This is a genomic window from Massilia terrae (assembly GCF_024753145.1).
Classification (GTDB): Bacteria; Pseudomonadota; Gammaproteobacteria; order Burkholderiales; family Burkholderiaceae_D; genus Telluria; species Telluria terrae.
Map to the genome: position 1 here is coordinate 1 of NZ_JANUGU010000014.1, position 47213 is coordinate 47213.

At 66.5% G+C, this 47213-nt stretch carries 39 protein-coding genes and 1 tRNA gene; 18 read left to right on the forward strand and 22 right to left on the reverse strand.

The window, feature by feature from the left end:
- Nucleotides 1-34 precede the first annotated feature (34 nt).
- The 3 genes from NX778_RS23915 to NX778_RS23925 all read right to left on the reverse strand — a co-directional run bounded on the left by NX778_RS23915 (nucleotide 35) and on the right by NX778_RS23925 (nucleotide 4932).
- Entirely contained in the window at nucleotides 35-475 is a 441-nt protein-coding gene (locus tag NX778_RS23915) for an FKBP-type peptidyl-prolyl cis-trans isomerase (RefSeq protein WP_258814322.1), read from the reverse strand.
- A 100-nt stretch (nucleotides 476-575) separates the two neighbouring features.
- Nucleotides 576-2450 carry a potassium transporter Kup gene (locus NX778_RS23920; protein WP_258814323.1) on the reverse strand — a complete coding sequence of 625 codons (1875 nt, stop codon included), beginning with the start codon at nucleotides 2448-2450 and terminating at the stop codon, nucleotides 576-578.
- Nucleotides 2451-2541: 91 nt separating this feature from the next.
- Nucleotides 2542-4932 (reverse strand): HzsA-related protein, encoded by a 2391-nt coding sequence (locus tag NX778_RS23925; RefSeq protein ID WP_258814324.1) that lies wholly within the window; start codon nucleotides 4930-4932, stop codon nucleotides 2542-2544.
- Nucleotides 4933-5014: 82 nt separating this feature from the next.
- Here NX778_RS23925 and NX778_RS23930 point away from each other — a divergent pair, with 82 nt between their 5' ends.
- From NX778_RS23930 to NX778_RS23945, 4 genes are all read left to right on the forward strand, one after another.
- Nucleotides 5015-6601 carry an SMP-30/gluconolactonase/LRE family protein gene (locus NX778_RS23930; protein WP_258814325.1) on the forward strand — a complete coding sequence of 529 codons (1587 nt, stop codon included), beginning with the start codon at nucleotides 5015-5017 and terminating at the stop codon, nucleotides 6599-6601.
- A gap of 77 nt (nucleotides 6602-6678) precedes the next feature.
- Nucleotides 6679-7563 (forward strand): EamA family transporter RarD, encoded by an 885-nt coding sequence (gene rarD / locus NX778_RS23935; protein WP_258814326.1) that lies wholly within the window; start codon nucleotides 6679-6681, stop codon nucleotides 7561-7563.
- A 48-nt stretch (nucleotides 7564-7611) separates the two neighbouring features.
- The gene (ettA, locus tag NX778_RS23940; RefSeq protein ID WP_258814327.1) at nucleotides 7612-9279 is read left to right on the forward strand and encodes an energy-dependent translational throttle protein EttA; all 1668 of its coding nucleotides are present in this window, start codon (nucleotides 7612-7614) and stop codon (nucleotides 9277-9279) included.
- Nucleotides 9280-9488: 209 nt separating this feature from the next.
- The gene (locus NX778_RS23945; RefSeq protein ID WP_258814328.1) at nucleotides 9489-10010 is read left to right on the forward strand and encodes an REP-associated tyrosine transposase; all 522 of its coding nucleotides are present in this window, start codon (nucleotides 9489-9491) and stop codon (nucleotides 10008-10010) included.
- A 73-nt stretch (nucleotides 10011-10083) separates the two neighbouring features.
- Here the strand turns inward: NX778_RS23945 and NX778_RS23950 are convergent, their stop codons facing one another.
- Nucleotides 10084-10662, reverse strand: coding sequence for an outer membrane beta-barrel protein (locus NX778_RS23950; protein WP_258814329.1), 579 nt, complete (start codon nucleotides 10660-10662; stop codon nucleotides 10084-10086).
- A 182-nt stretch (nucleotides 10663-10844) separates the two neighbouring features.
- Nucleotides 10845-11441 (reverse strand): alpha-ketoglutarate-dependent dioxygenase AlkB family protein, encoded by a 597-nt coding sequence (locus NX778_RS23955; protein ID WP_258814330.1) that lies wholly within the window; start codon nucleotides 11439-11441, stop codon nucleotides 10845-10847.
- Between the two features lie 52 nt (nucleotides 11442-11493).
- Between NX778_RS23955 and NX778_RS23960 the strand changes: the two genes are divergently transcribed.
- Entirely contained in the window at nucleotides 11494-12072 is a 579-nt protein-coding gene (locus NX778_RS23960; protein WP_258814331.1) for a putative pterin-binding protein, read from the forward strand.
- A 60-nt stretch (nucleotides 12073-12132) separates the two neighbouring features.
- On the opposite strand, the gene NX778_RS23965 is transcribed toward NX778_RS23960, so the two are convergent.
- From NX778_RS23965 to NX778_RS23995, 7 genes are all read right to left on the reverse strand, one after another.
- Nucleotides 12133-12495 carry a hypothetical protein gene (locus NX778_RS23965; RefSeq protein WP_258814332.1) on the reverse strand — a complete coding sequence of 121 codons (363 nt, stop codon included), beginning with the start codon at nucleotides 12493-12495 and terminating at the stop codon, nucleotides 12133-12135.
- 123 nt (nucleotides 12496-12618) lie between these two features.
- Nucleotides 12619-12996, reverse strand: coding sequence for an MAPEG family protein (locus NX778_RS23970; protein WP_258814333.1), 378 nt, complete (start codon nucleotides 12994-12996; stop codon nucleotides 12619-12621).
- Nucleotides 12997-13024: 28 nt separating this feature from the next.
- Nucleotides 13025-13858, reverse strand: coding sequence for a Rossmann-like and DUF2520 domain-containing protein (locus NX778_RS23975; protein ID WP_258814334.1), 834 nt, complete (start codon nucleotides 13856-13858; stop codon nucleotides 13025-13027).
- 1 nt (nucleotide 13859) lies between these two features.
- Entirely contained in the window at nucleotides 13860-14438 is a 579-nt protein-coding gene (locus NX778_RS23980; protein ID WP_258814335.1) for a DUF924 family protein, read from the reverse strand.
- Nucleotides 14439-14467: 29 nt separating this feature from the next.
- Nucleotides 14468-15229, reverse strand: a complete 762-nt coding sequence (locus NX778_RS23985; protein WP_258814336.1) for an MgtC/SapB family protein — start codon at nucleotides 15227-15229, stop codon at nucleotides 14468-14470.
- A gap of 15 nt (nucleotides 15230-15244) precedes the next feature.
- Nucleotides 15245-15508 (reverse strand): hypothetical protein, encoded by a 264-nt coding sequence (locus tag NX778_RS23990; RefSeq protein WP_258814337.1) that lies wholly within the window; start codon nucleotides 15506-15508, stop codon nucleotides 15245-15247.
- Entirely contained in the window at nucleotides 15508-17325 is a 1818-nt protein-coding gene (locus NX778_RS23995) for an aminopeptidase P family protein (protein WP_258814338.1), read from the reverse strand. Before NX778_RS23995 ends, NX778_RS23990 begins: the two co-directional genes overlap by 1 nt.
- Before the next feature lie 189 nt (nucleotides 17326-17514).
- On the opposite strand from NX778_RS23995, the gene NX778_RS24000 reads away from it, so the two are divergent.
- Both NX778_RS24000 and NX778_RS24005 read left to right on the forward strand, forming a co-directional pair.
- On the forward strand, nucleotides 17515-17868 hold the full coding sequence (locus tag NX778_RS24000; RefSeq protein ID WP_258814339.1) for an MmcQ/YjbR family DNA-binding protein: 354 nt from the start codon (nucleotides 17515-17517) through the stop codon (nucleotides 17866-17868).
- A gap of 80 nt (nucleotides 17869-17948) precedes the next feature.
- Complete coding sequence (locus NX778_RS24005) at nucleotides 17949-18539, forward strand: hypoxanthine-guanine phosphoribosyltransferase (protein WP_258814340.1); 591 nt, start codon at nucleotides 17949-17951, stop codon at nucleotides 18537-18539.
- A gap of 146 nt (nucleotides 18540-18685) precedes the next feature.
- On the opposite strand, the gene NX778_RS24010 is transcribed toward NX778_RS24005, so the two are convergent.
- The 4 genes from NX778_RS24010 to NX778_RS24025 form a co-directional block, all read right to left on the reverse strand.
- Nucleotides 18686-19648, reverse strand: a complete 963-nt coding sequence (locus tag NX778_RS24010; RefSeq protein WP_258814341.1) for an NAD(P)H-dependent flavin oxidoreductase — start codon at nucleotides 19646-19648, stop codon at nucleotides 18686-18688.
- A 71-nt stretch (nucleotides 19649-19719) separates the two neighbouring features.
- A complete protein-coding gene (locus tag NX778_RS24015) occupies nucleotides 19720-20604 on the reverse strand; it encodes an MBL fold metallo-hydrolase (protein WP_258814358.1) in 885 nt (294 codons plus the stop codon).
- Nucleotides 20605-20624: 20 nt separating this feature from the next.
- Complete coding sequence (locus NX778_RS24020) at nucleotides 20625-20819, reverse strand: DUF1289 domain-containing protein (RefSeq protein WP_258814342.1); 195 nt, start codon at nucleotides 20817-20819, stop codon at nucleotides 20625-20627.
- On the reverse strand, nucleotides 20816-21244 hold the full coding sequence (locus NX778_RS24025; RefSeq protein ID WP_258814343.1) for a thioesterase family protein: 429 nt from the start codon (nucleotides 21242-21244) through the stop codon (nucleotides 20816-20818). The genes NX778_RS24020 and NX778_RS24025 overlap by 4 nt, the downstream gene beginning before the upstream one ends.
- Before the next feature lie 106 nt (nucleotides 21245-21350).
- Between NX778_RS24025 and NX778_RS24030 the strand changes: the two genes are divergently transcribed.
- On the forward strand, nucleotides 21351-22436 hold the full coding sequence (locus NX778_RS24030) for an extracellular catalytic domain type 1 short-chain-length polyhydroxyalkanoate depolymerase (protein WP_258814344.1): 1086 nt from the start codon (nucleotides 21351-21353) through the stop codon (nucleotides 22434-22436).
- Between the two features lie 31 nt (nucleotides 22437-22467).
- Here NX778_RS24030 and NX778_RS24035 read toward each other — a convergent pair whose 3' ends face one another.
- From NX778_RS24035 to NX778_RS24045, 3 genes are read right to left on the reverse strand one after another with little or no spacing between them, the layout of a single operon-like run.
- Nucleotides 22468-22896: a DUF29 domain-containing protein gene (locus NX778_RS24035; RefSeq protein ID WP_258814345.1), complete on the reverse strand. Its 429-nt coding sequence runs from the start codon at nucleotides 22894-22896 to the stop codon at nucleotides 22468-22470.
- A 53-nt stretch (nucleotides 22897-22949) separates the two neighbouring features.
- Nucleotides 22950-23378, reverse strand: a complete 429-nt coding sequence (locus NX778_RS24040; protein WP_258814346.1) for a DUF29 domain-containing protein — start codon at nucleotides 23376-23378, stop codon at nucleotides 22950-22952.
- A gap of 53 nt (nucleotides 23379-23431) precedes the next feature.
- The gene (locus NX778_RS24045) at nucleotides 23432-23635 is read right to left on the reverse strand and encodes a cysteine-rich CWC family protein (RefSeq protein WP_258814359.1); all 204 of its coding nucleotides are present in this window, start codon (nucleotides 23633-23635) and stop codon (nucleotides 23432-23434) included.
- 145 nt (nucleotides 23636-23780) lie between these two features.
- Between NX778_RS24045 and argB the strand changes: the two genes are divergently transcribed.
- Together argB and NX778_RS24055 are read left to right on the forward strand one after the other, a co-directional pair.
- On the forward strand, nucleotides 23781-24710 hold the full coding sequence (gene argB / locus NX778_RS24050; RefSeq protein WP_258814347.1) for an acetylglutamate kinase: 930 nt from the start codon (nucleotides 23781-23783) through the stop codon (nucleotides 24708-24710).
- 35 nt (nucleotides 24711-24745) lie between these two features.
- Nucleotides 24746-24820: transfer RNA gene (locus NX778_RS24055), tRNA-Thr, on the forward strand.
- A gap of 189 nt (nucleotides 24821-25009) precedes the next feature.
- Here the strand turns inward: NX778_RS24055 and NX778_RS24060 are convergent.
- On the reverse strand, nucleotides 25010-38596 hold the full coding sequence (locus NX778_RS24060; protein WP_258814348.1) for an Ig-like domain-containing protein: 13587 nt from the start codon (nucleotides 38594-38596) through the stop codon (nucleotides 25010-25012).
- Between the two features lie 212 nt (nucleotides 38597-38808).
- Here NX778_RS24060 and NX778_RS24065 point away from each other — a divergent pair, with 212 nt between their 5' ends.
- Genes NX778_RS24065 through NX778_RS24080 form a run of 4 tightly spaced genes read left to right on the forward strand, consistent with a single transcriptional unit; the run spans nucleotide 38809 to nucleotide 40806 of the window.
- Entirely contained in the window at nucleotides 38809-39309 is a 501-nt protein-coding gene (locus NX778_RS24065; RefSeq protein WP_258814349.1) for a phage tail protein, read from the forward strand.
- Nucleotides 39310-39319: 10 nt separating this feature from the next.
- A complete protein-coding gene (locus NX778_RS24070) occupies nucleotides 39320-39811 on the forward strand; it encodes a phage tail protein (RefSeq protein WP_258814350.1) in 492 nt (163 codons plus the stop codon).
- A 12-nt stretch (nucleotides 39812-39823) separates the two neighbouring features.
- Nucleotides 39824-40357 (forward strand): phage tail protein, encoded by a 534-nt coding sequence (locus tag NX778_RS24075; RefSeq protein WP_258814351.1) that lies wholly within the window; start codon nucleotides 39824-39826, stop codon nucleotides 40355-40357.
- Complete coding sequence (locus NX778_RS24080) at nucleotides 40357-40806, forward strand: GNAT family N-acetyltransferase (protein WP_258814352.1); 450 nt, start codon at nucleotides 40357-40359, stop codon at nucleotides 40804-40806. Before NX778_RS24075 ends, NX778_RS24080 begins: the two co-directional genes overlap by 1 nt.
- Here NX778_RS24080 and NX778_RS24085 read toward each other — a convergent pair.
- On the reverse strand, nucleotides 40800-41582 hold the full coding sequence (locus tag NX778_RS24085) for a TraB/GumN family protein (protein ID WP_258814353.1): 783 nt from the start codon (nucleotides 41580-41582) through the stop codon (nucleotides 40800-40802). The two genes, NX778_RS24080 and NX778_RS24085, sit on opposite strands and share 7 nt — an antisense overlap.
- 136 nt (nucleotides 41583-41718) lie before the next feature.
- Here NX778_RS24085 and NX778_RS24090 point away from each other — a divergent pair, with 136 nt between their 5' ends.
- Genes NX778_RS24090 through NX778_RS24100 form a run of 3 tightly spaced genes read left to right on the forward strand, consistent with a single transcriptional unit; the run spans nucleotide 41719 to nucleotide 44892 of the window.
- Entirely contained in the window at nucleotides 41719-42447 is a 729-nt protein-coding gene (locus NX778_RS24090) for a pyrimidine 5'-nucleotidase (protein ID WP_258814360.1), read from the forward strand.
- A gap of 28 nt (nucleotides 42448-42475) precedes the next feature.
- Nucleotides 42476-43066, forward strand: a complete 591-nt coding sequence (gene slmA, locus NX778_RS24095; protein WP_258814354.1) for a nucleoid occlusion factor SlmA — start codon at nucleotides 42476-42478, stop codon at nucleotides 43064-43066.
- Nucleotides 43067-43068: 2 nt separating this feature from the next.
- Nucleotides 43069-44892: a chorismate-binding protein gene (locus tag NX778_RS24100; RefSeq protein ID WP_258814355.1), complete on the forward strand. Its 1824-nt coding sequence runs from the start codon at nucleotides 43069-43071 to the stop codon at nucleotides 44890-44892.
- 112 nt (nucleotides 44893-45004) lie between these two features.
- Here NX778_RS24100 and NX778_RS24105 read toward each other — a convergent pair whose 3' ends face one another.
- The gene (locus NX778_RS24105; RefSeq protein WP_258814356.1) at nucleotides 45005-46171 is read right to left on the reverse strand and encodes a mandelate racemase/muconate lactonizing enzyme family protein; all 1167 of its coding nucleotides are present in this window, start codon (nucleotides 46169-46171) and stop codon (nucleotides 45005-45007) included.
- 92 nt (nucleotides 46172-46263) lie between these two features.
- Here NX778_RS24105 and NX778_RS24110 point away from each other — a divergent pair, with 92 nt between their 5' ends.
- Complete coding sequence (locus tag NX778_RS24110; RefSeq protein WP_258814357.1) at nucleotides 46264-47166, forward strand: LysR family transcriptional regulator; 903 nt, start codon at nucleotides 46264-46266, stop codon at nucleotides 47164-47166.
- The last annotated feature ends 47 nt before the right edge of the window (nucleotides 47167-47213 follow it).

Consider the following 47213-nt stretch of genomic DNA (forward strand, 5'->3'; position numbering starts at 1 on the left):
GGGCCGCGGCCCGGTTTTTTCATGCGCTTCGTATTTACTGCACCGAGACCAGCTCGATGTCGAACACGAGGCCGGAGCCGCCCGGGATGCCGCTGGTGCCGGACGCGCCATAGCCCAGGCTGGACGGGATCAGCACGGTGCGCTTGCCGCCGACCTTCATGCCGGTCACGCCCTGGTCGAAGCCGGGGATCACCGAACCGCTGCCCAGCGTGAAGGTGAACTGGCCGCTGTCGAACTGGTTGCCCTTGTTGCCGGTCGCGGTGGTGCTGTACAGCCAGCCGGTGTACTTGACCGTCGCGCTCTTGCCGGCGATCGCGGTGGTGCCGGTGCCGACCACGGTGTCGGTGTAGGTCAGGGTAGCCGGGCTGGCGACCGAGCTCGAGCCGCTGTTGGACGAGGAGCTGCCGCCGCCGCCGCAGGCGGTCAGGCTCAGCATGGCGACGAAAGCGGCGATCAGGGGTAACTTCAGTTTCATGAAACGGTCCTTGCGGGTAAAGGTGGCGGAATCAGGTGGAAGTCACGCACCTTACCGTAAGGAAACCGCAGGAGGTGTAGGCACTTTGTAAGTATTTGTATCAAATCTCGACTTGCGTCCCGAGCTCGATAACGCGGTTCGGCGGGATCTGGTAGTAGTCGGCGGCCGCGCGCGCATTGCGCGACATCGCGATGTACAGGTGCTCGCGCCAGCGCGCCATGCCGCGTCCCGGGACCGAGATCACGGTCTGGCGCGCGATGAAGAAGGAGGTCTCCATCATGTTGAAATCGAGTCTGTGCACCTCGGCCAGGTCGAGGATGGCCGGGATGTTCGGCTCGTCCTTGAAGCCGTAGCAGACGTTCAGCTGGAAGCAGTTGTGGCCGAGCGCGATGACGGTGGCACGCTCCTCCTTGGGCACGTAGGGCTCTTCGCGGATGTGCACGGTCAGGAACACGACGCGCTCGTGCAGCACCTTGTTGTGCGAGAGGTTGTGCAGCAGCGCGTGCGGCACGCCGTCGCTCTCGCTGCGCAGGAACACGGCGGTGCCGGGCACCCGCACCGGCGGCGCCACGAACAGCGACTGCAGGAAGTCGTCCAGCGGGATCGCGTGGGTCTGGAGATTCTCGAACACCAGCTCGCGGCCACGCTTCCAGGTCAGCATCACGGTGAACATGACGCTGCCGAGGATGAGCGGGAACCAGCCGCCATGGAACAGCTTGAGCGTGCTGGCCGAGAACAGGGCCACGTCCATCAGGATGAAGAAGGTGGTCGAGCCGAGCGCCAGCAGCAGCGGCAGCTGCCAGCGGTAGTGCACCACGTAGAAGGTCAGGATGGTGGTGGCGAGCATGGTCGCGGTCACCGCGATGCCGTAGGCCCCGGCCAGCTTCTCGGACGAGCCGAAACCGACCACCGCCAGCAGCACCACCACCAGCTGCAGCCAGTTCACGGCCGGCATGTAGATCTGGCCGATCTCGCGTTCGGAGGTGTGCATGACGCGCATGCGCGGCAGCAGGCCGAGCGCGATCGCCTGCTTGGTCATCGAGTAGGTACCGGAGATGGTGGCCTGCGACGCGATCACGGACGCGATGGTCGCCAGCACCACCAGCGGCAGCACGCTCCAGGCGCCGAGCTGGCGGAAGAAGGGGTTCTCGATGGTCGACGGATCGGACATCAGCAGCGCGCCCTGGCCCATGTAGTTGATCGCCAGTGAAGGAAACACGATCAGGAACCAGGCCACGCGGATCGGCTTCTTGCCGAAGTGGCCCATGTCGGCGTACAGCGCTTCGGCGCCGGTCAGCGACAGCACCACCGCGCCCAGCGCCACGAAGGCGATGAAGCGGTTGCGCAGCATGAAGTCGAAGGCGTGCAGCGGATTGAGCGCGGACAGGATCACCGGCGCCTTGACGATGTTGATCAGGCCCATGATGGCGAGCGCAATGAACCACAGGACCATGATCGGGCCGAACCAGCGGCCGATGCCGGCCGTGCCGTGCCGCTGCACCGAATACAAGGAAACCAGCACCACGATCGTCAAGGGCACCACGTAGGGAGTCAGCGTAGGCGTGGCGACCTCCAGGCCTTCGACCGCGCCCAGCACGGAGATGGCCGGGGTGATCACGCTGTCGCCATAGAACATGGTCGCGCCCAGCACGCCAAGCACCATCAGCGGGAATTGCCAGCTGGTCTTGCGCACCGAGGACAGGGCCAGCGCCATCAGCGCCATGATGCCGCCCTCGCCGCGGTTGTCCGCGCGCAGGATCAGGGTCACGTATTTGAGCGAGACCACCAGGGTCAGGCCCCAGAAGATCAGGGAGATGATGCCAAGCAGGTTGGCCTCGTTGAGGACCAGGCCGTGGACCGGGTCGAAGATGGTTTTCAGCGTGTACAGCGGGCTGGTACCGATGTCACCATAAACGATGCCGATCGCCGCGAGTGTCAGGGCACTGATGCCGCTTTTGTTGTGTTCGGATGCCAAATTTTCACCACGTTTTTATTTTGGTGCGGTGCACAATATGCCTGTCTCGGGCGAAATGCAAGCGTTGTAGCAATCGTGCAACTGTACTCCTCTACGGCTGCGTTTTCCACCAAGCCAGGAGCGCGCGCAGGGCCTCGGGCTGGGTCACGGGAGGCAGCCGTTCGGCCTGGTCGCGCGTATTGACGCCATGGCAGGAGGCGCACACGCGCATCTCGCCGGCCTGGAAGGTGATCCAGTTACGCTCGCGCACCACCGCTTCGCCCGCGCGGTCGGTGGATTGCCAGCTCAGCGCGCGGCGGGCCGGGACGAAGGCGGCGGTCGAGCCGTCCGGCGCGATCCGCACGCTGCCGGCCGGGCCGCCTGGATTGTCAGGGTTGCGGCCATCGTGAAGCGGCTGGGCGATGACGCGGCGGCCTTCACGCCCAGGATAGGCGCGCAGCTGCTCGCCCTCGAACAGCTGGAAATGCGCGATCTCGTAGACCTTGGCGTCGGGCGCACGCTTCGAGCGCGTCTGGACGCCGTCCGGCACGCGCAGGTTGAACGGTTGCTGCAAGTCTGCCCGATCGCGGCTGGTCTGGTCGCGCGTTACGATCAGGGCGAGGTCATGGCGCACCAGCCAGGCGCGCAGCTCTTCTTCGTTTACCTGCTCTTGCGCCAGCACCGCGCGTTCCGGTGCTTCGAGGCCGGCCTGTGCGCGCTGCGGCCGCGCGCGCGGGCGCAGCTCGGCCGCCTCCAGCTCCCACAGCTCGCCGGACCAGCGCTGGCGGCCTGCGCCGGTCCACCACGACACCGTCTTGCGGATGCCGCCGGTGAGCGGCGCGCCGGCGCGCCACAGGCCGGTCCGGGCATCGCGTTCGAGCCGCACCAGACGCAGGCCGGACAGCGTGCCGCCCTCCAGCGGCGCGCGCGCTTCGCGGGTGAAGCTGGCGATGAGCGCGCCGTCGGCCAGCGCCAGCGGATTGCGGAAGCGCCCTCCCGGCAGCGCGTCGCCGGGGTCGCCGGGCGTGAGCGGATCGACCGTCATCTGTTCGCCGTTCAGGCCCGGCCCGCCGCGCAGCAGCACCAGCTGGCCGGTGCCGAAGCAGCCGCGGTCGCGCGCGGCCACGCCGACGTAGCTGCCGGGGCGGCGCGGGTCCTCGCGCAGCTGCAACAGGCCACCCTCGCGGCGGATGCTGGTGCGGTTGGCGTGCAGGGTGTCGACGGTCTGGCCGGACAGCGCGGGATCGTCGCGGAAGCTCGGCGTCATGTAGCCGAAGGCCAGTTCGTGCTGGCCGACGTGGTTGAGGGTCTCCTCGCCGCTGCCGTCCTGGTTCATCGTCCACGCGGTGAAGAAGTTGGTGGTAAAGCCGTTCACCCTGCCGTACTTGCCCTGGCCCGGTGCGCGCGGTTCCGGGAACACCTCGGTGCGCGCCGGCAGCGGCGCCGCGCCGAGGGCTTCGCCCGCGTAGTTGAAGGAGCCGAAGGGCAGCGCGACGCCGTTGGCGCGGGCGTCGCGGTCGCGCTGGGCCAGCTGATCCTGCTGCAGGTGGTCCCAGCGGATGAAGACCACGCGCCCGTAGCTGTCGATGAAGGGGCTGAAGGCGCCGCTGGGCGCGTGGTCGAGGATGCGCAGCGCATGGCTCTTGCGGTCCAGGCTCCAGATGCCGGTGGTGGTGGGCATGGCTTCGTATTCGTCCAGCTGCGGGTAGAGATGCGGCTGGCCGCCGCGCGGGCGGTCCGAGGTGAACAGGATGCGGCCGTCGCTGGCGTACAGCGGCGAGACGTTGTTGGCTTCCGCAGGCTGCCCCGGCACGCGCACGATGCGGGCGCGCTCGCTTTTGGACAGGCCGGTCACCTCGTACAGCTGCCAGAACACCCGCGGCTGCTGGCCCGGCCCGGCGGGCGCGCCGACCAGCATCGAGAAGATGGCGCGCCTGCCATCCCAGTCGCTGGCCGGTTCGCGCACCGCGATCGCACGAGCGCCCTGCAGGCCGTCGTAACCGAAGCCGGCTTCGCGCGTCAGGTTGCGCAGGCTGCCGTCCGGATAGCGCAGCATCAGGTCACCGCCACGCGGCACCTGGACGACGCCGGTCAGGTGATTGGCGAAGGCGGACAGTCGCGCGGCGCTGTCGGTCGCCAATGGCACCTGGGTCGCGAACAGGATAGGGAAGCTGGCCGGCGCCGGCGCCGCCGCGTTCACGTTGAGCGTCAGCGCGGCTTGGGCGGCGTGGCCGGCGGCGTCGCGCGCGGTGAGCGTGTAGGCGGTGGTGATGTCTGGAGCGACGGCGATGCTGCCGCTGGCCGCGACCGTGCCGACACCGGGCGTTATCGTCACCGTGCTGGCGCCGCGCACCTCCCAGCGCAGGCGCGCCGGCTGGCCGGCGTCGACCGCCGGCGCATCGGCCGAAAAGCCGGCGATGGCGGGCGCCGCGGGGTCGCGGGCGCGGTCGCTGCATGCGGCCAGCATGGCCAGCGCGGCAAGGCATGGAACGGCAGGCTTCATGGGCGCACGGTTGTACAAATTCTTGCAAGTTTAGCTCAGCAATGGTTCATACTTGCCAACAATAAGAACAGCGGGAGACGTCATGCATCTGGTCGCGAAACGAGGACAAGGCAAACTGGCGCTGCTGGCCGCCGTGGCGGCAGGCGCGGTGCTGGTGGCATGCGGTGGGGGCGGAGGCGGCGGCTCGGCCTCGGTGCAGCCACCGGCGCCGCCGCCGCCCGTCGCCGTGAACGGGCCAGCCTGGCTGGGCTTCGGCGGCAGCTCGCAGCACGCCGCGACCTCGCAGATCGCCACCCAGGACCTGATCCGCATCCGCTGGCGCACGCCGGTCGACCTGGCGCCGCAATACAGCCCGCAGGGCTACCTGCTGGTGCACTACGGCTCGCCGGCGATCACGTCGAAGAACACGGTGCTTGTGCCGGTCAAGCGCAACGCGACGGGCGGCTACACGATCGAAGCCCACGCCGGCGCCGACGGCAGCCTGCTGTGGTCGATGGCGAGCGACTGGATCATGCCGCCGCACCGCTGGTCGCCCAGCTTCAATGTGACGCTGACCGCAACAAACCGTGTGTATGCGGCCGGCAGCGGCGGCCGCGTGCTATACCGCGACGACGCCGATTCGGCCAGCTCCACCAACAAAAGCATCGCGTTCTACGGCGACACCTCGTACAGCGCCAACAAGGCCACCTACGACGCGACGGTGTTCGTCAATACGCCGATCACCGCGGACAGCGCCGGCAATATCTACTTCGGCTTCACCGCGCTGGCCGGCGCGCCCGGCGGCCTGAAAGGCGGGATCGCGCGCATTTCGGCCGACGGCACCGCCAGTTTTGCCGCCGCCACCACGCTGACCCAGGACAGCAACATCAACAAGGCCGCGATGAACAGCGCGCCGGCCCTGTCCACCGACGAGAAGACGGTGTACGTCGCGGTCAACGGCGACAACGGCACCAAGGGCTACCTGCTGGCGCTGGACGCGGCGACCCTGGTGCTCAAGGCCAAGGTGCTGCTGCTCGATCCGCAGACCCAGGTGCCGGCTTCCGTCTCGGACGACGGCACCGCCTCGCCCACCATCGGGACGGATGGCGACGTGTTCTTCGGCGTGCTGGAATCGACCTACGCCCAGCACAATGCGCGCGGCTGGTTGCTGCACTTCGACGCCACGCTGGCGCAATCGAAGACGCCGGGTTCGTTCGGCTGGGACGACACGGCCTCGATCGTGCCGGCGTCGATGGTGCCGGGGTATGCGGGTTCGTCGAAGTACCTGATCATGACCAAGTACAACAACTACGGCCGCGCCGGCAGCGGCGATTCGCGTAACAAGGTAGCGGTGCTGGATCCGAACGGAACGCAGGCCGATACCATCACGCCTGCCGTGACGGTGATGAAGGAAGTGCAGACGGTGCTGGGCCTGACGCCGGATCCGAGTTTCCCGGGCGGCGTGGTCGAGTGGTGCATCAACACGGCGGCGGTCGATCCGTTCACCAAGTCGATCCTGGTGAACAGCGAGGACGGCTTCCTGTATCGGTGGGATATGGCGACGAACAAGCTGACCCAGAGCGTACAGCTGACCAGCGGGCTGGGGGAGTCGTACACGCCGACCGCGGTGGGGGCGGATGGGACGGTGTATGCGATCAATAATGCGGTGCTGTTCGCGGTGGGTAAATAGCAGGTACCGTCGCCCCCGGGCAGCGCGGTCCGATTTCAGGGATAATGTTGGGCTAGCAACCCCACACCTCCGTCCCCATGCATACCGGTATCCTCTCCGCGGCCCTGGCATTCCTGTGCTGGGGCCTGTTCCCCCTGTATTTCCACGCGATCGCCGACGTGCCGCCGATGCAGATCCTGGCGCACCGCATGGTGTGGTCGATGCTGTTCCTGGCGATCGTGCTGACCGTGCGCCGCCAGTGGGGATGGCTGAGCCTGGCGCGCAAGCCAAAGATCCTGCTGAGCTTCATCGCCTCCGCCTTCTTCCTGAGCGCCAACTGGGGCCTGTACATCTGGGCCGTGACCACTGGCCATGTGATCGAGTCCTCGCTCGGCTACTTCATCAACCCGCTGGTCAACATCATGTTCGGCTACCTGCTGCTGAAGGAACGCCTGCGTCCCGGACAGTGGGGCGCGATCGCGCTGGCGGCGGCCGGCGTGGCCTGGCTGACCTGGCAGTCCGGCAACCTGCCGTGGATCGCCCTGCTGCTGGCTACCACCTTCGGCATCTACGGCCTGCTGCGCAAGACCGCGGCGCTGGGCGCGCTGGAAGGGCTGTCCTTCGAAACCATGGTGCTGTTCCCGCTCGCGCTGGTCTACGTGGCATGGTTGACGGTGCACGGCCAGAACGCCTTCCTCAACACGCCCTCGGACACCACCCGCCTGCTGCTGGTCGCGGCCGGGCCGATCACGGCGATCCCGCTGCTGCTGTTCGCGTCCGGCGCGCGCCAGATACCGCTGTCGGTGCTGGGCCTGTTGCAATACCTGTCGCCGACGCTGCAGTTCCTGCTCGGCGTGTGGCTGTTCCACGAGCACTTTGACAGCGGCAAGCTGATCGGCTTCGTGCTGATCTGGACCGCGCTCGCGCTGTTCGCCGGCGAGGGCTTGCTGCGCCAAAGAATGATCAGAAAAACCGCTGGGTAAGCGCTTTCTGTCGTATCCTGTCGTCCTTATTTCTTACTGTGACAAAGCATGGCTAACTACGTCTACACCATGAACCGCGTGGGCAAGATCGTCCCACCGAAGCGCCAGATTCTCAAAGACATTTCGCTGTCCTTCTTCCCGGGCGCGAAGATCGGCGTGCTGGGCCTGAACGGCTCGGGCAAGTCGACGCTGCTGAAAATCATGGCCGGCATCGACACCGACATCCAGGGCGAAGCGCGCCCGATGCCGGGCCTGTCGATCGGCTACCTGCCGCAAGAGCCGCAGCTCGATCCGGAAAAAACCGTCCGCCAGGAAGTCGAATCCGGCCTGGGCGAAGCCTTCGAAGCGCAAGCCAAGCTGGAAGCCGTGTACGCCGCCTATGCCGAAGACGGCGCCGACTTCGACGCGCTCGCCAAAGAGCAGGAGCGCCTGGAAGCGATCATCGCCGCGGCTGACGGCGGCAACCTGAACCTGCAGCTGGAAATGGCCGCCGACGCGCTGCGCCTACCGCCGTGGGACGCCAGGATCGGCGTGCTGTCGGGCGGCGAGAAGCGCCGCGTGGCGCTGTGCAAGCTGCTGCTGTCCAAGCCGGACATGCTGCTGCTGGACGAGCCGACCAACCACCTGGACGCCGAATCGGTCGAGTGGCTGGAGCAATTCCTGCTGCGCTTTCCGGGCACCGTGGTCGGCATCACCCACGACCGCTACTTCCTCGACAACGCCGCCGAATGGATCCTGGAACTGGACCGCGGCCATGGCATCCCTTGGAAGGGCAATTACTCGTCGTGGCTGGAGCAGAAGGAAGACCGCCTGAAGCAGGAAGAAGCGCACGAGTCGGCACGCCAGAAGGCGCTGGCCAAAGAACTCGAGTGGGCGCGCCAAAATCCGAAGGCACGCCAGGCCAAGTCGAAGGCGCGCCTGGCCCGCTTCAACGAGCTGTCGGAATACGAATACCAGAAGCGTAACGAAACGCAGGAAATCTTCATTCCTGTGGCGGAGCGCCTCGGCAATGACGTCATCGAATTCAAGAACGTGTCGAAGGCTTTCGGCGACCGCCTGCTGATCGACAACCTGTCGTTCACCATTCCGGCGGGCGCGATCGTCGGCATCATCGGCCCCAACGGCGCCGGCAAGTCCACCCTGTTCAAGATGATCGCGGGGCTGGAACAGCCGGACAGCGGCGAAGTGCATGTCGGCCAGACCGCCAGAATCTCGCTGGTCGACCAGTCGCGCGATGCGCTGGCGGACAACAAGACCGTGTTCGAGGACGTGACCGGCGGCGCCGACGTGCTGCAGGTCGGCCGTTTCGAGATGCCGTCGCGCGCCTACCTGGGCCGCTTCAACTTCAAGGGCGCGGACCAGCAGAAGCAGGTCGGCAACCTGTCCGGCGGTGAACGCGGCCGCCTGCACCTGGCCAAGACCCTGCTCAAGGGCGGCAACGTGCTGCTGCTGGACGAACCGTCGAACGACCTGGACGTGGAGACCCTGCGCGCGCTGGAAGATGCGCTGCTCGAATTCGCCGGCAGCGTGATGGTGATCTCGCACGACCGCTGGTTCCTCGACCGCATCGCGACCCACATCCTCGCGTTCGAAGGCAACTCGCAGGTCACCTTCTTCAACGGTAACTACCAGGAATACGAAGCCGACAAGAAGGCCCGCCTGGGCGAGGAAGGCGCGAAGCCGAAGCGGATCCGCTACAAACCGCTGCACGGCTAAATCGCCACCACCGTCGTCCCGGCGCAGGCCGGGACGACGGTGGATACTGAAGAGTTTCAAAGACAGCCCGTAAACACGGGCTTTTTTGTGCGCGGAAATGGATCGGGCCCACGCACCGACCCTGTGTAAAATCAGTTCCGACGAGGCCGTTAAGGCCTCGCTTTCGCGCCAGCCATTACACCCCCGTGGTGGCGGTGCGACACGAGCCGATGACAGATTACCGCGACAACCGCGTCCCGGGCGGGACGTACTTCTTCACGGTACGGCTGCTGGACCGCAACAGCACTTTGCTGACCGATCAGATCGCCGCGTTTAGCGAAGCGATCCGACAAGCGCGTATCCGCAAGCCGTTTCATGCCGACGCCTGGGTGGTATTGCCGGATCACGCACACACGATCTGGACCCTGCCGCCCGGCGACCACGACTGCGCGGCGCGCTGGCGTGCCGTCAAGATCGCCTTCTCCAAATCGCTGCGCAAGGCGATGGTGACGGACGCGCCCGACGGTGCGGTCTGGGAACCGCACTACCTCGAGCACCGCATCGGCGACGATGCCGAATACACCGCGCTGGCCGACTACGTGCATGCGAACCCGGTGCGCCACGGACTGTGCGCCAACGCGGCCGACTGGCCGTGGTCCTCGCTGCATCGCTTCATCTCGGCCGGCTGGGGCGAAGCGGATCCGTCGCCGGTGCGGCCGCCGCTACCGCTGCTGCTGGAAAACGCACGCTAAAGAAAAAGGGCCCGCAGGCCCTTTTCCGTTTTTACCCAGGATGGCCGCGTGTCGCCACGCGGCTTGCTACGAGTTAGAAGTTGTAGCGCACGCCGGCGGTCCAGACGTCCGGCTTGGCGCCGAAGTCTTTCTTGTTGCCGTAGCGCTCGTACTCGGCGTTCAGCGAAACCTGCTTGCTCAGGTTGTACTGCACGCCCACGCCGCCGTACACGCCGGTGTCGCTCTTGCTGCCCGACAGGCCCGGGGTGCTGGTGCTGAGGTTGCTGTGCATGTTTTCCACGCCCAGCTTGCCGTAGAACGAGAATTGCTCGTTGATCGGGATATTGCCCTTGGCGGCCAGGTAGGTGGCATGGCCGTCCGAATGGCCGCTGCCGGTTGCGCCGGCCGCGGTGGTGTAGTTGAAGTTGGACTTGCGGAAGTCCGTGTAGCCCGCTTCCAGGCCCCAGGTGTTGTTGAATTCATAGCCGCCGTAGACCTTGGCCGAGGCTTTGTAGCCATCGTTGCCGGTCGTGTTGACGCCGTTGATCGAGTACTGGTGATCGGCGGTTGCGGCGCCGACACCGATGTAGCCACGCGGCGCGTTGCTGTCTTGGGCTTGGGCGGCGGTGGCGACTGCGGCGCCAGCGATGAGTGCGAATACGATTTTCTTCATCTTTCAGTTCCTTTACTCAACTAGTGCTATTTCGCAATTCAAAGGGAATCGCGACGAGGCCAAGATAGCACTGACAAATCTTCAACACCGTGCGGATTTGGTAAGAACTGTAATCAAATGTAAGATAACTGACTTATTGTTCAGTAGTAGATGAGAGAAAATGACTGTTGGATCGCAGCGAATTAAAAGATATACCGAAAAGTTAGATTGACGCGTGGACCAGTTGGGCGGCTGAGCTTGTTGATGCCGTGTAGCCACTCTTGCTGGAACTGTCCGGCCATCAGCAGCAGGCTGCCGTCGGCCAGGTCGAGCTTGATTGTCCGTTTGCTGGCCTTGTGCCGCAGGATGAAAGTGCGGGTGGCGCCGAAACTCACCGATGCGATTGCCGGCTCCGGACCGAGCTCCGGCTCGTCGTCGGCATGCATGCCCATGCTGTCACGCTCGTTGCGGTAATAGTTGAGGAGCACGCTGTTGAAGCGGCGCCCGGTGGCTTGCTCGACGGCAGCGCGGATCGTTTGCAGGAGCGGGCTGAACGGCAGCGGCTCCAGCCGCAGCCCGGAATAGGTATAGCCGGCATCGCCATGCCATGCCGTCAGGCGCGGCTGCAAGTGGCGCTTGCCGTAGACGACGACGGTCTCCGCGCGCCAGGCGGTCTCGTCGATCAGGCGGCGCAGGATCTCCTCGTTCGGCCAGGGCAAGGCGAGCTGGGGGAGGAAGGCCAGCTCGCCATCCTCGACCGGGATCGGCGTGAGAGTGGCGGAGGAAGCAAACAGGTCCACGGCTGAGTTTTGCGGCTATGATGGCGGGATTGCAAGAACAGGACATTTTCGCATGAACAAACGCCAATTCCTGGGAAGCGCCGCGCTGGCGGCAGTGGCCGCGCCCGCTTCGACCCTTGCCGCGCCGGCCGCGCGCGGCCCTGCCCTGCTGACCGTGAGCGGCGCCATCGAACGCGGCAACCGCGGCCCGTTCAATCCGGCGCTGGACCAGATGATGCACAAGCAGCAAGTGAGCTTCGAGCGCGCCTGGGCCTTCGACTTCGCGGAACTGGCGGCGCTGCCGGCGCGCACGATCCGGCCGACGCTGGAATATGACGGCAAGGCGCACGAGTTGCGCGGGCCGCTGCTGCTGGACGTGCTGGCCCGCGCTGGTGCGCGGGTGGGCGATGCTGGGAAATTCCTGCTGCGCGCGGTGGATGGCTACGCGGTGGAGCTGAGCGGCAAGCAGGCGCGCAGCCTTGGTTTCATTGTGGCGACGCATCTGGACGGGCAGCCGATGCCGCTGGGCGGGCTGGGACCGTTGTGGGCCGTCTACGATGCGGACCGGGTGCCGGAGATGGCGGCGAAGCCGCTGAACGCGCGCTTTGGCAATTGCCCGTGGGCGCTGTACCACGTGGCGGTGCAGGCCTGAACGGAACGCGTCTTTAAGAGATGCCGTCATTCCCGCGGACGCGGGAACGACGTTCTTGGCTTAACGGTAGGCCTCAGCCAAACTCATCACCCGCGGCGCCACCTTGATGCCGTGGCTGTTGAACAAAGCATCGATCGCCGCCAGGTTATCGGTGCACTCCTCGGTCTTCCAGCCATTGAACAGGTCGGTGCCGTTCTTGTGGTAATGGACGTCGAGCACCTTGCCCTTGTCCTTGTGGGTGTAGCCCTGCTGATAGCTCTTGTGGAAGCCCAGTTTCTCCAGCTCGCTGAAGATGGCGCTCGGCGGATTGTCCGGGTCGGTGGCAAGGAAAATGCCGAAAGTCTTGCCCGGCGGCTTCGCGGCGACGTCCACCTCGTACACGCCGGGAGCTTTGGTCACGCTGGTGCTCTTCAAAAACAACATGCTGGTCTTCCTCCGTCCTGGCGTCGGTAGCGGCCGTCAGCCTCGCCCGAGCTTGTCTGATATGGCTGACAAGCTTATTGCGATTCGGAGACTTTGTCGATGCTTGGAGGCATCTTTTTTGTTTCAGTGCGATACCAATCCGGCCACCGTGCCGACGATCAGGAAGCCGCTGGCGATCATGCCGGTGACGAAGCCGGCTTCGCGCCGGCGCGGCTCCTTGTAGTAGCCGAGCGCGTACAGGATACGGCCCACGCACCACAGCAGGCCGCCGGCCGCGGCCCAGCGATCGCCCAAGAAAAACGCGCACAGCCACATCGGCACCAGCACGAGCGGCAACTGCTCCAGCGTATTCATCTGCACCCGGTGCGCGCTCAGGAAGGCATCCGGGCCGTCCATCGAGGGCGCCGGCACCTTGTATTTGACGCGCGCAAGGCCCGCGTTGCCGCAAGTCCAGAAGTAGACCGCGAGCGCGGCCAGGGTGATCCAGGCTGTCAGGACCATTCAATGCTCTCCCATGAGTTAGAAAAACTTATGCATGGCCGGCGCGCTTGCGGCGAGCGAGCTCGACCGTGGCCTCGGCCAGCGCCGCGTACAGCTCGCCGGTCGGCGCATCCCAGCCGCTGACGGCGGCTTGCTGGCGCGCGACGGTGGCCATGTCGCCGCGCGCGACCGGGCCGCTCAGCGCAGCCTCCGGACCGAGGCGCAGCACGTTGGACAGGGTTTCGGTGGCCAGCGGCGCGGCCAGCCGGCGCGCCACCTCGGGCGCGATGCCGGCGGCCTGGTAGGCGCGCAGCGCGGCATCGAGCACGGTCACAAGATAGTTGGAGGCGAACACCGACGCCGCGTGGTAGACCGTCTTGGCGGCGGCATCGATCGGGACCAGGCGCGCGCCGATGGCTTCGAAGGCCGGGCCGAGCAGCGCCAGTGCCGCCGGCGCGCCCTCGATGCCGCAAAAGGTGCCGTCGAAGGCCGCGGCGACCGCCTGCGGATCGGCGAAGCTGCGGATCGGGTGCACGCTGGCGGTGGCGGCGCCTGCCTGCGCTGCCGCATCGAGTTCGGCCGACGATTTGGCGCCGCTGCAGTGGAACACCACCGCATTCGCCAGCAGCCCGGCCTGTGCCAGCGCCACGCACACCGGCGCGATCTGGTCGTCGCCCACGGCGAGCATCCATACCGGCGCGGGGCGCATGGCGCCGATGCCGTCCACCGCGTGGCCGGCGCCGATGAAACCGGCCGCCTGCTGCGCGCTGTCCCGCGAGCGGGTCAGCACATCCTGCACCTCGAACACGCCGCGCTGCGCGAACAGGCGGCCGAGCACACGCCCGACGTGGCCGGCGCCGACGATGTTCAGCGCGGGCGCCACGTCAGAATCCGCTGCCGGGCTGGCGCAGGTACTCGGCTTCTTCCGGCGTCGAGGCGCGGCCGAGGATGGGGTTCCGGTGCGGGAAGCGGCCGAAGCGCGCGATCACGCCGCGATGGCGGTGGGCGTAATCGAGCATGTCGGCGAAGCCCTCATGCTGCTGTGCGAGCTCGGTGAACAGCTCGACCGCCTGCTCCTGCGCGCGCGGTTCCTCGGCGTGCTCGAACGGCATGAACACGAACGCGCGCTGGAAGGGCGGCAGTTCGCGGTACGCGCCCGAGTCCACCAGCGTGCGCGCGGCAACCAGCGCCAGCGTATCGCCCTCGAACGCGCCCGGTGCGCCGCGGCGCGCATTGCGGGTGAACTGGTCCAGCACGAGGATCCGCGCCAGCATGCCCTGCGGGCCCTCCTCGTCCCATTCGCGCAGGCCGCCGGCCACGGCATGGGCGATCAGGTCGCCGAAGCGCGCGCGGATATCGTTGTCGAATGCCTCGTCCTTGCGGAACCATTGGGCGCGCGCCTTGCCGTATTCCGCGCTGCCGGGCGGGCCGAACCAGAAATCGAGTACGTCCTGAGCCTTCATCAGTTTTTCCCTGTCTTTTTATTGTTGTGTCAGTTGCGGGCGTGCGACAGCTGGAAGCCGTCGATGCCTTCGAACGCGTTCAGTTCATTGGCCAGGTCCGACACCGACACGCCGCTCTGGCGTGTCAATGCGAGCGCCACGAAGCGCCACTCCTGGCCGCTGGTGTCGCCGCCGATGGTGAGGGAGCCGCCGGCGATCTCGTAGCCGCGCTCGAACGCGATCCGGCGCAGCACGTCCTCGCGCGGAACGTAGCCGGCCTTGAAGCGCATGCGCACCGCGATCGCATGGCGGTGCGGCAGATAGGCTTCGAGGCGGTTCAGGCCAGCCATGATGGTCGCCGCGAAGAACGCCATCCCGATCGCCGACAGGTAGAAGCCGACGCCGATCAGGATGCCGATCACCGACGAGGCCCAGATCGAGGCGGCAGTGGTCAGGCCGCTGATGTTGAAGCCTTCGCGCATGATGACGCCGGCGCCGAGGAAACCGATGCCGGTGACCACGCCCTGGATGATGCGGGTCGGGTCGACCGAGGTGGCGACCGACAGCAGGGCGCCGTGCGACCCGTGGCCGCCGAACCAGAAGCCGGGATAGCCGGCAACGACGGTCAGCGCGGCCGAGGCCATGCAAACCAGGCCGTAGGTGCGCATGCCGGCCGCGCGCCCGTGGTAGAAACGCTCGAAGCCGACCAGGAGGCCGAGCAGCAGGGCGCCGCCAATGGTCAACAGGATTACACCGTTGGTGGCCAGTTCCGTAGCCGACCAATAGCCGCTCAATACCTCATGCGTTGGCATACGCTTTCTCTCTTCTTATGGATTGTTCTTTTTGACGAGCTGCTTTTCGAAAGCCAGGTCGTGCTTGCTCACGCGCTTCTGCTCCTGCGGCCCCAGGCCGTTGACGAAGGCGACGAAGTCGTCCAGCTCGAGCGGGGCGCACAGCGGCGGCGCGCCCGGGCTCTCGGACAGGAAGAACAGGCCGTCGCCCGTGATCGCCATCGAATAGCCCGGGTGCCCGGTGCGTTTCTTGAGCCGGTCGACGGCCGCGCTGGCGCGGGTGGAACGCGCGCCAGCCATCAGATGGCCCTCGTGCGTTCTTCCAGCCAGGCCCGGGCCGCGCCATCGACGTGCGGCGACAGGCGCGCACGCACGGTGGCGTGGTAGTCGTTGAGCCAGGCGATTTCGTCGGCGCGCAGCAGCGACAGGTCGAGGCAGCGCGTATCGAGCGGGCACAGGGTGAGTGTCTCGAAGCCGAGGTGCTCGCCGAACTCGGTGGTCTGCTCGACGCGGTTGAGCACCAGGTTCTCGAGCCGGATGCCCCAGTGGCCGGGGCGGTAGATGCCCGGCTCGATCGAGGTGATCATGCCCGGCTCCATCGCGGTGTGCGGATCGGGCGGCGTGGACGGCGAGATCGACTGCGGCCCTTCGTGCACATTGAGGAAGTAGCCGACGCCGTGGCCGGTGCCATGGCCGTAGTCGATGCCGGCTTTCCAGATCGGGGCGCGCGCGATCGCGTCCAGCATCGGCGAGCGGGTCCCGCGCGGGAAGCTGGTGGCGGACAACGCGATCAGGCCCTTGAGCACCAGGGTGAAGTCGCGCTTCTGCGACGCCGACGGCGTGCCGACCGGGACCACGCGGGTGATGTCGGTAGTGCCACCCAGGTACTGGCCGCCGGAGTCGATCAGCAGCAGGCCGTCGCCTTCGATGACGGCGCAGGAATGCGGCTGCGCGCGGTAGTGCATGATGGCGCCGTTCGAGTTGAAGCCGGCGATGGTGGCGAAGCTCGGGCTGACGAAGCCCGGCCGGCGCGCACGCGCGGCGGTGATATGCTCGTCGATCGCGACTTCGGTGAGCGGCGCGCGGTTCGGGTCGCGCAGCACCGGCTCCAGCCAGGCGTAGAACTCGCACAGCGCGGCGCCGTCCTGCTCCATGGTCGCGCGCACGTGGGCCGCTTCGGCTTCCAGCTTGCGCGACTTGGCGAAGGTGGTCGGGTTGATGGCCTCGATCACGCGCACGCCTTTTGGCACCTCGGCGCGCATGCCGGCGGTGATGCGGCGCGGGTCGACCAGCAGCGTGCTGCCGGTTTCCAGCGCGGACAGCTTGGTGGCCGCCTCTTGGTACGGCGCCACCTGCACGCTGTCGGCCAGCAGGCGGTCGCGCACCTGGGCCGGGACCTTGCCTTCGCCGATGAACAGGGTCGCGGTGTCGGCTTCGACCAGCGCATGCGAGACGAATACCGGGTTGAAGTTGACGTCGGCGCCGCGCAGGTTGAACAGGTAGGCGATATCGTCCAGCGTCGAGATGAAGTGGCGGTCGGCGCCCAGCTGGCGCATGGCCTCGCGGGTGGCGGCCAGCTTGTCGGCGCGCGCCATCACGGCGTAGGGCGGGAGGTGCTCGAACACTTCATTCGGCGGCAGCGCGGGGCGGTCGGCCCAGACGTCGTCCAGCAGGTCGAGATCGGTGCGCAGGCGGATGCCGCGCGCGGCCAGCGCATCGCGCAGCAGGCGTTCCACGGCCAGCCCGAGCACGCAGGCGTCCACCGCCACGGTCTGCCCCGGCTGCAGGTTGGCGGCCAGCCAGTCGATGTGCTGCAGGCTGGCGCCGGACGGGATCTTCATCAGCTTGATGTCGGTGCCGGCCAGTTCCTGCTCGGCCTGGGTCCAGTAGCGGCCATCGGTCCACACCCCGGCAAAGTCGGCGGTGGCGATGAAGGTGCCAACCGAGCCGGTGAAGCCCGACAGCCATTCGCGGCCCTTCCAGCGGCCCGGCAGGTATTCGGACAGGTGCGGGTCGCTGGACGGAACGACGAAGGCGTCGACCTGGTTGCGCGCCATCGCGGCGCGCAGGGCGGCCAGGCGCTCGGCGCGCAGCTGCTGGAAATCGGTATCGGACATGGACAACTTGTTATCTCTGTAATTCGAGCCGTCTATGATACGCCGCAATTGTGAGCCCCGGTGCAAATGCTCGGGCAGCAAGGCGGCAGATCGGCGCGCCGATCGCGGTAATATTGAAGCTGAACAAAAAGAAGGAGGCGCAGATGATGCGGCAACACCACAGGCAGTTCGGGTCCGCGCGAGGACGGCATGGATCTTGAGATCGCAAAGTCATTATGCAGGACATTTCCCGGCTGCACTGAGGACATGAAATGGGGCGCCGACCTCGTGTTTTCCGTCGGCGACAAGATGTTTGCGGTGACCCGCACCGGGCAGGAGGACGGGGGCATCAGCTTCAAGGTCGATGACGAGCGCTTCCTCGAGCTGACCGACAGGCCGGGTCTGGTGCCCGCTCCCTACCTCGCCCGCGCCAAGTGGGTCTATGTCGAGGATACCGACGCGCTGGGGGACGAAGAGGCGGCCGAACTGTTGCGCCGGTCTTACGAGCTCGTGTTCGCCAAGCTGACCAGGAAACTGCAGCGCGAAATTCTCGCGCACGATTGATCGGGAACGAATTCAATCACGCTGCACACTGCCCCTGGTATGCCGCATAATCTGGCCGTGTTCTTTTTTACAGAATTCCCATGCAAGACTTCCACCACAACCGGGCCCATGCCCTGCTTGAACATGCCGAGCCTGTCGCTACCGCCGAAGAGGTGCAGGCCGCGGTCGGCCGCGTCGCCGACCAGTTGAACCTGCGCTTTCGCGATACGGAGGAAGCCTCCTTCCCGCTGGTGCTGGGGGTGATGGGCGGCGCCGTGGTCTTCACCGGCCATGTGCTGCCGCTGCTGGATTTTCCGCTCGAATTCGACTACATCCACGTCACGCGCTATGGCGACGAGGACAAGGGTGGGCAGGTGGTGTGGAAGGTGATTCCGCGCCAGAGCGTGGAAGGCAAGACCATCATCGTGCTCGACGATATCCTCGATGAAGGCGAGACGCTGGCGCAGGTGAAGGAGCGGCTGCTGGGGATGGGCGCGAAAGAGGTGATCATCGCGGTGTTCGCGGACAAGGACCTGGGACGCAAGAAGCCGGTGCAGGCGGATATTGTCGGGCTGACGATTCCGAACCGCTTCGTGGTCGGGTTCGGGATGGACGTGTACGGGTACTGGCGCAACCTGCCGGCGCTGTGGGCGATCAGTCCGGAGGATCTGAAGGCGGCGACGCTGGAGTAAGCCGGGCCGAAGGCGTTCCAAAAATAGTTACCGTCGTTCCCGGCACTGCCGGAAACGACTTCCCGCGGAGGCGGGAACCCCATTTCTCGTGCGGACCACCAGCACACGCTGTATCGGTATGCGAGCAAAATGGGGGTCCCGCTTGATCACATAGTGCCTGCACAGAGACGTCTGCGCGCCGCGTCGTACTCCGCCTTCAACCGCTGCACCATCTCCGCCACCGTCGGCACATCGTCCATCAGCCCCACGCCCTGCCCCGCGCCCCAGATGTCGCGCCAGGCCTTGGCGCTGCCGGAGCCGAAGCTCATCTTGCTCTTGTCCGATTGCGGCAGGTCGTCCGGATCCAGACCGGCGGCCTCGATCGACTTGCGCAGGTAGTTGCCGTGCACCCCGGTGAACAGATTGGTATAAACGATATCCGACGCCGCCGATCCGACGATCGCATCGCGGTAGGCGTCGCTGACATTCGATTCGCGCGTGGCCAGCCAGCGCGAGCCGATGTAGGCGAAATCGGCCCCCATCGCTTGCGCGGCAAGGATCGCGTCACCGGTCGCGATCGCGCCCGACAGCGCGACCGGCCCCTTGAAGAAGCGCCGCACCTCGCCCACCAGCGCGAACGGCGACAGCGCGCCCGCGTGCCCGCCCGCGCCGGCGGCGACCAGGATCAGCCCATCGACACCCGCCTCCAGCGCCTTCTGCGCATGGCGGATCGAGATCACGTCGTGCAGCACGATGCCGCCGTAGGCATGCACAGCATCGAGCATCTCGCGCGGCGGCGCGCGCAGCGACGAGATGATGATCGGGACCTGGTGCTTCACGCAGACCTCGACGTCGTGCTCCAGCCGGTCGTTCGACTGGTGCACGATCTGGTTGACCGCGATCGGCCCGACCCGCGCGCCCGGATTGGCCGCGCCGAAGGCCGCCAGCTCTTGCTGCAGCTCGGTGAGCCAGCTGTCGAGCAGCTCGGCCGGGCGCGCGTTCAGCGCCGGGAACGAGCCGACGATGCCGGCCTTGCACTGCGCGGCGACCAGCGCGGGTCCGCTGGCGATGAACATCGGCGAGGCGATCACCGGGAGGGTCAGGTCCTGCAGCACGGCGGGTAGCGTCATGGTCGGTCTCGGGGTTATTGGTTCCTCCGATTATAGAATCGAAAAAGCACGACCGTGCTAGGTTCGTTCCTCTAATCGTTGCGCAGCATGCCGCCATCGACGTGCGCAGCGCCGGCCCGGACCAGCGCCTTGGCCGCCCAATCGGCGAGCGCCGAGGGCTCCATTGCCAGCTGCGCCAGGCGCACATGCTCAACCAGCGGGATGGACGCCAGCAGCGCGGGCAGCGTGTCCAGCGCGAGCGACTGCCGCTCCAGCAGCAGGAACTTGAGCATGACCTTGACCGCGTTTTCGGCATTACGGCGCGGGCTGGCCGCCAGGTAGTCGAGGCGCTCCCGCGCGCGGTCCAGCGCAGCCGCGGTATCGGTGAACACTGGTCCGTGGCCGGGAATGACGACGCGCGCGTCCAGCGTGGCGATCAGGTCAAGCGTGGCGCGCTGCTCGTCGAAGCCCGGCTCGCCCGCCAGCTCGGGGAAGATCACGCCGAAGCCGTTTTCCCACAGGGCGTCGCCGGAGACCAGGATGCCATGTTCGGCGCAATGGAAGAGCAGCGCGTGCGGATCGTGGCCGGGCGCGGCCAGCGCCTGCCAGCGCATGCCGCCCAGCGTGAGGGTGTCGCCGGCGGACAGCGTCGCATCGAAGCCGAAGCGGGCGCACTGCTGGCCTGTGGCCTTGTAGCTGAGCGCATCCTCATCCCAATGCGCGACCTTGGCGGCTTCCGCGGCTGGGATGACGGTGCGGCAGCGGTAGGCCGCCTGCAAGGCAGCATTGCCGCCGCAGTGGTCCGAATGCAGGTGCGTGTTGACCAGCAGGTCGAGCGCGCGGCCGTCCAGTGCCTGGCGCACCAGCGCCAGCGTCTGCGGCGCATGCGTGAAGTAGCCGCTGTCCACCAGCGCGGCCTGCTCGCCGGTGAACAGCACATTGTTGGACGACAGCCAGCCACGCTCGAACACGCGCATCGACGCCGGCAGCGCGGCGTTCACTTGAATTCGATGCGCTCTTCGCGCCGTCGGATCTCGGCCCACACGGCGCGCTTGTAGTCATCGCTGGCGCTGCTCCAGGCGATGATCTCGTCGATAGTGCGCATGCAGCCGATGCACAAGCCAGTGTCGGGCGCCATCTGGCACACGTTGATGCAGGGGGACGGCACCGGCGTCTGGTCTTCGGGCTTCATTCGGCCACCTTCGCGGTTTTGCGCGCCAGCTTGTCCGCGAAGCGCAGCGGATCGATGATGAAGCGTTCGTGCTCGCCTTCGCAGATGCGCTCGACCTCATCCCAGGCCTCGACGCGGAAGCGCACGCGGCGTCCCTCCACTTCGGTCACCTCGCCCTTGATCGTGAGCGTCATGCCAGGCGGCGTGGGCGCGACGTGCGCGAAGTTGACCATGGTGCCCAGGCTTTGCTCGCGCGGCCAGTCGACGTAGGGCATGATACCGTTCACGCAAGCCAGCTCCATCATGCCGACCATATAGCCGGTTGCGAGCACATCCGGCATGTCGAGGCAAAAAGCAGTATCGTGGTAGAGATTGGGGACGGTAGCGCGCGCGGGGACGGTGTAGCGCCATTCGAAGCGGATGCCGGGTTTCAGCTCGGGACTCATGGATAAGCAGAATTCAAGGGTTCAGGCAGGCCGCTTGACCCGCGACCTCAAGAGCGTAGACTACCACCGCTTTGGCGGCCCAGCTCAACGGCGAGACGATCAGCCTATGAAATTGAACCACAAATTGTTTGCCCCGATGCGCGCCGCCGCGCGCGCCCTGATGCGCAGGACGCCGGCGACCACCGCCGAAGCCTTCCAGCAGGCGCTGGACAACGCGACGGCGCTGCAGCGCGCGGCGCGGCGCATGGTGGACCAGGCCAGCACGCCGCCGCGCGCGCCAGCGCAGCCGGCCGCGGACCTGCTGGGCGCGATCGACCTGCCGCACGAGGTGCCCCGGCCCGAAGCGCGCACCGGCCTGCCCGGCCAGTTCAGCGACGGCGCCTTCACCAACGAGGCCGGCACGCGCGGTTACAAGCTCTATGTGCCGAGCACCTACCACGGCCAGCCGGTGCCCTTGCTCGTCATGTTGCACGGCTGCACGCAAGATCCGGATGACTTCGCCAAAGGCACGCAGATGAACGTGCTGGCCGAAGAGCTCCCCTGCATCGTCGTGTATCCGGCGCAGTCGCAGCAGGCCAACCCCTCGCGCTGCTGGAACTGGTTCAACGAAATCGACCAGCAGCGCGACCATGGCGAACCGTCCATCATCGCGGGCATCACACGCCACATCATCGCCACCCACGCGGTCGATGCCGGCCAGGTCTACGTGGCGGGCCTGTCCGCCGGCGGCGCGATGGCGACCATCATGGGTACGCTGTATCCGGACCTGTACGCGGCGGTTGGCGTGCACTCCGGCCTGCCCTTCGCGGCCGCCGACGACTTGCCATCCGCGCTGGCGGCGATGAAGGGCGATTTCAAGCGCCGCCATGTGCCCGGACGTGCCCTTCCCCTCATCGTGTTCCACGGCGACCAGGACAAGGTAGTCCACCCGGCAGCGTCGGACGAGCTGATCGCCCAAGGCACGATGCCACTATCAAAATCCTCCGTCGCCGAGCCTGGGCAAGTACCCGACGGCCACGCCTACACCCGCACCCTGCACCACCGCGACGACGGCAATGTGCATGCTGAACACTGGCTCGTCCACGGCGGCGGCCATGCGTGGTTCGGCGGCAGCGCGGACGGCAGCTACACCGATGCGCGCGGGCCCGACGCCAGCCGCGAAATGCTGCGTTTTTTCAGGACGCAGCGCTGACCATCAGAGCCATCTTCCGGCGGTAATTCGGCTAATCGGGCAGGAATCCATCATCAAGCACTTGGCTGAGGGACCATAGCCACTGCTCCGGAATATCCAACCCCGATTCGCGCACGATCGCAAGGGCACCACGCATCCACAGTAATTCCATCCATTCTTCGTCATCAAAGTAGCGCTTGAGGCTCGGCGTCGTGTCCAGCAAATAGCGAATTGCGCGGCGTTGCACGTCGATCCCTAATTCCCAGCTTCCGCATTGCCCTCCAGGCAGGTATTTCCATTGCAGAAGTTGTGCGATGAGCGCAATCAGCTCGCTACCCAATTCGCACTTTGCACTCCTCGCAACATCTTTGATCTCATCAGCGATGTGGAGTGCGTCGATTGCGTCAAATTGACCAGCGCGCAGCAGCGCTGCTTGCTCGCTAGCCCAAGCTGCCACATCGGCATCGTAAGAAGTGCGCATAACCCCTCCGTCAAACAAAAATCGACTCCAGCAGTACTGCTACCTTTGCTTCACTAATCGGGAAAAAAGCCTGTGTCCATAACCTGACTGAAACTCCAAATCCAGGCGTCGGGAAAGATCAGACTCGTCTGCTGCTCGGCCTGTTGCGTTGCCTCGCTCCACACGCCATCCAGCCAGGCTCGATTCGATAAGGTGTGCTTCAGGCTAGGCGAGCTCCGCAAGCAGCGGACAATACCGCGCCGCTGCTCCCTGATCGTCCGCTTCCAACTATTACCGCGTAATCGCTGTTGAAACTTCCATTTCAACAGATGTGCCAGCAATACTGCGAGCCGACTGGCTAACTCGTGCTGCACGCTCTTGCCCACGTCCTCGATCTCCTCGGCGATGTTGAGTACATCGATCTCCTTGAGATTGCCAGCACGTAGCAACGCGGCCTGCTCCTTCGCCCAGGCGACGACATCGTTATCGTAGGGAGTCTTCATCGGCAGCCTCCAGTCAGTAAAGCTTAGACCAGGCCGCAGAGCGGGATATCCGTTCAGTTCAACGGCTCAGGCGGAACTTCTGCCTGCTGCGCCTGTCGCGCGGCGATGTGCTGCTCGAGGCAAGCGGGACACCAGCAGCCGGCCGCGCCGTCCGGCACGGGCACCGCGGGCGGCAGGCGCGTGCACCAGCACGGCTCGGGTGAACCGTCGGCCATCGCGCACCCAAAAGGTGCACCGCAGCGTGTACAAATCGTCATGAAAGGCGGTCGAAAGGAAGATGAGGATGCTTGCCAGGCAACGGTAACGGATCGAAACAGAAAATTCAACCGGACAGTCCTATAATGGCGCACAGGTTCCGCCCGGTTACCTGTAAAATCTCGCAAAATTCATCTCGGACCCTCCATGAACGCTCATTTGACGAATCCGCCAAACGAAGACCAGAACTTCGACCTGACCAAGGTTTCACCGCAGATCAAGGCGCAGATCCTGGCGGAGGCGCTGCCGTACATTCGCAATTTCCACGGCAAGACCATCGTCATCAAATACGGCGGCAATGCCATGACGGACGAGCGCCTCAAGCACGGCTTCGCGCGCGACGTCATCCTGCTCAAGCTGGTCGGCATGAATCCGGTGGTGGTGCACGGCGGCGGCCCGCAGATCGACAATGCGCTCAAGAAGATCGGCAAGCAAGGCACGTTCGTGCAGGGCATGCGCATCACCGACGAGGAGACCATGGAAGTGGTCGAGTGGGTGCTGGGCGGCGAGGTGCAGCAGGACATCGTCATGCTGATCAACCACTACGGCGGCCAGGCCGTGGGCCTGACCGGCAAGGACGGCGGCCTGATCCGCGCGAAAAAGATGGCGATGCCGGACAAGGAAAAGCCGGGCGAGTTCCTCGACATCGGTTTCGTCGGCGAGATCGAGGCGATCAACCCGGCCGTGGTCAAGGCGCTGCAGGATGACGCTTTCATCCCGATCATTTCGCCGATCGGTTTCGGCCAGGATGGCCAGGCTTACAACATCAACGCGGACGTCGTCGCCGGCAAGATCGCCGAGATCCTGAAAGCCGAAAAGCTGATCATGATGACCAATATCGCCGGCGTGCAAGACAAGAACGGCACCCTGGTCACCGACCTGTCGGCGCGCGAGATCGACGAGATGTTTGCAGACGGTACGATTTCCGGCGGGATGTTGCCGAAAATTTCATCCGCGCTCGACGCGGCCAAGTCTGGCGTGAACACGGTGCACATCATCGACGGGCGGATTGAACACTCTTTGTTGCTGGAAGTCTTGACCGAACAGGCTTTTGGCACTATGATCCGGTCTCACTAAAAATTCAGGGCAGCGCCTGCTGTCGCGAATTGCCTGCCCTTGTAGCTCAGTGGTAGAGCACTCCCTTGGTAAGGGAGAGGCCACGTGTTCAATCCACGTCAAGGGCACCACGAATACATGAGAACGTCGTTGCTGCGAAAGCGGTAACGACGTTTTTTATTTTGCGCCATGCGCGCCATAAGTCGCTTCCGCGAAGACGGGAACCCCCTCGCTTGCGTTGCCACACGAGCGCGCTGTAGTGGTGTGCGCAGGAATGGGATTCCCGCGTTCGCGGGAATGACGTTCGTATTTTCACTCCATCACGCCAGCCACAAGCCGTTCGCGCCGAACTGCGCCTGCACCACCGCATCCTGGCCAATCCACGTTGCGATCAGCTCCGCGCGCGAGTGGTGGCCCAGGTAGTCCTGCCACGACTGCATGCCGCCCGCCGCGCTCGCGGCCAGGCCGGAGTTGGCATACAGCGCCTGCACGAACGCGGCATCGCTCATCCCCGCAAACTTCGACTGGTAATCCGCCGACGCAGTGAAAGCCTGCGCCAACTGGGTCGCGCTCATGTTCTGCGCGGTCCACGAGGCCAGGCTCGCCAGGTCGGCCGGACGGTGCAGCACCGCCTCGTACATCAGGCCGACGCGGGCCAGCTGCGCGGGGTCGCGCTCGAGGACAGTGATGTCGATCGTGCCGTCCTTGAAGCGCGCGGACTCGATGCCAAGCAGCGTGTCGAGATCGCCGTTGGCGGTGTCGAGCACATGGATCTGGTTGTCCGCGCCGATCGTGAAGTGGTACTGCGCGCGGTTGCCGCTGTAGACCACGGTATCGAAGCCGTCGCCGCCGACCAGCCAGTCGCTGCCCGCGCCGCCGTCGAGGATGTCGTCGCCGCTGCCGGCGAACCAGCCTGCCTCGTGCCGCACGCTGCCCTGGCCGATGGTGATGCCGTCGACCTTCGTCGCGCCGGCCTTGTGCTCGTCGGAGAGCGCCACCGCGGTCAGCACGTCGGCGCGGCTGGCGCCGGCCGTGAGGCGTCCGTTCCAGTAATCGAGTGCCGCCTGTTCCGGCGCGCGCCCCAGCACGTGCTGGTACATGCCAGTGATGAAGGCCACGTTGCCGGCCTGGCCCAGCGGGGTGGCGCCGAATTCGGCCGAGGCCAGCACGCCCTTGGCCACATCCTGCAAGCTGGCGCCGCTGGTGGCCCAGAACGACAGGCCGGCCAAGTCGGGCACCCGGTCCAGCGCCGCGTACAGCAGGGCGATGCCTGCCACCTTCTGCTGGTCCGCCTTCAGGAAGCGCAGCTCGGGCACGGTGGCATCGAGCTCGGAACTCTGCACCGTCTCGCTGCCGTTCAGCGTGAACACCGCGCCGCTGTGGACCGCGCTGATGGCGCCGCTGGCGGAGATGTGGAAACTCCAGTTCCCCGTCGTGCTGCGGCCGCCGTTGACCGTGTCGTTGCCGGCGTCGCCGAACAGCGTGTCGTTGCCGATGCCGCCCGCGACCAGGTCGTTGCCGTCGCCGCCGTGCAGGATGTCGTTGCCGCCGGCGCTGCCGATGAAGTCATCGCCGCCACCGCCGAACAGCACGTCGTCGTCCGGGCCGAGGTAAATCGTCTGCGAACCCGCGTCGCCGACCACGTAGTTCTGGCCAAGGCCACCGAAAAGGCGCACGTCGCCGGTCACCGCAGCAAAGTTCACGTTATCGAGCTGCAGCGTGGTCCCGGCAGGCAGGCCGGTTCCGTCGATCACCAGGCCGACGACCGGCGCATTGGTCGCGCCCTGGGGCGGAGTCGCGCCCGAAATCACGATCGGCTGGTCGAGCGTGGCGCCCCGCGCCACCGTCGGCACGATGGTGCTGGTCTGGACAACCGTACCTGCGGCAAGGCTGGCGAGGAAGTCCTGGGCATGTGCCGCCATATCGGCCTGGGTGCTGGAGCCGCTCGCGGTGTTGTCGGTGATGCGCCTGACCAGGTCAGTCGCGGCGTCGTTCGCCGACAGCGGCGCGGCCGACCCTAGCTCCAGCATACCGGCGCCGGTCGGCAGGCTGGCCGTCAGCGTCGGCGTGGAACTGCCCGGTGCGGACGCGAGCGGGATGTCAGCCAGGCCGGGGTGGCTGGTGGAGCTGTCGTCGACCCGGCCCGGCTGCACATCGGGGATCGCGACCACTTGCTGCGGCAGGCCGGTGTGCGGGTCCTTGAAGGTATCGGTCAGGATCGTCACGCCATCCACGCTGCTGCTCTTCGCATTGGCCGAGGCCAGCACGAACGCGGCCGAGGTCAGGCCCAGGCCCGTGTTACCGGCGGCGTCGTGCACGCCGCGCAGGTCGATCTCGATCGATCCCGGCTGCGCCGCCGCGGCGGCTGCGGCCGCGGTCAGGGTCCCGGTCCAGGTCACGCCACCGTCCGCCGACCGCAGGCTGGACAAGGTCGCGTGCGTCACCGAAATATCGGCGCCGTCGAAGTCGCTGACCGCGGTGGAGAACTTGATCGTGACCGCAGTGCTGCCGCCCGGAGCCAGCACGTGATCGGCCAGCGACACGGTGGCGCTCGGACGCACCGTGAACACGCCGTAGTTGGCCGAGGTCGACGTACCCTGGCCGTGCTGGCCGCTGATCCCGGTCAGGCTGGCGTTGTCCAGCGTGATGACGTTGGTGGCATCGCGGGTGTTCGCGGCCGGGGTCAGCGTCGCGGTCCAGGTCAGGCCGCCGTCGGCGCTCGACAGGCCGGACAAGACACCGTTCGCTACGCCAAGGTTGGACAGGCGCAGGCCCGGCACCGCCTCGGTGAAGCTGATCGTCACCACCGCCGTTTCACCGGCAGCCAGGCTGCTGTCGGACAGCACGATGCTGGCGCCGATCGCGCTGGTCTGGACGCTGTAGTTCGGCGAACTGTTGGTGCCCACGCCCGCGTTGCCCGCGCCATCGGTCACGCCCGCGTTGTTCACGGTGACCACATTGGTGCTGGCGACGGTACCGCCAGCGGGAGTCAGGGTCGCGGTCCAGGTCAGGCCGCCGTCGCGCGAGACCAGATTCGACAGCGTGCCGCTGGAGGCGGAGACGTCGTCCAGCCCGAATCCCGCCACCGGCTCGCTGAACCTGATGGTGACGGTGGCGGTTTCACCGCTGACCAGTGCGTTGTCGCTGATGGTCACGGTGGAGGTCGGGCCCGTGGTATCCAGGTTGAACTTCAGCTGGGCGCTGGAGGTCGAGATGTTACCGGCGATGTCCAGCTGGCGCACGATCGCCGTGTAGCTGTTGTCGGCGGTGAGCTTGAAGTTGTCACCCGTCCCGGCGCTCCAGTGGGCGCCGGCGTCCAGGCTGTATTGCCAGCTGGCGCCAGGGGCCAGGTTCAGCACCTTGACGGTGCCGTCGTTGACGGTGCTGCCGCTGGCGGCGCCGCTGGCCAGCGCCAGCGAAGGTGCGCCCGGAGCGGTGCGGTCGATGGTGACGGCCAGCGCGGCCGAGGTGGCGCCGGTATTGCCCGCCGCGTCAGTCGCGAACGCCGCCACGCTGGTCACGCCTTCAGGCAGGCCATTTACGTCGATGGACCATGCGCCGCCAGTTGCGGTACCGGTCGCCAGCACGGCCTTGCTGGTATTGTCGATCAGCGTCACCGTGGCGCCATCCTCGGCGGTACCGGTGAACTTCAGGGTCTGCGCGTTCGTGATGTTATCGGAACTGGACGCGCCGTTGTCGCTCGCGGCCGCCAGCACCGGTGCGGAAGGCGCGGCCGGGGCCAGGGTATCGAAGACCACGACAGGCGTGGCGCCGGCCTGCCCCGGGTTGCCGGCGGCGTCCGTGTACTTGCCGGCGTCGATCGTGATGCTGGCCGTACCGCCATTGGTGCCGGCCGTCGGCGTGAAGACCGCCGTGCGTGTGGCGCCGGTGCCGGAGATGGCGCCCAGCGTGCCGCCGCTGATGGCGAGATCGCCGCTGGTAAAGCTGGCGCCAGGATCTTCGCTGAAGGTGAAGGTGATGGTCGCCGCTTCCCCGATCTTCAATGCCGACTTGTCACTCGTGATGGCGACGGTCGGGACCAGGGTATCGAACTGGATGGCCGGGGTCGTGCCTGCGCCGCCGGCGTTTCCAGCCGCGTCGGAGTACACACCGCTCGCGACCGTGATGCTGGCCGTGCCGGCATTCGTATCCGCCGTCGGGGTGAACACCGCCGTGCGCACGGTGCCTGTGCCGGAGAGCGCCGACAAGGTACCGCCGCTGACCACAATATCGTCGCTGGTGAAGCTGCTGCCCGGATCTTCGCTGAAGGTGAAGCTCACGGTCGCGGTCTGGCCGGCGATGAGCGCGGCCTTGTCGCTGGTGATCGCGAGTGTCGGCGCCTTGGTGTCGAATACCAGGGCCGGGGTCGCGCCCGCATGGCCCGCATTGCCGGCCGCGTCGAGGTAGCTGCCTTCGCCGATGGTGATGCTCGCGGTACCGCCGTTGGTGTTGGCGTCCGGCGTGAAGACCGCCGTGCGCGTGGCGCCCGTGCCGGTAATCGCACCAAGCGCGCCGCCGCTGACGGTAAGATCGCCGCTGGTGAAGCTTGCGCCCGGATCTTCGCTGAAGCTGAAGGTGATCGTCGCCGTTTCGCCGATCTTCAGCGCGGCCTTGTCGCTGCTGATGGAAACGGTCGGGACCAGGGTGTCGAAGTGGATGCTCGGCGTCGTGCCCGCGCCGCCGGCGTTGCCCGCCGCGTCGGTGTAGACACTGGAGGCGACGGTAATGCTGGCGGTGCCCGCGTTCATATCCGCTGTCGGCGTGAACACCGCCGTGCGCACCGCGCCAGTGCCGGAGAGCGCCGACAGCGTGCCGCCGCTGACCACGATATCGCCGCTGGTGAAAGTGCTGCCCGGGTCCTCGCTGAAGGTGAAGGTCACGGTCGCGGTCTGGCCGGCGATGAGCGCGGCCTTGTCGCTGCTGATGACGAGCGTCGGCGCGGTCTGGTCGATGCTGATCGCGAGGGCCGCCGATGCCGCGCCCGTGTTACCTGCCGCATCGGTGGCCGTGGCCGCGATCGCGTGGCTGCCTTGTGCCAGCGTGTTGGTGACGATCGACCAGTTGCCCGCGCCATCGGCCGTGCCGGTACCGACCAGGGCCGCGCCGTCGTACAGCTTGATGGTGGCGCCCGCCTCGGCGCTGCCGGTCAGCGTCGGCGTGGCGATGTTGGTCAGCTGGTCGCTGGACGAGGTGCCGCTGTCGCTGGCGGTGGCCAGGCTCGGTGCCGAAGGCGCATTCGGCGCCAGCGTGTCGAACACCACGCTTGGCGCGCTGCCGGCATGCCCAGCATTGCCGGCAGCATCGAGGTAGCTGCCTTCACCGATGGTGATGCCGGCCGTACCGCCATTGGTATTGGCAGTCGGCGTGAACACCGCCGTGCGCACGGTTCCCGTACCGGAAATCGGGCCAAGGGTGCCGCCGCTGATGGCGAGATCCGCGCTGGTGAAGCTTGCGCCCGGATCTTCGCTGAAAGTGAAGGTGATGGCTGCCGTCTCGCCGATTTTCAGCGCCGCCTTGTCGCTGCTGATCGCAACGGTCGGGACCAGCGTATCGAAATGGACGCTGGGCGTGGCGCCCGCGCCGCCTGCATTGCCTGCCGCGTCAGTGTAGGCGCCGCCCGCGACCGTGATGCTGGCCGTGCCGGTGTTCGTGTTCGCCGTCGGTGTGAATACCGCCGTGCGCACGTTACCGCTGCCGGACAGCGCAGACAAAGTACCTCCACTGACCACGATATCGCCACTGGTGAAGGTGCTGCCCGGGTCCTCGCTGAAGGTGAAGGTGATGGCCGCGGTCTGGCCGGCGATCAGCGCCGCCTTGTCGCTGGTGATCGCCAGCGCCGGTCCGGTCGTGTCGACCAAGACGCCGAGTGCTGCCGATCCAGCCCCGGTATTGCCCGCCGCATCCGTGGCCTTCGCCACGATCGAATGGCTGCCTTCTGCCAGCGTGCTGGTGACGATCGACCAGTTGCCCGAGCCATCGGCGGTACCGGTGCCAACCACGGTCGCGCCATCGTAGAGCTTCACGGTGGCGCCGGCTTCGGCGCTGCCGGTCAGCGTCGGCGTGGTGACCTTGGTGAGATTATCGCTGGTCGAGGTACCGCTGTCGCTGGCAGTGGCCAGGACCGGCGCCGACGGCGCGTTCGGCGCCAGCGTGTCGAACACCACGCTGGGCGTGCTGCCTGCATGGCCCGCGTTGCCGGCTGCGTCGAGGTAGCTGCCTTCGCCGATGGTGATGCTGGCCGTGCCGCCATTCGTATTGGCGGTCGGCGTGAACACCGCCGTGCGCGTGGTGCCCGTGCCGGAGATCGCGCCGAGCGTGCCGCCGCTGATGGTCAGGTCGGCGCTGGTAAAGCTTGCGCCCGGATCTTCGCTGAAGGTGAATGTGATCGTCGCCGTCTCGCCGATCTTCAACGCCGACTTGTCGCTGGTGATGGCGACCGTCGGCACCAGCGTGTCAAACTGGATGCTCGGCGTCGTGCCCGCGCCGCCGGCATTGCCCGCCGCGTCGGTGTACAAACCGCCGGCAACCGTGATGCTGGCAGTGCCCGCGTTCGTATCCGCCGTCGGGGTGAACATCGCAGTGCGCACGGCGCCGCTGCCGGATAGCGCCGACAACGTGCCTCCGCTGACCACGATGTCGCCGCTGGTGAAGCTGCTGCCCGGATCCTCGCTGAAGGTGAAGGTCACGGTCGCGGCCTGGCCTGCGATGAGCGCGGCCTTGTCGCTGCTGATGGCCAGCGTCGGCGCCTTGGTATCGAACACCAGGCTCGGCGCGCTGCCGGCATGGCCCGCGTTGCCCGCAGCGTCGCCATATGCGCCGTCGGCGATGGAGATGCTGGCGCTGCCGCCGTTGGTATTGGCGGTCGGCGTGAACACCGCCGTGCGCGTCGTTCCGGTGCCGGCGATGGCGCCCAGCGTGCCGCCGCTGACGGCGACGCTGCCGCTGGTGAAGCTGCTGCCGGGGTCTTCGCTGAAGGTGAAGGTAATCGTTGCCGTCTCGCCGCCCTTGAGTGCGGCCTTGTCGCTGCTGATGGCGACCGTCGGCGCCAGCGTGTCGAAGTGAAGGCTTGGCGTGGCGCCTGCGCCGCCGGCATTCCCTGCCGCGTCGGTGTAGCTTGCGCCTGCGACTGTGATGCTGGCCGCGCCGGCGTTCGTATCCGCGGTCGGCGTGAAAACCGCCGTGCGCACGTTACCGCTACCGGAAAGCGCCGACAGCGTACCGCCCGCGACGACGATATCGCCGCTAGTGAAGGTGCTGCCCGGGTCCTCGCTGAAGGTGAAGGTAATGGCTGCGGTCTGGCCGGCGATCAGCGCCGCCTTGTCGCTGGTGATCGCGAGCGCCGGTCCGGTCGTGTCGACCACGATGGCGAGTGCTGCCGATCCGGCCCCGGTATTGCCCGCCGCATCCGTGGCCTTCGCCACGATCGAATGGCTGCCTTCCGCCAGCGTGCTGGTGACGATCGACCAGTTGCCGGCACCGTCCGCCGTCCCCGTGCCAACCATGGTCGCGCCATCGTACAGCTTCACCGTGGCGCCGGCTTCGGCGCTGCCGGTCAGCGTCGGCGTGGTGACCTTGGTGAGATTGTCGTTGGACGAGGTGCCGCTGTCGCTGGCAGTGGCCAGGACCGGCGCCGACGGCGCATTCGGCGCCAGCGTGTCGAACACCAGGCTCGGCGTGCTGCCGGCATGACCGGCGTTGCCAGCCGCGTCGAGGTAGTTGCCTTCGCCGATGGTGATGCTGGCCGTGCCGCCATTCGTATTGGCGGTCGGCGTGAACACCGCCGTGCGCACGGCGCCCGTGCCGGAAATCGCGCCGAGCGTGCCGCCGCTGACGGTGAGATCGGCGCCGGTGAAGCTGACGCCCGGATCTTCGCTGAAGGTGAAGGTGATGGTCGCGGTCTCGCCGATCTTCAGCGCCGCCTTGTCGCTGGTGATGGCAACCGTCGGCACCAGCGTATCGAACTGGATGCTCGGCGTCGTGCCCGCGCCGCCTGCGTTGCCGGCTGCGTCGGTGTACAGCCCGCCAGCGACCGTGATGCTGGCCGTGCCGGAATTCGTATTCGTCGTCGGGGTGAATACCGCCGTGCGCACGGCGCCGCTGCCGGAGAGCGCCGACAGCGTGCCGCCGCTGACCACGATGTCGCCGCTGGTGAAGGTGGTGCCCGGGTCCTCGCTGAAGGTGAAGGTGATGGTCGCGGTTTCACCGGCGATGAGCGCGGCCTTGGCGCTGGTGATCGCCAGCGTCGGCGCCGTCGTGTCGACCACGACAGCGAGTGCCGCCGATCCGGTCCCGGTATTGCCCGCCGCGTCCGTGGCCGTGGCGATGATCGAATGGCTTCCTTCCGCCAGCGTGTTGGCGACGATCGACCAGTTGCCCGAACCATCGGCAGTACCGGTTCCAACCACGGTCGCGCCATCGTAGAGCTTCACAGTGGCGCCGGCCTCCGCGGTGCCGGTCAGCGTCGGGCTGGCGATCTTGGTGAGCTTGTCGCTGGACGAGAACCCGCTGTCGCTGGCCGGGTCCAGGATTGGCGTCGACGGCCCGTTCGGCGCCAGCGTGTCGAACACGATGCCCGGCGTGGTCCCGGCATGGCCCGGATTGCCGGCCGCGTCGAGGTAGACGCCCTCGCCGACCGTTATGCTCGCGGTGCCGCCGTTCGTCCCGGCGGTCGGCGTGAACACCGCAGTGCGCGTTGTGCCCGAACCCGAGGTGGCGCTGAGCGTGCCGCCGCTGACGCTCACGGTGCCGATAGTCCCGTCCCAGCCGAAGCTCGTTCCCGGATCCTCGCTGAACGTGAAGGTGATGGTCGCAGTCTCGCCGATTTTCAGCAGCGGCTTGTCGCTGGTGATGGTGACGGTCGGCGCCAGGGTATCGTAGTGAATGGTCGGCAGCGTCGCCGAACCGCCATCATTGCCGGCGGCGTCCGTGTACGCGGCGTGCGCGACCGAGATGCTGGCTGCGCCGGCATTGGTGTCCGCCGTCGGCGTGAAGACCGCGGTGCGGGTGTTGCCGCTGCCGGAGATCGCCCCCAGCGTGCCGCCGCTGACGCCGACGCTGGCGCTGCTGAAGGTGCTGCCCGGGTCTTCGCTGAAACTGAAGGTGATGGTCGCGGTCTGCCCAGCCCTGAGCGTGGCCGTGTCGCTTGTGATGACCAGCGCCGGCGCGATCGTGTCGACCGTGACATCGGCGGTGGCCGATGCCACGCCCGTGTTGCCGGCGGCGTCGGTCGCGACTGCCGCGATCGAATGGGTCCCGTCTGCGAGATAACTGGTGGTGATCGACCAGTTGCCTGCGCCATCCGCGGTACCAGTGCCGATCATGGTCGCGCCATCGTACAGCTTGACGGTGGCGCCGGCTTCGGCGGCGCCGCTCAGCGTCGGCGTGCCGATGTAGGTCAGCTTGTCGGTGTGCGAAGTGCCGGTGTCGCTGCCCGTGTCCAGCACCGGCGCCGACGGGGCGGCCGGCGGCAGCGTGTCGAACGACAGGCTCGGTGTCGTGCCGGCGCCGCCATCGTTGCCGGCGGCGTCGGTGTAGGCGCCGTGCGCCACCGTGATGCTCCCCGTGCCGCCATTGGTGTTCGCGGCCGGCGTGAAGACTGCGGTACGGACTGTGCCCGTTCCCGTGATGGCGCCCAGCGTACCGCCCGTGACCGCGATGGCGCCGCTGGTGAAGCTCGATCCCGGGTCTTCGCTGAATGTGAAGGTGATGGTGGCGGACTCGCCGAATTTCAGCGCCGCCTTGTCGCTGGTGATCGCCAGCGTCGGCGCCAGCGTGTCGTAGCTGATGCTCGGCGTGGCACCGGCGAGGCCATCGTTGCGGGCCGCGTCGGTGTATGCGCCGGCCGCGATGGTGATGCTGGCCGTGCCGAGATTCGTGCCGGCGGTTGGCGTGAACACGGCGGTACGGCTGGTCCCGGTGCCGGAGATCGCGCCCAGCGTGCCGCCGCTGACCGCGACGCTGCCGCTGGTGAAACTGCTGCCCGGGTCTTCGCTGAACGTGAAGGTGATGGTCGCGGTTTCCCCCGCCTTGAGCGCGGCCTTGTCGCTGGTGATGGAGACCGTTGGCGCCAGCGTATCGAAGACCATACCCGGCGACGCTGCTCCCGAGCCGGTATTGCCGGCCGCATCGCTGTAGCTGTGAGCGGTCACGGAAATGCTGGCGACGCCGTTATTGGTGTTGGCGTCCGGGAAGAAGGTGGCGGAGCGGACCAGGCCGGTGCCCAGCAGCGGGCCCAGCGTGCCGCCGGTGATCACGAGGTCGCTCGCATCGAAACTCGCGCCGGGGTTCTCGCTGAAAGTGAACACGATGTTGGACGTGTCGCCGATCGCCATGGCAGGGTTGCTGATGGTGATGGCGACCGTCGGCGCCTTGGTGTCGTAGCCGATGGTTGGCGACGCAGCGGCGGCTCCGGCGTTGCCGGCGGCGTCGGTGTAGGCGGCCGCCGCAACCGAAATGGTGGCGCTGCCGCCGTCGGTGTTGGCCGCCGGCGTGAAAATCGCGGTGCGCGTGTTACCGCTGCCGGAAATCGCGGACAGCGTGCCGCCGCTGACGACGACGCTGCCGCTGCTGCCATCCCAGCTGAAGGTGCTGCCCGGGTCCTCGCTGAACGTGAAGGTCAGCGTCGCGGTCTCGCCAGTCTTCAGCGTGGAAGTGGCGTCGCTGCTGATCACCAGGGTCGGTGCGGCAGCGTCGACGGAAATGGCCAGGGTACCCGACGCCGTGCTCAGGTTGTGGGCGGCATCCTCCGCCACGGCGGTAATGTTGTGCGCGCCGTTCGACAGGTTGGTGGTGCTGGCGATGGTCCATTTGGTATCCGCGCCCGCGGTCCCGCTGCCGATCAGTGTCGCGCCGTCGTACAGATTGACGGTCGCGCCAACTTCGGCGGTGCCGGTGAAGCTTGGCGTAAGCAGTTTGGTCAAATTGTCCGTGGACGAGGTACCCGTGTCACTGCCTGCGGCCAGCGCCGGTGTGGACGGCGCGGCCGGCGCCTTGGTGTCGTAGCTGATGGTGAGCGAAGAATCGGCGGCGCCCGTGTTGCCGGCGGCGTCGTTGTACGTGCTCGCGCCAACCGCGATCATGCCGCTGCCGTTGTCCGTGTTGGCCGTCGGCGTGAAAACGGCGGTGCGCGTGGCGCCGATGCCCGCAAACGAACCCAGCGTGCCGCCGATGACGGCGATGTCGGAGCTGAGGAAGCTGCCACCGGGGTCCTCGCTGAACGAGAAAGTGACGGTCGCCGTCTGCCCGATCTTGAGCGGGCCGGTGGCGTCGCTGGTGATGGTGAGGGTTGGCGCCTTGGTGTCGTAGTTGAACGAGGTCGAGGCGGTGCCGGTGCCGGCGTTGCCGGCCGCGTCCGTGTAGGAGCTCCCCGCCACCGTGACGCCGGCCGTGCCGGCGTTGATGCCGTTGGACGGCGTGAACACGGCGGTGCGCGTGTTGCCGCTGCCCGACAAGACGCCCAGCGTGCCGCCGCTGACGGCGATGTCGGTGCTGGTGAAGGTCGAGCCCGGGTCTTCGCTGAACGTGAAGGTGATGGTTGAAGTCTGGCCGATCTTCAGTGTGGAGCTGGCGTCGTTGCTGATCGACAGGGTCGGTGCTACGGTGTCGACCTTGATGGTGAACCCGGACGATGCGGTGCTGACGTTGCCGGCGGCGTCCTTCGCGGTGGCGGTCAAGGTATGCGAGCCGTCGGCCAGCGTCGAGGTGGTGATCGTCCAGTTGCCGGAGCCGTCGGCGGTGGTGCTGCCCAACAGGGTCGCGCCCTCGTACAGCTTGACGGTCGAGCCGGCCTCGGCGCTGCCGGTCACAGTCGGGGTCGACAGTTTGGTGGCGTTGTCGGCCGGGTTGACGCCGGTGTTGCTGGCGGCCTGCAGCGCCAGGAGCGTGGGCGCAGCCGGCGGCGTGGTGTCGATGATGACATTGATGGCCGGCGAGCTGCCCCCGTTGCCGAAGTTGCCTGCGACATCGAAGTAGCTGCTGGCGACGACGCTGACGCTGGCCGTGGTGCTGACGCCGTCCGGTGTGAAGGTCGCGGTGCGCACCGTGCCGCTGCCCGACAGGGCGCTCACAGTGCCGCCGCTGACGGTCAGGTCGCCGCTGGTGCCGTCCCAGGTGAAGCTGGTGCCCGGGTCTTCGCTGAAGGTGAAGGTGATGGTCGCGGTGTCGGCGGGCGTGAGCGAGGTGCTGCTGCTGGTGATGGTCACCGTGGGCTTGGTGCGGTCGACGGTGAAAGTGCCGGCGGCGCTGAGCGCGCCGAACTGGCCGCCGCCGGTGCTCTGCGCATACACCTTGTAGGTGCCGTCGGCGAGGCTCGACACGTCGATGGACGACACGCTCCATGTGCCGTTGCTCATCGGCGTCGTCGCGAGGGGATCGGTGCCGGAGTCGTAGACGCCGTTGTTGTTCTTGTCGACCCACACCTTCACCGTGCTGACGCTGTCGCCCACGGCCCCGGTGCCGCTGAATCCGACCACGGTCAGCTTGGTGATCTTGTCGCTGGTGCTGGTGCCGGAATCGGTGCCGGCAGTCAGGTTGGGCGCGCTGGGCGCGGTCGGGACGACGTTGACGGTGACGGTTTTCGTCACCGCCTGGAAACCGTCGTACACCTTGATGGTAAAGGTGTCAGTGCCGACATAGGCGCTGTTAGGCGTGTAGGTAATCGAACCGCCCGGCGTAATGTCGGTGGTGCCGCCGGCCGCGGTGCCACCGGTGATGCTCAAGACTCCATGGGTCGGGGCGGTGAGCTGCGTCCACGTCAGGGTCTGGTAGTTGTCGGTGTCGTTGACATGAAGCAATGGGATGACATTGTTTGCCCCGGTGCTTTGAACCACATTCACGATGCTGTTGCCGAGGAAAGTCGTGACCACGTTGGGCCCGTGCGGATTGGCGATCGTGAAGCTGTCGAAGGTCCAGTTGGACACCGGGTAAGCGGTGCCGCCGTTGATCAGCGTTTGCGACGCGATCTCGACGGTGTATTTGACGATGCCAGTGAACGCAGAAAAATTCGGCGGCGCATCGTAGCCGGTCGCATTGGCGCTGCTCTGGATGGTGAGCGTCGCCTTGACCGTGCCGTCGGGCTTGTAGCCGGTCACGGTGAACAGGAAGGCGGCGGGATAGGCGCCGCCGTATTTGTCGAAAGCCAGCGCGGTCAGGTCGAAGCTGCCCAGGTTGACGTTGTCGGCCGTGATCGTAAATGTGGCGTCCTTGGTCGCGGTGGTCTGGTCGGCGGTGGAATCGAAATAGATCCCGTCGTGCGTGCTCGGCGGCGTGCCGGTGTCCGGCAGCACCGCAACCGTCGAGCCGAGCGTGAATCCGGTGACGAAATTGCCTGGTGTGAGGTCCATCGACGAGGTCACATCCTTGAGTCCCGCGGCCGGTATGGTCAGCAGGGTATCCAGGCTGCGCACGGCGGCGGCATCGAACTCCGGATGGGCGCCGATGTCGCCCTGCTGGTATTCGAGCGTCCAGTTGCCGCCGAGCTGCTGGCCGCCGGTGGCGTCGACGGAGGCGGCCACGTCGGCGCCGGTTTCCTGCGCAATCTGGCCGACGAACTGGGCGCCGGCCACACCGGCCGCGATATCGCAGCCGTACAGCAGGATGTCGCCGCCGGGCGCCAGCGAGGAGCCGATCCGGCCCAGCACGGCCGCGTAGGCGCCGACATTGGACGAATCCAGCGTCAGCGTGCCCAGCTCCAGCATCCCCGGCGCGCCGTGGCCAATCACGTGCACGCCGTCAATACCGCTGCGGCCCGCGAGGATGGCGGCGATCTGCTCCAGCCCGTCGCGCTGGGCATCCAGCACATGCACTTCCACCCCCGGCTTGAATGCCTCGAGCAGTGTCTGATAGTTGGCGACGTTGTTGAAAACAAACGCAATGTCGCGCGAGACGTGTTGGTCGAGGGTACTTTCCATCGGGCTTCTCCGGAGATAAGGAAACATTGCTTTTCAGTTACAAGCTTCGACCGACACGTTACTCACAAGCAAGTGCTTTGGCAACATTTAGGAACTAAATTAATTTGGTTTTTGACAATTTTTAGTGTTACTGTTGGGATTCCCTAGCGAAGTGGATAGGGAGAAGCGTCAGTTGCATACCACAAGGTCAACTCACCAAAAAAGGAGCAGCAATGGAGCCTTATGTAGGAGAGATTCGCCTGTTCGGCGGGAATTTCGCCCCGTCCGGCTGGCTGAAATGCGACGGGTCATTGATCAGCATCACGGACAACGAAGTGCTGTTCTCGTTGCTCGGCACGACGTACGGCGGCGACGGCCAACGGAACTTCGCGCTGCCGGACTTGCGCGGCCGGGTGCCGATGCACCGTTCCCCGACCTACCCGATGGGTGCGCGCGGCGGCACCGAGCAGGTCACGCTGACCCAGCAATCGCTGGGGTCGCACACCCACCTTGCCAACGCCAAGAACGCGCCGGGCACGGCGTCCAATCCGAAAGGGCTGTACTGGTCGACCAACAACGACTACCCGCTGTTCGGGACGACCGCGCCGGACAAGCAGTTCGCGGCGACGGCCATCGGTGCCGCCGGGGGGAGCGATCCCCATGACAACATGATGCCTTTCCTGACGCTGACGTTCATCATCGCGGCCCAGGGCATCTACCCATCCCCACGTTGAAGGAGCGATCATGGCAGAACCTTTTCTCGGTGAAATCCGCGTGTTCGGCGGCACCAACATTCCGGGCGGATGGGCAGTGTGCGAAGGGCAGCAATTGGCGATCGCGCAGAACCAGGCCTTGTTCGCGATCCTCGGCACCCAGTTCGGCGGCGACGGCATCCGCACATTCGCCCTGCCCGACTTACGCGGACGGGTCGCGGTCGGCCCCTCGGGCAATATCCGCCAGGGCGTGTCCGGCGGCGAGTCGGCCCATGCCTTGACCGGCGCGGAATTGCCGGCGCATACCCACAGCGTCACGGCTTCTTCGGCAGCCGGAACCGTTCCTCCCATCGACAGCCATTACTGGGCCAGCGCCATGAACTACACGGCGGATGCGGACTCGCAACTGGCGCCGACCGCCATCGCGACGGCGGGCGCGGGTATGCCGCACGACAATATGCAGCCCTACCTGGCGCTGATGTTTTGCATCGCCATCACCGGCGTTTTCCCACCGCGGCCCTGAGGAGGATGAAGAATGGATGCATTTCTTGGTGAAATCCGCATGTTCTGCGGTACCTACGCGCCTGCGGACTGGGCGTTTTGCGAAGGGCAGCTGCTGCCCATCAGCGCCAACACGGCCTTGTTCTCCCTCCTCGGCGTGCAGTACGGCGGCAACGGGACCACGAACTTCGCCCTGCCCGACCTGCGCGGCAAAGTCCCGGTCAACCAGGGTGCCGGGCCGGGCCTGAGCCTGCGGACCGTCGGGGAAACCGGCGGCGCGCCGAGCGTGACGCTGACCGAAAAACAGATGCCCGCCCACAATCACCTGGCGCAAGGGATCTCGAAGACGGGCACGACCAAGTCGCCGTCCAACGCGGTATGGTCGCAATTCGCGTCGGAAGCGCGGCCGCCGGTGCCGGTCAAGCTGTTCGCGCCGAATGGCGATGTGCAGATGGCCCCGACCGCGCTGGCGCCGTCCGGCGGGAACCAGCCGCACAACAATATGCAGCCCTACCTCGGCGTGAACTTCATCATCTGCATGCGCGGCATCTTCCCGCCGCGCGATTGATGGACTGGGCCGTGCGCCCGGCGGCGCCGGATGACGCCGCCTTCCTGGCCAACCTGTTCCGCAGCACCCGGCCCGAGCTGGCCATGCTGCCGGACGGGCTGGCCGGCATGCTCATCGCCCAGCAGCAGCACAGCCAGGATCTGGGCTACCGGCAGGCGTTTCCTCATGCGCAAACCTTGGTGATCGAAGCGGGCGGCGAGCCCGCCGGCAAGCTGGTGCTGGATGAGCAGCGCCAGCAGTTGCGCGTGGTCGACCTCGCGGTGGCGCCGCCGTTCCGCGGACGCGGCCTGGCCACGGCCGTGCTCAGGCAGCTGCATCAAGCTGGACGCGATCTCGTGCTCAGCGTCGCGCACGACAACCTGGCGGCGATCCGCCTGTACCACGCGCTGGGATTCGAGGAAGAGTCGCGCGACGAGGTGCGCGCGGAGATGCGCTGGCGCGCTCAGTAGACGCGTTCGACCGTGACGCCGTGCGCGGCCAGCAGGGCCGGCACGCCGCGTTCGCCGAGCAGATGCAGCACGCCGATCGCCACCACGGCGCCATTATGTTTCTCCAGCAAATCATTGAGCTTGCTGGCGAGCACGACGTTGCGGCCGTCGATCAGCACTTCGCGCGTGAACCGGCCGGCCAGGGTGTTATCGGCAGCGGTGCGCTGCGCCACCTGGTCGAGCGCATGGCGGTCGGCGCTGCCCCAGGCGTCCACCACATTGCGCGCTTCTTTCCTTTGCGCACCGGACTCGAGCGAGTCCAGCGATTCGTCCAGGAAGCGCCACTGATCCGGGGGCGCCAGCCGGTTCAGCATGTCGAGCTGGGAATCGAGCGATTCCAGTTCGACGATGGGTACGCCGTTGGCGCGCGCCATGCGGGCCAGTTCACGGTCGGTCGACAGTTCGGGGCGATAGCCGAGCTTTTCGTATTCCGCCACCGACAGCAGCGCGGCCAGCAGCACCGGCTTGAGCCTGTGCGCGTTGCGCGGATCCATGCCGGCGCCGCGGATTTCCTCGTCGAGGAAGGCGCGCTTTTTCTCGGGCAATTCCGCGTAGCCGCCGGCCGCGTCTTTCGGCAAGGTGCCGTATTTGTCGACCGCGCGGCTGGCGGCGAAAGGCGATGGGTTGGGATCGAGTTCCAGCGCCAGCACCGGCGCGTTGGCGACCGCCTCCGCGATGCGCGGTTCCAGCGGATAGAAGGCCGGCACGCCGACGTGCATGGTACCGAACAGATACATGCTGTGGCCGTTCGCGCTCAGCCTGAACAAGGCGCCCCGCTCGGCGGCGTTTGCCGCTGAGCAGGCCAGCCAGGACAAGCTGAGGAAGACCACTATAATCAAGCGTCGCATGCTATCTGCTGCCTTCATTCCAACCATGATCAATGCTACAAGCCGCCCACCAGTCTGGTTGTTCGATCTGGACAATACCTTGCATGACGCATCGCATGCCATCTTCCCCGCCATCAGCGCCAACATGAATCGCTACATCGCCCGGGTACTGGGCGATGGCGACACGCCGGCAAGCCAGGAAGCCGTCAATGCCGCGCGCCTTGGTTACTGGAAACGGTACGGCGCGACACTGCTCGGAATGATTCGACACCATCAGGTTAGCGCGACGCACTTTTTGCGGGAAACGCATGAGCTGCCACTGCTGAGTCAAATGATACGCGCCGAGCGCGGTTTGCGCCGTCAGTTGCGGCAACTGTGCGGACGTAAGATTCTGCTGACAAATGGACCAGCAAAATACTCGAAAGATGTCATGCGGCATCTCGGCGTGCAGCGCCAGTTCGCGCATCACATTTCGATCGAGAACATGCATGTGCATCGGCAACTAAGGCCGAAGCCATCGGGGCTGATGCTGCGCCGCCTGCTGCGCCGGCACGGTCTCGCGCCGGAGAATTGCATCCTGGTCGAAGACACGCTGGCCAACCTGAAAAGCGCGAAGCGGCTCGGCATGCGCACGGTGTGGGTCACGCAGTACCTGCGCTTCAGCGACCCGATCGGCGCGGCGCCGCTGCCGCGGATGCTGAAAAGGCCACGCTATGTCGATGTCAAAGTAAAATCTGTGCGCCAGCTTCCGGGATCCATGCACAAGCTGCGCTGAACCTGTCCCCAACCAACGATTGGAATCCATGTCCAGTACCAAGCCAGGGCAACGCAAACTGCAAATCCTCCAGGCCCTCGCCGGGATGCTCGAACATCCCAAGGGCGAGAAGATCACCACCGCCGCACTGGCGGCGCGGCTGTCGCTGTCGGAGGCGGCGCTGTACCGCCACTTCGCCAGCAAGGCCCAGATGTTCGAGGGCCTGATCGAGTTCATCGAGACTTCGGTGTTCGGCCTGATCAACCAGATCGCCGAGCGTGAGGAGCGCGGCGTGCAGCAGGCGCAGGCCATCGCCGGCATGCTGCTCGCGTTCGCGGCCAATAATCCCGGCATGACGCGGGTGCTGATCGGCGACGCGCTGGTGGGCGAGGACGAACGCCTGCAGCTGCGCATGAACCAGTTCTACGACAAGGTCGAACTGGCATGCAAGCAGGCGCTGCGCCTGGCGGCCTCGCAGGGCGCGGGCGCCGAAGAAGAAGTGGCGGCGCGCGCGGTCCTGCTGGTCAGCTACGTCATCGGGCGCTGGCACCGCTTCGCCAAGAGCGGCTTCAAACACAATCCAACCGACGGCGCGCCGCTGCAGCTTGCAATGCTGCTCGCGGTTCCCGCGCTGGCATAGCAATGCATAACGACGAAGTATTCGCCCTGCTCGACGACGCGAGCCCGGATGCCGGCGCATCCCGTTCGCGCCTGTACAGCGGCCACGCGGCCACCCTGACCTGTTCCGATGCCGCCGGCTGGCCGCAGCTGCTCGCCGACCTCGAGCAGGGCCTGGCGCGCGGCCTGTACGCGGTGCCGCTCCTGAATTACGAACTGGGCGAGGCGCTGGCCGGCATCGGCGCGCGCGGGACCAATGGCCCGCTGGCGCAGGTGCTGCTGTTCCGCCAGTGCGACAAGCTGAACGCGGCGCAGGTCGACGCCTGGCTCGCCACGCGCACGCCGCAAGGCGAACCGGCCGGCATCGCCGGCATCGCGCCGAGCGTGTGCGAAGACGAATTCACGCGCGCGATCGCGGCCATCCGCGACTACATCGCGGCCGGCGACACCTACCAGGTCAATTACACCTTCCGCCTGCGCTTCGACGCCTTCGGTTCGCTGGCGGCGCTGTTCGCACGCCTGCGCGCGCGCCAGCCGGTGCCATATGGCGCGCTGATCGGGCTGCCCGGCGGCGGCGCCGTGATGTCGCTGTCGCCGGAACTGTTCATGCGCCACGCCGACGGCAAGCTGGTGGCGCGGCCGATGAAGGGCACGGCGCGCGCCAGCGGCGACGCGCTGAAGGATGCGCAGCTGGCCGCCGCGCTGTCGGCCGATCCCAAGAACCGCGCCGAAAACCTGATGATCGTCGACCTGCTGCGCAACGACCTGGGTCGCGTGGCCGACACCGGCAGCGTCGAGGTGCCGGCGCTGTTCGAGGTGCAGCGCTTCGGCGACGTGCTGCAGATGACATCGACCGTGCGCGCCCGTGTGCGTGCAGGCGCCACGCTGGCCCAGGTGCTCGACGCGCTGTACCCCTGCGGCTCGATCACCGGCGCGCCCAAGCTGCGCACCATGCAGATCATCCGCGAGCTGGAAAGCACGCCGCGCGGCATCTACACCGGCGCGATCGGCTGGATCGATCCGCCCGCCGGCGGCCACGCGATCGGCGACTTCTGCCTGTCGGTGCCGATCCGCACGCTGGCCCTGGAGGCCGAGCGCTGCGGCTTGCGGCGCGGGGAAATGGGCGTCGGCGCGGGCATCGTGTTCGACAGCGAGGCGCAATCGGAATACGCGGAATGCCAGCTCAAGGCGCGCTTCCTGACCGGGCTGCCGAACGAGTTCGAGCTGTTCGAAACCATCCGCGCCAGCTACGAGGACGGGCCGCGCCACCTGGACGCCCACCTGGACCGTATCGGCGCCTCGTGCGCCTACTTCGGCTTTCCCTTCCAGCGCGAACTGGCGCGCGCCGCCATCGTGGACGCCTGCCTGGCGCTGCCGGGCGGCCTGCACCGGGTCCGGCTGGCGATCGGCAGCGACGGCCAGCCACGTGCCACCTCGGCGGCGCTGGGACCGAATCCGCAGGAGCCGGTGCGCCTGCTGCTGTCGGAGGAAGCCACCTGCTCCACCGACGTCTTCCTGGCCCACAAGACCAGCCACCGCGCGCGCTACGACGCGGCATGGCGCGCGGCCGAGGCCAAAGGCGCGTTCGATATCCTGTTCTTCAACGAGCGCGGCGAGCTGACCGAAGGCGGGCGCAGCAATGTGTTCGTGCGGCTGGGCGGCCGCTGGTACACGCCGCCGCTCACTTGCGGGCTGCTGCCGGGCGTGCTGCGCGGCGTGATGCTCGCGGCGCCGGCCTGGCGCGCGAGCGAGAAGGTGATCACGCGCGCGATGCTCGACCAGGCCGAGGACATCATCGTCTGCAATTCGCTGCGCGGGCCGCTGCGGGCGGTGCTTGATACACCATGAACGTCGTTCCCGCGCAGGCGGGAACCCCATTTCTCGTGCAGGCCACAAGCGCTGGCGTCATTGGTGCGCATGAAAAATGGGGTCCCCGCCTGCGCGGGTACGACGTTCTCTGTCAAGCAGCCACCTTCTGCATCTCCCAATACAAGTCAGCCTTGCCTTCGAAGCCGATCCCCGGCAGGTCAGGCATGGTGATATAGCCGTTCTCGACCTTCACGCCGTCCGGGAAGCCGCCGTAGGGCTGGAACAGGTCCGGATAGGACTCGTTACCGCCGAGGCCAAGGCCGGCCGCGATATTCAGCGACATCTGGTGGCCGCCGTGCGGGATGCAGCGTTTGCGCGACCAGCCATGCTGGTGCAGCATGTCGAGCGTGCGCAGGTACTCGACCAGGCCATACGACAGCGCGCAGTCGAATTGCAGCCAGTCGCGGTCCGGGCGCATGCCCCCATAGCGGATCAGGTTGCGCGCGTCCTGCATCGAGAACAGGTTCTCCCCCGTCGCCATCGGCTTGTCGTAGTAATTGCGCAGCGTCGCCTGCAGCTCGAAATCGAGCGGGTCGCCCGCTTCCTCGTACCAGAACAGGTCGTACTGCGACAGCGCCTTGGCGTACTTGATCGCGGTGTCGAGATCGAAGCGGCCATTGGCGTCGACCGCCAGCTTCTGCCCGTCCTGCAGCACCGACAGGATCGAATCGATGCGGCGCAGGTCCTCGTCGAGCGAGGCGCCGCCGATCTTCTTCTTCACCACCGTGTAGCCGCGGTCGATGTAGCTCTTCATCTCGTCCTTGAGCTTCTGGTGGTCCTGGCCCGGGTAGTAGTAGCCGCCGGCCGCGTACACGAACACCTTGCGGTCCGGCGTGCCGTTCCCGTAGCGTTCGGCCAGCAGCTGGAACAGCGGCTTGCCGGCGATCTTGGCGACCGCGTCCCACACGGCCATGTCGATGGTGCCGACCGCCACCGAGCGCTCGCCATGGCCGCCCGGCTTCTCGTTGCTCATCATCGCGGCCCAGATCTTGTGCGGGTCGAAGTTGTCACCGCTAGCGTCAATCAGCGATTCGGGGTCCGCTTCGAGCACGCGCGGGATGAAGCGTTCGCGCATTAACTTGCCCTGGCCGTAGCGGCCATTCGAGTTGAAGCCGTAGCCGATGACCGGCTTGCCGTCGCGGACCACGTCCGTGACCACGGCGACCAGGCTCAGGGTCATCTTGGAAAAATCGATGTAGGCGTTGCGGATCGAAGAGCTGATCGGCACGGTCTTTTCGCGGATTTCTACGATTCTCATTGCAGCTAAACCAGTGGGTGACAGAGGCGACAAGGATAGGCCTTCGGCGCCGTTTTATAATGTCGCCAAATTCATAAGTGTTTTAAATCCAGGTGAAGACCGAAACCGCATCCGAGCTGGAGTTCTTCGTGCTGCTGGCGCGCCACGGCAGCCTGTCGGCGGCCGCGCGCGCGCTCGACATCACGCCGCCGGCGGCCAGCAAGCGGCTGGCGCAAATGGAGCAGCGGCTGGGCGTGCAGCTGGTGCAGCGGACCACGCGCAGTATCAGCCTGACTAGCGAGGGCGAAGCCTACCTGCGCCACGCGGCGCGCATCCTGGCTGAGATCCGCGAGATGGAGGACGCGGTGTCTTCCGGGCGCGATGCGCCGCGCGGCCTGCTGCGGGTGAACGCGACGCTCGGCTTCGGGCGCACCACGGTCGCGCCGCTGATCTCGCAGTTCGTCAAGCGCCATCCCGAGGTCGAGGTGCAGGTCGAAGTGACCGACCGCCCGGTCGACCTGGTGGAAAGCGGCTTCGATCTCGCGATCCGCTTCGGCACCCTGCCCGACCGGCGCCTGAACGCGCGCCGCATCCTGTCGAACCGGCGCTTTTTATGCGCGTCGCCGAAATACCTGGAACGCTACGGCACGCCGAAGACGCTGGCCGACCTGGCCAGCCACCGCTGCATCATCCACCGCCAGAACGACGACGCCTACGGCATCTGGCGCTTCAGCCGCAGGGACCATACCGAGGTCGTGAAGGTGCACGGTAGCCTGTCGAGCAATGACGGCGACATCGTGCTGGGCTGGGCGCTGGACGGCCACGGCATCCTGATCCGCTCCGAATGGGATGCGGCGCGCTTCCTGGAAAGCGGAAGGCTGCGCAGGGTGCTGCCCGAATTCGAGCTGCCCTCGGCCGACCTGTTCGTTTACTACGCCAGCCGCGCCAAGCAGCCGGCGCGTACCCGCGCCTTCATCGATTTTCTGGTCGAGCACTTCAAGAAGCCGGCCAAATAAGCGCCGCGTTTGCTGCGAGCGCACAATAGAAAAACCGGCCGCGAGGG

Coding starts and splice junctions, on each gene's coding strand:
- NX778_RS24100 (WP_258814355.1), top strand. CDS start 43,069: ATGCATAACGACGAAGTATTCGCCCTGCTCGACGACGCGAGCCCGGAT.
- NX778_RS23970 (WP_258814333.1), bottom strand. CDS start 12,996: ATGGTCCTGACAGCCTGGATCACCCTGGCCGCGCTCGCGGTCTACTTC.
- ettA (WP_258814327.1), top strand. CDS start 7,612: ATGGCTAACTACGTCTACACCATGAACCGCGTGGGCAAGATCGTCCCA.
- NX778_RS23990 (WP_258814337.1), bottom strand. CDS start 15,508: ATGGCTGGCGCGCGTTCCACCCGCGCCAGCGCGGCCGTCGACCGGCTC.
- rarD (WP_258814326.1), top strand. CDS start 6,679: ATGCATACCGGTATCCTCTCCGCGGCCCTGGCATTCCTGTGCTGGGGC.
- NX778_RS24045 (WP_258814359.1), bottom strand. CDS start 23,635: ATGACGATTTGTACACGCTGCGGTGCACCTTTTGGGTGCGCGATGGCC.
- NX778_RS24005 (WP_258814340.1), top strand. CDS start 17,949: ATGCAAGACTTCCACCACAACCGGGCCCATGCCCTGCTTGAACATGCC.
- NX778_RS23915 (WP_258814322.1), bottom strand. CDS start 475: ATGAAACTGAAGTTACCCCTGATCGCCGCTTTCGTCGCCATGCTGAGC.
- NX778_RS23960 (WP_258814331.1), top strand. CDS start 11,494: ATGAACAAACGCCAATTCCTGGGAAGCGCCGCGCTGGCGGCAGTGGCC.
- NX778_RS23985 (WP_258814336.1), bottom strand. CDS start 15,229: ATGCCAACGCATGAGGTATTGAGCGGCTATTGGTCGGCTACGGAACTG.
- NX778_RS23965 (WP_258814332.1), bottom strand. CDS start 12,495: ATGTTGTTTTTGAAGAGCACCAGCGTGACCAAAGCTCCCGGCGTGTAC.
- NX778_RS23925 (WP_258814324.1), bottom strand. CDS start 4,932: ATGAAGCCTGCCGTTCCATGCCTTGCCGCGCTGGCCATGCTGGCCGCA.
- NX778_RS24035 (WP_258814345.1), bottom strand. CDS start 22,896: ATGCGCACTTCTTACGATGCCGATGTGGCAGCTTGGGCTAGCGAGCAA.
- NX778_RS24080 (WP_258814352.1), top strand. CDS start 40,357: ATGGACTGGGCCGTGCGCCCGGCGGCGCCGGATGACGCCGCCTTCCTG.
- NX778_RS24040 (WP_258814346.1), bottom strand. CDS start 23,378: ATGAAGACTCCCTACGATAACGATGTCGTCGCCTGGGCGAAGGAGCAG.
- NX778_RS24010 (WP_258814341.1), bottom strand. CDS start 19,648: ATGACGCTACCCGCCGTGCTGCAGGACCTGACCCTCCCGGTGATCGCC.
- NX778_RS23980 (WP_258814335.1), bottom strand. CDS start 14,438: ATGAAGGCTCAGGACGTACTCGATTTCTGGTTCGGCCCGCCCGGCAGC.
- NX778_RS24015 (WP_258814358.1), bottom strand. CDS start 20,604: ATGCGCGTGTTCGAGCGTGGCTGGCTGTCGTCCAACAATGTGCTGTTC.
- argB (WP_258814347.1), top strand. CDS start 23,781: ATGAACGCTCATTTGACGAATCCGCCAAACGAAGACCAGAACTTCGAC.
- NX778_RS23995 (WP_258814338.1), bottom strand. CDS start 17,325: ATGTCCGATACCGATTTCCAGCAGCTGCGCGCCGAGCGCCTGGCCGCC.
- NX778_RS24070 (WP_258814350.1), top strand. CDS start 39,320: ATGGCAGAACCTTTTCTCGGTGAAATCCGCGTGTTCGGCGGCACCAAC.
- NX778_RS24000 (WP_258814339.1), top strand. CDS start 17,515: ATGGATCTTGAGATCGCAAAGTCATTATGCAGGACATTTCCCGGCTGC.
- NX778_RS24065 (WP_258814349.1), top strand. CDS start 38,809: ATGGAGCCTTATGTAGGAGAGATTCGCCTGTTCGGCGGGAATTTCGCC.
- NX778_RS24085 (WP_258814353.1), bottom strand. CDS start 41,582: ATGTATCTGTTCGGTACCATGCACGTCGGCGTGCCGGCCTTCTATCCG.
- NX778_RS24075 (WP_258814351.1), top strand. CDS start 39,824: ATGGATGCATTTCTTGGTGAAATCCGCATGTTCTGCGGTACCTACGCG.
- NX778_RS23930 (WP_258814325.1), top strand. CDS start 5,015: ATGCATCTGGTCGCGAAACGAGGACAAGGCAAACTGGCGCTGCTGGCC.
- NX778_RS24105 (WP_258814356.1), bottom strand. CDS start 46,171: ATGAGAATCGTAGAAATCCGCGAAAAGACCGTGCCGATCAGCTCTTCG.
- slmA (WP_258814354.1), top strand. CDS start 42,476: ATGTCCAGTACCAAGCCAGGGCAACGCAAACTGCAAATCCTCCAGGCC.
- NX778_RS23945 (WP_258814328.1), top strand. CDS start 9,489: ATGACAGATTACCGCGACAACCGCGTCCCGGGCGGGACGTACTTCTTC.
- NX778_RS24090 (WP_258814360.1), top strand. CDS start 41,719: ATGATCAATGCTACAAGCCGCCCACCAGTCTGGTTGTTCGATCTGGAC.
- NX778_RS24030 (WP_258814344.1), top strand. CDS start 21,351: ATGAAATTGAACCACAAATTGTTTGCCCCGATGCGCGCCGCCGCGCGC.
- NX778_RS23950 (WP_258814329.1), bottom strand. CDS start 10,662: ATGAAGAAAATCGTATTCGCACTCATCGCTGGCGCCGCAGTCGCCACC.
- NX778_RS24025 (WP_258814343.1), bottom strand. CDS start 21,244: ATGAGTCCCGAGCTGAAACCCGGCATCCGCTTCGAATGGCGCTACACC.
- NX778_RS24060 (WP_258814348.1), bottom strand. CDS start 38,596: ATGGAAAGTACCCTCGACCAACACGTCTCGCGCGACATTGCGTTTGTT.
- NX778_RS24020 (WP_258814342.1), bottom strand. CDS start 20,819: ATGAAGCCCGAAGACCAGACGCCGGTGCCGTCCCCCTGCATCAACGTG.